This window comes from Micromonospora phytophila (assembly GCF_023656545.1).
GTDB lineage: Bacteria > Actinomycetota > Actinomycetes > Mycobacteriales > Micromonosporaceae > Micromonospora > Micromonospora phytophila.
This window is the reverse complement of record NZ_JAMOKF010000005.1, coordinates 1-57671: the sequence shown is the minus strand read 5'-3', so window position 1 is coordinate 57671 and position 57671 is coordinate 1. Positions and strand designations below refer to the sequence as shown.

At 69.4% G+C, this 57671-nt stretch carries 46 protein-coding genes (1 of these 46 running past the window's edge); 33 read left to right on the top strand and 13 right to left on the bottom strand.

The features are described from left to right. Positions 1 to 3249: the beginning of a type I polyketide synthase gene (locus tag NCC78_RS01880; protein ID WP_372495028.1), read on the bottom strand. It extends 5088 nt beyond the left edge of the window; only the first 3249 of its 8337 coding nucleotides appear in the window; the start codon lies at positions 3247 to 3249; the stop codon falls past the left edge of the window. 127 nt (positions 3250 to 3376) lie between these two features. Then, complete coding sequence (locus NCC78_RS01875; RefSeq protein ID WP_250791304.1) at positions 3377 to 3925, bottom strand: GNAT family N-acetyltransferase; 549 nt, start codon at positions 3923 to 3925, stop codon at positions 3377 to 3379. A 356-nt stretch (positions 3926 to 4281) separates the two neighbouring features. Here NCC78_RS01875 and NCC78_RS01870 point away from each other — a divergent pair, with 356 nt between their 5' ends. The 12 genes from NCC78_RS01870 to NCC78_RS01815 all read left to right on the top strand — a co-directional run bounded on the left by NCC78_RS01870 (position 4282) and on the right by NCC78_RS01815 (position 18833). Then, complete coding sequence (locus NCC78_RS01870) at positions 4282 to 5907, top strand: class I tRNA ligase family protein (RefSeq protein WP_308220851.1); 1626 nt, start codon at positions 4282 to 4284, stop codon at positions 5905 to 5907. Then, positions 5904 to 7190, top strand: a complete 1287-nt coding sequence (locus NCC78_RS01865) for a lysine N(6)-hydroxylase/L-ornithine N(5)-oxygenase family protein (RefSeq protein ID WP_250791302.1) — start codon at positions 5904 to 5906, stop codon at positions 7188 to 7190. Before NCC78_RS01870 ends, NCC78_RS01865 begins: the two co-directional genes overlap by 4 nt. 26 nt (positions 7191 to 7216) lie before the next feature. After that, positions 7217 to 7615 carry a cupin domain-containing protein gene (locus tag NCC78_RS01860; protein ID WP_250791301.1) on the top strand — a complete coding sequence of 133 codons (399 nt, stop codon included), beginning with the start codon at positions 7217 to 7219 and terminating at the stop codon, positions 7613 to 7615. Beyond that, positions 7612 to 8679 (top strand): NAD(P)/FAD-dependent oxidoreductase, encoded by a 1068-nt coding sequence (locus tag NCC78_RS01855; protein WP_250791300.1) that lies wholly within the window; start codon positions 7612 to 7614, stop codon positions 8677 to 8679. The genes NCC78_RS01860 and NCC78_RS01855 overlap by 4 nt, the downstream gene beginning before the upstream one ends. Next, entirely contained in the window at positions 8676 to 9761 is a 1086-nt protein-coding gene (locus NCC78_RS01850; RefSeq protein WP_372495027.1) for a TauD/TfdA family dioxygenase, read from the top strand. The genes NCC78_RS01855 and NCC78_RS01850 overlap by 4 nt, the downstream gene beginning before the upstream one ends. Continuing rightward, positions 9758 to 11155: an FAD-binding oxidoreductase gene (locus tag NCC78_RS01845; RefSeq protein WP_250791298.1), complete on the top strand. Its 1398-nt coding sequence runs from the start codon at positions 9758 to 9760 to the stop codon at positions 11153 to 11155. Before NCC78_RS01850 ends, NCC78_RS01845 begins: the two co-directional genes overlap by 4 nt. 14 nt (positions 11156 to 11169) lie before the next feature. Next, positions 11170 to 12309, top strand: coding sequence for a peptidogalycan biosysnthesis protein (locus tag NCC78_RS01840; protein ID WP_250791297.1), 1140 nt, complete (start codon positions 11170 to 11172; stop codon positions 12307 to 12309). 52 nt (positions 12310 to 12361) lie between these two features. Continuing rightward, positions 12362 to 13948: a tyrosine 2,3-aminomutase gene (cmdF, locus tag NCC78_RS01835; protein ID WP_250791296.1), complete on the top strand. Its 1587-nt coding sequence runs from the start codon at positions 12362 to 12364 to the stop codon at positions 13946 to 13948. 131 nt (positions 13949 to 14079) lie between these two features. Then, positions 14080 to 15441, top strand: coding sequence for an ATP-grasp domain-containing protein (locus NCC78_RS01830; protein WP_250791295.1), 1362 nt, complete (start codon positions 14080 to 14082; stop codon positions 15439 to 15441). A 103-nt stretch (positions 15442 to 15544) separates the two neighbouring features. After that, positions 15545 to 16783 (top strand): hypothetical protein, encoded by a 1239-nt coding sequence (locus NCC78_RS01825; protein WP_250791294.1) that lies wholly within the window; start codon positions 15545 to 15547, stop codon positions 16781 to 16783. 21 nt (positions 16784 to 16804) lie between these two features. Then, positions 16805 to 18088: an MFS transporter gene (locus NCC78_RS01820; RefSeq protein ID WP_250791293.1), complete on the top strand. Its 1284-nt coding sequence runs from the start codon at positions 16805 to 16807 to the stop codon at positions 18086 to 18088. Between the two features lie 7 nt (positions 18089 to 18095). Further along, entirely contained in the window at positions 18096 to 18833 is a 738-nt protein-coding gene (locus NCC78_RS01815; RefSeq protein WP_250791292.1) for a hypothetical protein, read from the top strand. Between the two features lie 114 nt (positions 18834 to 18947). Here NCC78_RS01815 and NCC78_RS01810 read toward each other — a convergent pair whose 3' ends face one another. The 3 genes from NCC78_RS01810 to NCC78_RS01800 form a co-directional block, all read right to left on the bottom strand. After that, positions 18948 to 19352, bottom strand: a complete 405-nt coding sequence (locus NCC78_RS01810; protein WP_250791291.1) for a hypothetical protein — start codon at positions 19350 to 19352, stop codon at positions 18948 to 18950. 575 nt (positions 19353 to 19927) lie between these two features. Next, positions 19928 to 20950 carry an IS110 family RNA-guided transposase gene (locus NCC78_RS01805; RefSeq protein ID WP_250791290.1) on the bottom strand — a complete coding sequence of 341 codons (1023 nt, stop codon included), beginning with the start codon at positions 20948 to 20950 and terminating at the stop codon, positions 19928 to 19930. A gap of 901 nt (positions 20951 to 21851) precedes the next feature. Further along, positions 21852 to 22187 (bottom strand): hypothetical protein, encoded by a 336-nt coding sequence (locus tag NCC78_RS01800; RefSeq protein WP_250791289.1) that lies wholly within the window; start codon positions 22185 to 22187, stop codon positions 21852 to 21854. Between the two features lie 298 nt (positions 22188 to 22485). On the opposite strand from NCC78_RS01800, the gene NCC78_RS01795 reads away from it, so the two are divergent. Then, on the top strand, positions 22486 to 23049 hold the full coding sequence (locus tag NCC78_RS01795; protein WP_250791288.1) for a dihydrofolate reductase family protein: 564 nt from the start codon (positions 22486 to 22488) through the stop codon (positions 23047 to 23049). Between the two features lie 188 nt (positions 23050 to 23237). Then, positions 23238 to 23678 (top strand): VOC family protein, encoded by a 441-nt coding sequence (locus NCC78_RS01790; RefSeq protein WP_250791287.1) that lies wholly within the window; start codon positions 23238 to 23240, stop codon positions 23676 to 23678. Between the two features lie 218 nt (positions 23679 to 23896). Here NCC78_RS01790 and NCC78_RS01785 read toward each other — a convergent pair whose 3' ends face one another. Further along, the gene (locus tag NCC78_RS01785; RefSeq protein ID WP_250791286.1) at positions 23897 to 24376 is read right to left on the bottom strand and encodes a heme-degrading domain-containing protein; all 480 of its coding nucleotides are present in this window, start codon (positions 24374 to 24376) and stop codon (positions 23897 to 23899) included. Positions 24377 to 24671: 295 nt separating this feature from the next. Here NCC78_RS01785 and NCC78_RS01780 point away from each other — a divergent pair, with 295 nt between their 5' ends. The 8 genes from NCC78_RS01780 (at position 24672) to NCC78_RS01745 (ending at position 31641) form a co-directional block, all read left to right on the top strand. Beyond that, on the top strand, positions 24672 to 25268 hold the full coding sequence (locus NCC78_RS01780; RefSeq protein WP_250791285.1) for a GNAT family N-acetyltransferase: 597 nt from the start codon (positions 24672 to 24674) through the stop codon (positions 25266 to 25268). A 41-nt stretch (positions 25269 to 25309) separates the two neighbouring features. Then, positions 25310 to 25654, top strand: coding sequence for a hypothetical protein (locus NCC78_RS01775; protein ID WP_250791284.1), 345 nt, complete (start codon positions 25310 to 25312; stop codon positions 25652 to 25654). Between the two features lie 401 nt (positions 25655 to 26055). Next, positions 26056 to 26250, top strand: a complete 195-nt coding sequence (locus NCC78_RS01770) for a hotdog family protein (protein WP_250791283.1) — start codon at positions 26056 to 26058, stop codon at positions 26248 to 26250. A gap of 179 nt (positions 26251 to 26429) precedes the next feature. Beyond that, positions 26430 to 27272 (top strand): HalD/BesD family halogenase, encoded by an 843-nt coding sequence (locus NCC78_RS01765; protein ID WP_250791282.1) that lies wholly within the window; start codon positions 26430 to 26432, stop codon positions 27270 to 27272. Positions 27273 to 27293: 21 nt separating this feature from the next. After that, positions 27294 to 28145 (top strand): hypothetical protein, encoded by an 852-nt coding sequence (locus tag NCC78_RS01760; RefSeq protein ID WP_250791281.1) that lies wholly within the window; start codon positions 27294 to 27296, stop codon positions 28143 to 28145. Positions 28146 to 28167: 22 nt separating this feature from the next. Next, positions 28168 to 29973 carry a choline/carnitine O-acyltransferase gene (locus NCC78_RS01755; RefSeq protein WP_250791280.1) on the top strand — a complete coding sequence of 602 codons (1806 nt, stop codon included), beginning with the start codon at positions 28168 to 28170 and terminating at the stop codon, positions 29971 to 29973. Between the two features lie 215 nt (positions 29974 to 30188). Continuing rightward, positions 30189 to 30476, top strand: a complete 288-nt coding sequence (locus tag NCC78_RS01750; protein ID WP_250791279.1) for a hypothetical protein — start codon at positions 30189 to 30191, stop codon at positions 30474 to 30476. Between the two features lie 70 nt (positions 30477 to 30546). Beyond that, positions 30547 to 31641 carry a beta propeller repeat protein gene (locus NCC78_RS01745; RefSeq protein WP_250791278.1) on the top strand — a complete coding sequence of 365 codons (1095 nt, stop codon included), beginning with the start codon at positions 30547 to 30549 and terminating at the stop codon, positions 31639 to 31641. A gap of 180 nt (positions 31642 to 31821) precedes the next feature. Here the strand turns inward: NCC78_RS01745 and NCC78_RS01740 are convergent, their stop codons facing one another. Next, the gene (locus NCC78_RS01740) at positions 31822 to 32967 is read right to left on the bottom strand and encodes a CapA family protein (protein WP_250791277.1); all 1146 of its coding nucleotides are present in this window, start codon (positions 32965 to 32967) and stop codon (positions 31822 to 31824) included. 439 nt (positions 32968 to 33406) lie between these two features. On the opposite strand from NCC78_RS01740, the gene NCC78_RS01735 reads away from it, so the two are divergent. Next, entirely contained in the window at positions 33407 to 34315 is a 909-nt protein-coding gene (locus NCC78_RS01735; RefSeq protein WP_250791276.1) for a hypothetical protein, read from the top strand. A 62-nt stretch (positions 34316 to 34377) separates the two neighbouring features. Here the strand turns inward: NCC78_RS01735 and NCC78_RS01730 are convergent, their stop codons facing one another. The 4 genes from NCC78_RS01730 to NCC78_RS01715 all read right to left on the bottom strand — a co-directional run bounded on the left by NCC78_RS01730 (position 34378) and on the right by NCC78_RS01715 (position 38018). Next, the gene (locus tag NCC78_RS01730) at positions 34378 to 35643 is read right to left on the bottom strand and encodes a PP2C family protein-serine/threonine phosphatase (protein ID WP_250791275.1); all 1266 of its coding nucleotides are present in this window, start codon (positions 35641 to 35643) and stop codon (positions 34378 to 34380) included. Between the two features lie 101 nt (positions 35644 to 35744). Beyond that, entirely contained in the window at positions 35745 to 36767 is a 1023-nt protein-coding gene (locus NCC78_RS01725) for a hypothetical protein (RefSeq protein WP_250791274.1), read from the bottom strand. Continuing rightward, complete coding sequence (locus NCC78_RS01720; protein WP_250791273.1) at positions 36767 to 37387, bottom strand: DUF6114 domain-containing protein; 621 nt, start codon at positions 37385 to 37387, stop codon at positions 36767 to 36769. Before NCC78_RS01720 ends, NCC78_RS01725 begins: the two co-directional genes overlap by 1 nt. 73 nt (positions 37388 to 37460) lie before the next feature. After that, positions 37461 to 38018 carry a DUF6230 family protein gene (locus NCC78_RS01715; RefSeq protein ID WP_372495030.1) on the bottom strand — a complete coding sequence of 186 codons (558 nt, stop codon included), beginning with the start codon at positions 38016 to 38018 and terminating at the stop codon, positions 37461 to 37463. Positions 38019 to 38885: 867 nt separating this feature from the next. On the opposite strand from NCC78_RS01715, the gene NCC78_RS01710 reads away from it, so the two are divergent. The 6 genes from NCC78_RS01710 (at position 38886) to NCC78_RS01685 (ending at position 47472) form a co-directional block, all read left to right on the top strand. Beyond that, positions 38886 to 40775: a gamma-glutamyltransferase family protein gene (locus NCC78_RS01710; RefSeq protein WP_250791271.1), complete on the top strand. Its 1890-nt coding sequence runs from the start codon at positions 38886 to 38888 to the stop codon at positions 40773 to 40775. Positions 40776 to 41092: 317 nt separating this feature from the next. Next, positions 41093 to 43339, top strand: a complete 2247-nt coding sequence (locus tag NCC78_RS01705; protein WP_250791270.1) for a HAMP domain-containing protein — start codon at positions 41093 to 41095, stop codon at positions 43337 to 43339. Position 43340: 1 nt separating this feature from the next. Continuing rightward, positions 43341 to 44579: a poly-gamma-glutamate synthase PgsB gene (gene pgsB / locus NCC78_RS01700; protein WP_250791269.1), complete on the top strand. Its 1239-nt coding sequence runs from the start codon at positions 43341 to 43343 to the stop codon at positions 44577 to 44579. Continuing rightward, complete coding sequence (locus tag NCC78_RS01695) at positions 44579 to 45064, top strand: poly-gamma-glutamate biosynthesis protein PgsC/CapC (protein ID WP_250791268.1); 486 nt, start codon at positions 44579 to 44581, stop codon at positions 45062 to 45064. The genes pgsB and NCC78_RS01695 overlap by 1 nt, the downstream gene beginning before the upstream one ends. Before the next feature lie 40 nt (positions 45065 to 45104). Further along, the gene (locus NCC78_RS01690) at positions 45105 to 46157 is read left to right on the top strand and encodes an NlpC/P60 family protein (RefSeq protein ID WP_250791267.1); all 1053 of its coding nucleotides are present in this window, start codon (positions 45105 to 45107) and stop codon (positions 46155 to 46157) included. 670 nt (positions 46158 to 46827) lie between these two features. Then, positions 46828 to 47472, top strand: a complete 645-nt coding sequence (locus NCC78_RS01685; RefSeq protein ID WP_250791266.1) for a C39 family peptidase — start codon at positions 46828 to 46830, stop codon at positions 47470 to 47472. Between the two features lie 67 nt (positions 47473 to 47539). On the opposite strand, the gene NCC78_RS01680 is transcribed toward NCC78_RS01685, so the two are convergent. Next, entirely contained in the window at positions 47540 to 48148 is a 609-nt protein-coding gene (locus NCC78_RS01680; protein ID WP_250791265.1) for a helix-turn-helix domain-containing protein, read from the bottom strand. 38 nt (positions 48149 to 48186) lie between these two features. Then, entirely contained in the window at positions 48187 to 49017 is an 831-nt protein-coding gene (locus tag NCC78_RS01675) for an endonuclease/exonuclease/phosphatase family protein (RefSeq protein ID WP_250791264.1), read from the bottom strand. A gap of 493 nt (positions 49018 to 49510) precedes the next feature. Between NCC78_RS01675 and NCC78_RS01670 the strand changes: the two genes are divergently transcribed. From NCC78_RS01670 to NCC78_RS01655, 4 genes are all read left to right on the top strand, one after another. Further along, positions 49511 to 51118 carry a flavin-containing monooxygenase gene (locus NCC78_RS01670; RefSeq protein ID WP_250791263.1) on the top strand — a complete coding sequence of 536 codons (1608 nt, stop codon included), beginning with the start codon at positions 49511 to 49513 and terminating at the stop codon, positions 51116 to 51118. A gap of 934 nt (positions 51119 to 52052) precedes the next feature. After that, positions 52053 to 55199, top strand: a complete 3147-nt coding sequence (locus tag NCC78_RS01665) for an OmpL47-type beta-barrel domain-containing protein (protein WP_250791262.1) — start codon at positions 52053 to 52055, stop codon at positions 55197 to 55199. A 22-nt stretch (positions 55200 to 55221) separates the two neighbouring features. Continuing rightward, complete coding sequence (locus NCC78_RS01660) at positions 55222 to 56187, top strand: sugar phosphate isomerase/epimerase family protein (protein WP_250791261.1); 966 nt, start codon at positions 55222 to 55224, stop codon at positions 56185 to 56187. Next, a complete protein-coding gene (locus tag NCC78_RS01655; protein ID WP_250791260.1) occupies positions 56184 to 57377 on the top strand; it encodes a multicopper oxidase domain-containing protein in 1194 nt (397 codons plus the stop codon). The genes NCC78_RS01660 and NCC78_RS01655 overlap by 4 nt, the downstream gene beginning before the upstream one ends. Positions 57378 to 57671: the final 294 nt, after the last annotated feature.

The window sequence follows — 57671 nt, the reverse complement described above, 5'->3', positions numbered from 1 at the left end:
GCCGCCCCGCGCATACGTCGTGCCGGTGGCCTGGGGATCCGGGTCGTGTAGCCGCTCGAGGTCCCAGCCGCGGTCGTGCGGGAAGCCGGACGTACCGTCTCGTCCGTCGACGACCAGTTCCCACAGGTCCTCGGGTCCCCGTACTCCCCCGGGGAACCGGCACGCCATGGCGACGATGGCGATCGGCTCGCCGATGACGTCAGGGTCCGCTGTCCGGCGCTGCTCGACTGGTTGTCGCTCTTTCGTGGACAGCCGCCACAGGTGCCGGGCCACGGCCGCCGGCGTCGGATGGTCGAACAGTTCACTGGCCGGCAGCGGGATGCCGGTCTGCCCGCTCAGTCGGCTGCGCAGTTGGACCGAGAGCGCGGAGTCCAGACCGAGGTCCCGGAAGGCGACCCGGGAGTCGATCTCGTCGGGATGTTGGTGGCCGAGCAGCGCGGCGAGGTGGCGGCGGACCAGGTCCAGCGCTGCCGCCTCGTCCGTCAGACCGCCGGCGGGCTCCGCGCTCGCCGGTCCGCTCGTAGTGGCTGCCGGCCCGACGAACTCCTCAGCTGTCGCTGCGGTACGCGCCACGCCACCGATCCAGTGACGCCGCCGCTGGAAGGCGTAGGTCGGCAAGGCCACCCGGCGCGCGCCGGTCCCGGCAAAGGAGGCCGTCCAGTCCACGGGGGCACCCCGGATGAACGCCTCGGCCAGGCTCCGCAGGAACCGGTCCAGGTCACCCTCGTCGCGGCGCAGTGTTCCCACCACCTGGTGCTCCGCCACGAGGGGCTGGCCCCCGGACAGGTCCTCGATCGTCTCGGTGACCGCCGTCATCAGAACCGGGTGCGGGCTGACCTCGATGAACAGGTCATGGCCGGCTTCGAGGAGGCCACGGGTGGCATCGTGGAAACGGACGGTCTCGCGGAGGTTCCGGTACCAGTACCCGGCATTCAGCGAGCCGCCGTCGACGAGCTCGCCGGCCAGGCCGGAGTGGAACGGGACGCGGGCCGGCCGAGGCTCGATCCCGGCGAGCGCGGCCAGGATCTCGTCGCGCAGCAGGTCCACCTGCGGCCCGTGCGACGCGTAGTCGACGTCGATCGTCCGGCTGCGTACGCCGTCGCGGTCCAGAATCCGCCGCAACTGGGCCAGGTGCGCCCCACTGCCTCCGACGACGGTCGAGGACGGGCTGTTCACGACCGCGATGGAGAGGCTGTCACCACCACCCGATAGGTAGGGTGCCACGTCCGCGGGCGGCAGGGCGACGGAGATCATCCCCCCGGTGCTGGCGAGTCGCGTGAGGGCACGGCTGCGCAGGGCCACCGTCCGCGCCGCGTCCGGCAGCGAGAGGGCCCCGGCGACGTGCGCCGCGGCGATCTCGCCCTGTGAGTGCCCGACCACGGCATCCGGCTGTACGCCGTGTGACTGCCACAGCGCAGCCAGTGCCACCATCACGGCGAACAAGGCTGGCTGAACGACGTCGACGCGCGTCAACGGGGCGGCACCGGGGGTCCCGCGCAGGACTTCGGTGAGGCGCCAGTCGGTGAACGGTTGCAACGCCCGATCGCACTCGTCGATCGCGGCCCGGAATACGTCGGACGCGCGCAGCAGGCCCTGCGCCATCCCCCGCCACTGCGAACCCTGGCCGGGAAAGACGAAGACCGTCCGGACGGTCGGCGGGCCGGCTCCGACGACCGCGTTCGCCGCGGGTTGGCCCGCCGCCAGGGCGGACAGGCCGGACATCAGACTCGCGTGGTCCCGGCCGACGACGACGCCGCGGTGTTCCATCGTGTCCCGCGTGGTGGCGAGGGAGAACGCGATGTCGACGGGGTTGGCGTCCGCCGGCAGTTGGGCGAGCAGTCTGCCCGCCTGGTCTCGCAACGCTGTCGCGTTCCGGGCGGAGAGCACCCACCCGTACGCGTCGGCCTGGGGCTGTCCCGCCGGTCTCTCCAAGCGGGTAGGCAGTGGTGCCGCAGCGAGCAGCAGGTGACAGTTTGTGCCACCCACGCCGAAGGAGCTGACCCCGGCGACCCGTCGGTCGTGCGGACGGGGCCACGGCCCGAGGTGCCGCTGGATCGCGTACGACCGTCGCTCACCCAGCATCGGCTGGTACGAGCGGAAGTTGAGGCTCGGGGGCAGCTCTCCGTGCCGGATGCTCAGCGCCGCCTTGAGGAGACCGGCGAGGCCGGCCGCTGCCTCCAGGTGTCCGATGTTGGTCTTCACCGAGCCGACCCGGAGGGGGTCCGTACGGCGGTCGTCGTCGCCGAAGACCGCGTCGAGCGCCGCACCCTCCACCGCGTCGCCCTGTGGCGTTCCGGTGCCGTGAAGTTCGACGTACTGGACGTCGCGGGGAGTAAGGCCCGCGGCGCGCAGGGCACGGATGATGACCGCCTGCTGTCCCGCCACGCTCGGGACGCCGACCGCCTCGGTCGCCCCGTCGTTGTTGGTTGCCGAACCGAGGATCACGCAGACGATGTCGTCTTCGTCGGCGAGCGCGGCGGAGAGTGGCTTCAGCACCACCAGGGCGGCGCCCTCGCCGGGTACAAAGCCGTTGGCGCGGGCGTCGAAGGTGTGGCACCGGCCGTCGGGGGAGAGCACGCCGAACTGGGAGGCCCGCACGTACGCTTCGGGGACCAGGTTGAGGTGCACCCCGCCGGCCAGCGCCACCTCGGCCTGGCCGGACAGCAGGCTTTCGCAGGCGAGGTGCACCGCCACCAGCGACGACGCCTGTCCCGCGTCGACGGTGAGGCTCGCGCCGGTCAGGCCCAGGGCGCGGGACACCCGGTTGGCGATCAACCCACGTTGCAGGCCGGTGAACGCCTTGGTGCTGATCTCCGTCACATCCCGCTGATGGAGCAGCGTCTCGTACCCGGCGGCGATGGCGCCGACGAAGACGGCGCCCCGGACGCCGCGCAGTCGGCCCGGCCCGATGCCTGCGGCTTCGACGGCCTCCCAGGCCAGTTCGAGCATGAGCCGCTGTTGAGGATCCGTCGCCGCCGCCTCCTGGGGAGACATCCGGAAGAACGCCGCGTCGAAGTCCTCGACACCGTCGATGAACCCGCCCCAGCGGCTGACCGTGCGGCCCGGGACGGCGGGGTCCGTGGAGTGGAAACGGTCTGCGTCCCACCGCGAGGCGGGGACGGTGGTGATGGCGCTGCCTCCGGTACGGAGGAGTCTCCAGAAGCTGTCGACGTCCGGTGCCCCCGGGAGTCTGCACGCCATGCCCACAACCGCGATGGCACCCTCGACGGGGTGGTGTTCGCCCGTCACCGTCTCGTCCTCTCGTCGTGGCTCGGCAGGGGACGGACCTGGACCGTCACTCGTCAGTCGGTCGAGGATCGGCACCGCCGCCTCCGCGTGGCCCCGAAGGTGCGCTCCGCCGGCTCTCGACCACCGGTCACAGGCCCAGCTGCGATCTCGCCTCGGTCCAGCCGTCCCGGGTCACCTCGTGCACCTCGAGCGGCATGGCCGTCCGCGGGTGCAGGGCATGCTGGCGGAACGTCATGCCCACTCCCGCGTTGATGGTGCGGGCCCCCTTGTTCGCCGGCAGGAACACGCCCACCAGGCGCTGGGCGTTCAGCACCTCGAAGCCGAGGTCGATGACCGGCGCGATGGCCTCGAACGCCACCCCACGCTTCCACCACTTGGGAATCACCCGAACGCCGACCTCCAGCGCAGGAAAGAGGTCGGGAAGCGTACGCGGCACGTGCACGCCGGTGTAGCCGCCGATGACGCCGGTCTCGCGGTCCCGGATCGCGTACGCGCCGAAGCCGTTGGTTTCCCACTCCTGGACCATCTCGCTCAGTTGGGCGAGCGCCGCGCCTGCGGTCGGTGGTGTCCCGTAGCCGAATCTGATGACATCGGGATTTTGCACGAGTGCCACGAAGTCGCTGGCCAGTTCCGCGTTCCACGGAACCAGTTCGAGGCGATGGGTCTTGATTTCCATGTGCCATTACCCCCGTTGAATGAATCCGGCCAAGCCCCCTCAAGCGTCATGTTCGGACGCACGCTGGAGAGAAGAGGGCCTCTTCCGGATCACCGGTCCGGACCGTGACACAGGATCAATGTCCGGCACAATCGTTGTCCCAATGGACGGGACTTGCGAGTCGCAGCGGGGGCTTGGTCCCGCTTCGTCCAGCACGAACCAAGCGACAGGAAGCCGAAATGTGCCGGACATATGCCCTGCTCAATGTGGTTGGACATGCTGTGCGACTCCCACCATGCGAGACTTGCGTTGACCACGCAAAGTGATCTCCTGCTATAAATTCAATCGCACGGACGACTTCTATCACGGGGGATGAGTTGAGCCGAGCGTCCATTGTAAGCTTGCCTGCGCCGATAGATCATCTGGTCAGTTCCACGTACCACACTCCGAACGGGCCGCTGCATCTCGGTCACATCTCCGGCCCGTTGTTGAACGCCGATGTGGTCGCGCGCCACCTCGAAATGCTTGGCCACCGCGTCCGCCGCGTGTCGACCACCGACGCCCGCGAGTCGTACGTCCTGCTCGCGGCCCGACAGCAGGGAACGGCGCCGGAACGGATCGCGGCGTTCTACCACGATCTTGCCGCGGAGACATTGACCGGCCTTGACATGCCGCAGGATTCCTTCTTCAACACCCACGCACCGGATCGAGCGCTCCGGTACGCGGAGAGCAGCCACCGGATCGCGCGGTTCCTGGAGCGACGGGGGCGGATTCAGTACTCGCGTGCCCGGTACGCGCGGGGCGCCGCCACCGGCCAGTTCCTTGTCGGTGGTTTCGTCCTGGGCAACTGTCCCCGCTGCGCGGCCGACGCCGCCGGAGCCTGCTGCGAGGAGTGCGGCCTCTGGTTCGACGTCACGCAACTGGTGAATCCCCGTCCCCGCCTCGCTGAGGACGGGGAACTGACCTGGGCGAAGACGGGTGCGGCGACGCTGGACGCCGGGGACGTCTTCACCATGGACAACATCGCTACCCGCTTCCCGGCCGCGTATCACCACCTGTACCTGGACTATGTCCGCTGGAACGGCACCCGCCTGCCGCTGACGCACCCCCTCGGCTGGGGAGTCCCCTGGCAGGTCGGCGACCTCGGTGACGCCGTCGTGCACAACAGCTACGCGATCGGCGCGCACGTCTCCATGAACGCCGTCGCCGAGGAATTCCGCAGGATCAGCGGGCTGCCGGATCCCTTCTCCCAGCACAGCCCAGTCGTCAAGATCACCACGGGCGGCTACGACGCGGTCCTGCCGTGGATGTTCCACATCGCCCTGATGGACAAGGAAAGCGACTGGGAGCCCTTCGACCACCACATCATCACCCGGTACATGCTGCTGGACGGCGAGAAGTTCAGCACCAGTCGACGGCACGCGATCTGGGCGCACGACTACGTCCGGTCAGGTCTCTCGGTCGACGCCCTGCGCATGTACCTTGCCACGATCAGTCCCAGTTCCTCGGACAGCGACCTGCGCCTCAGTGACCTGTTGCGCTACGTGCGGGAGACGCTGGAGTCGGTGGTGGAGAAGCGGACCCGGGAGGCGGCGGCACGGTTGGCGACGTCGTCCGGACTCCTGCCGCTGAGCGCGGCCGGAGCCGCGGCGGTACGACGGCTCGTCGTCCCCTTCAACGACTCGCTGGCCCCTGGGAGTTTCGACCTGGCCGTCGCCGCCAAGCTCGTGCACGAGTGGTGCACCACCGGTGGGGACGGGCTCGCCGATCGGGAGCCGTACTGGTGGTGCAAAGTGACGTCGCTGCTCACCTACCCCATCATGCCGAGGTGGGCACGCGTCCTTTGGGCGTGGCTCGGTCACGAGGCGGAGCCCAGCTTCGTCCAGCTCGAGGGGCTTCCCGCCAAGGTTCCGACGGGGTCACCACGTCTGCCGGCGCTCTCCCTGGACCCGGTGAAGGTCGCCGCACTCGCCCGCCCGGATGAATTCGTCGGCCCGCGGTGACCAGGCCGCTCATCGCCGGCGGCGACTGTTACGACGTGGTCGCGATCGGAGCCGGCCCCGCGAACCTGAGCCTGGCGGCACTGGCGAACACGTTGCCGGAGCTGCGCCTGTTAGTCCTGGAATCGCAGCCGACGCCGGGCTGGCACCGGGGCCTGCTGCCGGCCGGTGCGAAGCTTCAGGTCTCGCCGCTCAAGGACCTGGTGAGCGTGGTCGACCCCACCAACCGGTTCAGCTTCCTGAACTTCCTCGCCCTGCACGGCCGCCTGTACCGCTCGTTCATCGCGCACCGCTCGGCGGTCAGCCGGCACGAATTCATCCAGTACTACGCCTGGGTCGCCCGCAGTCTGCCGTCCGTCCGGTTCGGCGCGAAGGTCACCGACGTCAGCCACGACGGACAATCCTTCGTCGTAACCTCAGCGAACGGGCAGCGCCACCGGTCCAACCACGTGGTCTGCGGGGTGGGCGCCTCCCCGCACGTCCCCGCCTGCGCGTTGCCGCACCTGTCGGAAACCCTCCTGCACTCATCGCGGTACAGCGAACTCGTGCGGGATCTCGAGGGCCGCTCGGTGGTCGTCGTCGGCGGTGGCCAGAGCTCGGCGGAGATCGTCTCTGACATCCTCTGCGGCGAGGTCGGCTGGCCGAGCCAGCTGACCTGGTTGACATCGCGCAGCGGCTTCAAGCCCCTGGACGACTCGGCGTTCACCAACGAGTTGTTCAACCCGCGGCACACCGAATTCTTCTCTCGGCTGGACGAGGCCGTGCGCGAGGACCTGTTGCGCTCCGACCTGCTCGCCAGCGATGGCATCTCGGAGGAACTGCTCCAGCAGATCTACGAGCGGCTCTACTTCCAGGACTATCTGACCGACCGGCCGATCCCGTACGAGCTGCTCACCTCGACGCGGCTCGTCGACATCGCACCGCGCGGCGACGGATACCGCGCGACGGTGTCCAGCCGCCTCAACCGCACCCGCCGGGAAATCGACTCGGATGTGGTCGTCCTTGCCACCGGCTACCGGCACTGCGTACCCGGCTTTCTCCAGGGCCTGCTCGACCAGGACCAGCGCAGCGCCGCACCGCCGATCGCGGAGGACTACTCCCTGCGGCTGGACACAGTGAAACCCGGCCGGATCTTCGTGCAGAACGCTGCCAGGACGACGCACGGCCTGGCCGACTCGAACCTCGCGGTGGTGCCCTGGCGCAGCGCCGTGATCCTCAACTCCATTCTCGAGCGCGAACACTTCGCCACCGCCCGAGGCGACATCGCGCAGGACCTGACGCCATGATCATGATGAACGGGGGATACACGGAGATGACCAGCGCCGATCAACTGGCCATCGGGGAGACCGCCCTGCCGCCCGGGCTGACCGACACCGACGGCAGCGTACGCCTGTCCTTCCGGATGGAGCACCAGAGCCCGGACGCCCGGGGCGGGAGTTACGTCCTGCCTCCGACCGCCGTACTGGCCGGAGCGCCGGCCAGCCTGGAAGCGTTCTGGGACGAACTGAAGCCAGGGGCGAGCAGTCCGTTCGACCAGCACGACGCGGTCGAGCTGTGGTTCATCTCCAGCGGCCGGGGAAGGTTGGAGCTCAACGGTGAGCGCCGCGACCTCGCGCCGGGCCAGGTGGTCGTCATCCCGTCGCGAGCCACCCACCAGGTCTGGTGCACTGGCGACGAACCGTTGGTGACCTTCTCGCTCGCGTGGTCATGACCGAGCACGACGCCGACCTTGTGCTCGTTGGTGGCGGAGCGCTCGGTTGCCTGCTCGCCGCCACCTACGCGCGGCAGGTGCCCGGCGCCACGGTGCTGGTCGTCGACCGTGGCCCGCTGCTCGCCGGCGCCAGCGGCGTCTCGCTGAACGCCGGCATCCCCGCGGCGCGTACCGGTGCGCTGCGTCGGCTGGTGACGCGTAGCGATCTGCTGTTCCGAAGCGAGTCGACGCTGCGCGCCTACCTCACCGAGCACGAAACGCTCTATCTGGTCCGCCGGCGGGACCTCGACGAGTTCAGCCGGATGCTGTCGGTGCCCCCGCTCGAGCCCGCTGCGGCCGAACGACGCGAGTTCGCCGCGCAGGCGTACGGTGAGATCGTCCCCGACGCGGAATGGCTGGTGCTGGACGGCCGGCAGCACAGCTTCGTCTTCGACACGGCAGCTTTCGTGCGGGACCAGGTGCGTGCCGCCGACCGCATCGCCGTGCGCGAGCACACCCCGGTCGACCTGATCCGACGCCACGGCGACCGCTGGGTCGTCGAGTCCGGCGGGACGGTCCTGGCGCGTGGCCGGGCGGTGGCGTTGTGCGTGGGCGCGTTCCCGTCTCCGGAGGTCGTCGGCGCATCCGGGCGGATCGACCCGGCGGAGGGACGGATCAAGCGTATTTCGAGCCTCCGGGTGAGACTCCCGCGACCCGTCGCCGGCGCGCCGAGCATCGTCTGGGCCGGCGCGTCCGTCTCCATCATCCCCTCGCCGGACCCCGCGGTGTGCCACGTCAACTTCCATCGGAGCCGGTACGCGCCGGAGCACCCCGGGACGTCGCCGCTTTTCGACGACGCGGACCTGGCGGAGGGGCTCGCCCGGGCCCGACCGGTGTGGCCCGACCTGCCGGTGGCCGGCATCGACGGCGTCGCCGGCTACGACCTCTACCGCACCGGCAACGAACCCGCCGTGCGGGAACTGTCGCCCGGCCTAGTGGCGATCGTCGGCGGGTCTGGCGCCGGTGTGCGGCTATCCCCGGCCCTGGCCGAACGGGCGGCGCAGTCGTTGCTCGTCCACGCATGAGTCGTCTGATCGTCCGCAGTCAAGTTTGGAGCACCATGTCTCGTGATGTTGTCGTCACCAGCAGGACGGCGCCCGCCCGTCCGGGAGCGCCTACCGTGTGGTCCCTCGACGGCGTCCATGCCGAACCCCGGACGGTCGCGGCCTGGATGCAACGCCACCGGGCCGAGATCGCCGACGCGCTGCACCGGTCCGGCGCCCTTTTGATCCGGGGGTTTCCCCGGGTCACGGCGGCCGAGAAGTACGAGTCGGTCATCGCCGCTGCCTTCCCCCAACTGCGCGACTACGTGGGTGGCACCTCGCCCCGTACCCGGCTGCACGGGCGGATCATGACGGCGACCGAGACGCCGCCGGCCTGGTCGATTCCGTTGCACCAGGAGATGGCGTACACGAGCAACGGGCCGCACCGGGTGGCGTTCCTGTGCCTCACCCCCGCGACCCGCGGCGGGCTGTCCCTGCTCGGTGACATGGCCGCCGCGCTGGAGTCGATTCCCCGTGACTGCCGCGACGAGTTCGAACGCCGTGGCCTCCGACTTCGCCGGTCCTTGCCGTCCCGCAGCTCGATGGTCAGCAAGGCGGGGATCCAGAAGACCTGGCAGGAAGTTTTCGACACCGACGACTCCCGCCAGGTAGACGACATCTCCCGACGACGCGGCTGGCACGCGACCTGGCTGGACGATGACTGGCTCCAGCTCACCCAGGAGCGGATGCCGGCGGTTCGTCGGCATCCGGTGACCGACCGGTTGGTCTGGCACAATCAGGCGCACTTCTTCGCGCCCGCCTGCATGATCGAGTGGGCCGCGCGCGACGGGCGTACGCAGGACGAGAAGGAGCTGCGCGAGGCGCTGGCGACCCGGCCCGAGTCGCTGGACAACGTCCTCTTCGGCGACGGCGCGCCGGTACCGCCCGAGCAGGCGGTGGCCATCGCGCGGAGCCTCGCCACCCTCGAGGTGGGGGTCAGGCTCGAGAAGGGCGACCTTCTGCTCATCGACAACATTCTGACGGCGCACGGCAGATCTTCGTTCGAAGGGCCACGACGGATTCTCGTGGCGCTCGCCGACGAGCCAGGGTGGACCGTGGCATGACTTCCGCTCTGCCTTCCCCCACCGTCCGCAACGACCTCGGCGAGGCCGGGCCCGCCCTAACGGCCCACTTCGCTGACCGCTTCTGCACCGATCCGGACGTGGTCGTGGGTCACGTCGCAGCGCAGGGGTGGCTGCGCCCGCAGGCCCCACAGGCGGTGCTGTACGCCGAGAGCGCGGCGGACGTCCGCGAGGCGGTCCGGATCGCCAGCCGGCACCAGGTGCCGCTGCTCCCGTACGGCGGCGGGACGTCCCTCGAAGGGCAGACCAACGCCCCGTTCGGGGGGGTCTGCCTGGACCTGTCGCGGATGAACGCGGTCCTGAACGTCTCGCGGGATGACCTCACCGTCACGGTGCAGCCGGGCGTGCGGCGCGAGGACCTCAACGACGCGCTCCGGGCCCAAGGCCTGTTCTTCCCGGTGGACCCGGGCGCGAACGCGACCCTCGGCGGCATGGCGGGAACCCGGGCCAGCGGGACCCGGGCGGTCGGGTACGGCACCATGCGGGACAACGTGATCGCCGCGGAGGTGGTCCTGGCCTCCGGCGAACAGATCCGGGTGGGTAGCCGAGCGGCGAAGTCCGCCAGCGGCTACGACCTGCTCCGGTTGTTCGTCGGCTCCGAAGGCACGCTCGGCGTCTTCGTGGAGCTGACCCTGCGCGTGCAGCCGATTGCGGAGCGGGTGCAGACCGGTTCGGCGCGCTTCGCCTCGGTCGGCGACGCCGTCGCGGCGATGATCGCCGCGCGCCGGGCGGGCCTGTTCCTGTCCCGGGTCGAACTGCTGGACCCCACCTCGATCCGGGCGACCAATCAGTACTCCGGCCTCGACCTGCCGGATACCCCGCATCTCTTCTTCGAGCTCAGCGGCAGCGCGCCCCGGGTCGCCGCCGAGTTGCCGGTGCTCGGCGCCATCCTCGCCGACCACCGCGCCGCGGGGGTGGAGCTGGCCGAGGACGCCGACGACGGACGGCGGCTGTGGCGTAGCCGCCACGACCTCTGGTGGGCGACGCACGCCCTGTTTCCCGGTCGGACCGGGTTGCCGACGGACGTGTGCGTCCCGCTGACCGCGCTGGCTGGCTGCATCGAGTTTGCCGTCGCCGAGGCCGAACGAGCCGGTCTCGACGCACCCCTGTGCGGGCACGTCGGTGACGGCAACTTCCACATGCTGGTGATGGTCGACCCCGACGACGACCTCTCCCGCCAGCGGGCGACCGCGTTCGCCCGGACGCTCGCTACCCGTGCCATCGAGGTGGGCGGCACCTGTTCCGGGGAACATGGCATCGGCCAGGGCAAGCGCTCGCTGATGCGCCTGGAGCACGGCGCGGGCGTGGACGTGATGGCGGCGGTCAAGCTGGCCCTCGACCCCCTCGGGATCCTCAATCCCGGAAAGATCATCTGAGGGGCGGTGGCCAGTTGTTCGACGTACGCCAGGTCGGGTCGGTGCGCGAGGTTTCCGTCGAGGCTTGGGACCGCCTCGGGGGACGGCTCTACGACAGCCATGCGTGGCACCGCTTCCAGGAGGTGGAGCGACCCGGGATCAGCAGCTCCCATCTGCTCGCCTACGACCTTTCAGGCACCCTGGCCGCAGCCCTGCCCGTGTACCGGGTCAGCCGGGAGACGCACGGCAACTACCAGCTCCACCGGCAGCTTCCGGCGGCCGGCGCGGCGGACGCCGAGCAGGTCCTCCTGGGCAACCGGCACGGCTACAACAACAACCTGCTGGTGCGGGCTGACCTCACCCGGGATCAGCGGGTCAGCGCCTTCCGCGAGCTGGTCGCCGCGGCGCAGGAGATGCTGCGGGGCGTCACGGCGGTCGCCTGGTGGCCCTACCTCGACGACGAAAGCATGGTCCTGTTGCGACCGCTCGTCGGCGGCCCGACCCCGCTGGCGCTCAAAAGTGAGTGCCTGATCTCGCTCCCCGGAACGGACTTCGGCGACTACCTCGCGGCCCTGCCGAAGCGGCGTCGCTCTGCCGTCCGCGCCGACCGACGGCGCTTCGCGCAGGCCGGATACCAGGTCTTCTCCCGGCGCTACCGGGATTGCGTCACGGACGTGGTCCGGCTCGGCCTGCAGACCGCGAAGAAGTACGGGGGCGGGCTCGACCTGGCCGCGGCCACGGTGATGATGGAACGCCAGGCGGACGCGCTGGACGACGTCAGCGCGGTCCTGGCGTGCGGACGCGACGGGTGCGTAGCGGGCTTCGCGCTGGTGATGGACCACGGACGGTCGTCCTGCGTCCGCACGGCCGGGTTCGACTACGCCGAGGCGGGCAACGCCGCCGAGTATTTCGAGCTGGTCTACTACCGCCCGATCGAGCGGGCCTACGCCCTCGGGCGGACGGAACTCTGGCTCGGTCCGTCCTCATATCAGGCCAAGCTGCTGCGCGGCGCCGTGCCGCAGGCGCGCTGGGGTCTGCCGCTCCAAGTGACGGACTGGCCGGACGCCGAGGTACGCGGACACAACTCGACGAAGCTGCACGAACTGCAGGCGGAGCTGGGCTCCCCGGAGCTCCACCACCGCATTCCCTACGACAGTTACCGCGATCACTGCTGACCAGCGACTGTTCAGCTTCGACCGCGCGGAACGCTCAGCATCAGGAGGCATCATGCTCGACGTGACGGGAACCGGCCTCACCATCGAAGCCGTCAACCGGGTAGCCAACGAGTTCGAGACGATCTCGATCCCGGACAAGATCATGGAGTCGGTACGCTTGGCGCACGAGAAGGTCCAGGTGTGGGGTAGCGAGCAGCGGCCGATGTACGGGGTCAACACCGGCTTCGGCGAGATGGCGCATGTCGCCGTGCCGGCGAAGTTCAAGACCGAACTGCAGGTGAATCTGCTGCGGGGGCACGCGGCCGGTGGCGGGCGGAGCCTGGAGGAACCGGTCATCCGGGCGATCATGCTGGCCCGGGTCAACTCGTTGGCCAAGGGGCACTCTGGCGTCAGCACGGAGACCTTGTCTCTGCTGATCGAACTGCTCAATAGCGGGATCCACCCGGTCATCCCGGAGCAGGGCTCGCTGGGCGCGAGCGGCGACCTGGCGCCCCTCAGCCACATGGCGCTGTCGGTGATCGGGGAGGGCGAGGTGTTCCGGCAGGGCAGGGTGGTGCCGACCGGCGAGGCCCTGCGCGCCCTCGGGCGCCCGCCCGTCGAGCTCGGCTTCAAGGAGGGCATCGCGCTGGTGAACGGCACCTCAGCGATGTCCGGTACGGCCGCGATCACGATCGCCAGGGCCCACCGGCTGCTCAATTCCGCGGTCCTGCTCTCAAGCGTGATGACCCAGTGCCTGCGCGGTTCCACCCGTGCCTTCGACGCCCGTGGGCACGAGCTGAAGGGCCACCATGGGCAGATCCTTGTCGCCGAGAAGCTGCGTGGACTGCTCGATGGCAGCCAGCTGACCCGGGAGCACGTTGAGCTGATGTCCGCCATCGAGCAGCAGTCGGTGGACACGGTGGTGGACACCGGCGTGTACCTGCAGAGCGCCTACTCAGTCCGCTGCGTACCGCAGGTTCTCGGCCCGGTCGTCGACACGCTGGCTTTCGCGAAGGGCATCGTCGAGACGGAACTCAACTCCTGCAACGACAACCCGCTGATCTTCGAGGACGCCGAGGCCTCGTTCCACGGTGGCAACTTCCACGGCCAGTACGTCGCCGCTGCGGCCGACTATCTGGCCATCGCGCTCACCGAGATCGGCGTCCTCGCCGAACGGCAGGTCAACCGGCTCGTCGACCCCGCCCTCAACGGTGAGTTGCCCGACTTCCTGGCCTTGTCCGACTCCGGCCTGGCTTGCGGGCTGATGGGGGCGCAGTACCTGGCGACGAGCGTCGCGTCGGAGAACCTCGACCTGGCCACGCCGTCGTCGGTGAAGAGCCTGCCGTCGAACGGTCAGAACCAGGACGTGGTGAGCATGGGGCTTAACGCGGCGCGTCGTTGCCTGCGACTCACCGAGAACGTGGCGACCATCCTGGGGGTCCTGGGTGCGGCCTGCCTCCAGGCGTCGGCCATCCTCGGCCCGGATCGGCTCAGCCCGGCGGCCCGCGAATGGTACGACGCCCTGTCGGCGGTGGTGTCGCCGCACAGCGAGCAGGCGCCGGTGTACGAGCTGCTGCGAGCGAGCCGCGACTTCCACTACACCGGTGCGGGCGCGGACCTGGCCGCCAGGCTGGTGGGCATCGGCGCGCTGGACGGCTGACCGCGTCCGGCTCCGGCCGTCCACCGGCCCGTCGGCCCGGGCGGGTGGGCGGCCGGGCCGGCGCGCGAGCCGTTGGAGAGCCGGTACCACTCGATCCACCTCCTACGATGTCTCGAAGCGGGGTCCGTGCCGTGACCCTCGCGGAGACGTACGCGGCGATCCGGTCCGCTCCTCCGCGCGACCCGTTCACCACACTCCCGACCGACCTGGATGGCGCCATGACCCAGCCGACCGTGCTGTACTACAACCTTCGAGCCCACCCGAGCGAGTACCTTCCGGCGCTGCGTGCCGCCCGCGACCTCGGCCTGCGGGTCGTTCTCGTCACCTCACGAGCGGGTTTCCCCGCACCGGCGGGTCTCGTGGCGGAGGTACACGTCATGAAGGAACCGGGTGGACCGGCCGCCGTGGCGCAGGGCCTTGAGATTGCCCGCGCCACGGGTGCCACGGGCGTGATGACCTGGTCGGACACCGACGTCGTCACGGTGAGCACGATCTGCGCCGAACTCGGCCTGCCGGCGCCCTCGGTCCAAGCCGCCACGTTGACTCGCAACAAGTGGTTGGGCCGACAGGCCCTGGCGGCGGTCGACCCGGCATGTGTGCCCCGGTTCCGCCTCGTCGAAGGTCCCGACGACCTGGCCGCGGCGATCGCCGAGCTCGGGCCGGGCGGGGTGCTGAAGCCGGCCTCCGGGGCCGGCAGCGCCGGGGTGGAAAGGATCGCGCGGGTCGAGCAGGCGCTGAGCGTCATGGGCCGCCTGCTCGGGTTCGCCTCGCCGGCGACCCACCCGCTCTTCCTCGACGGGCCGGGGCAACTCGTCTATGAGGAGTTCCTGCCTGGCACCGAGCACAGCGTCGAGGGGTTCGTCCACCTCGGCGCCACCCGCGTCGTCGCCATCACGGACAAGCGCACCGATCCGGCGAACTTCCTGGAGATCGAGCATCGGCAACCGACCGCCCTGTCGCGGGCCGAGCAGCGTGCGGTGACAAACCTGGCAGCCGAGGTGGTCCGAGCGTTCGGCCTGGACAACTGCAGCTTCCACCTTGAGTGCAAGGTGGACGAGGGCATGGCCCGGCTCGTTGAGATCGCCGCCCGGATCGGCGGGGGCCACATCACCTCGCACCTCGTGCCGCTGGTCACGGGGGAGAACTTCTACCGCAACGCGCTGCTCCTGGCGGCCGGCGCGGCGCCGGAACCGGCCAGCGACCCGACCGGCCGCTACGCGGCGGTCGTCAAGGTGGTCGCGCCCGCAGCCGGCGTGTTCGGCGGGTTCCCCCGGCTCGAGGCGCTGCACGAACTTGCCGGGATCGAAGCGGTGGCGGTGCACCGCCGGGTGGGCGACACCGTGCTCGTGCCACCGGACGACTACGCGGGTGCCCTCCTCGCATCGGTCGTGGTGAGCGTCGACGCGCCCGACGACCTTGCCCCGCTCGTAGACGAGGTCCGGACGCTCCTGCGGCCACGGATGACTGGCACCGAGATACCGGCGGCTGGCTAGCCGGCCGCCGCCGTCGGTCGGCGGCCGTCCGTCAGCCGCAATCCGGTCACCGCGCCAGGCGTACCGGACCAGCCCCCTCCTTCCAACAGATCTGGTGATTCACATGACGCTCCGCGTTCTGCACTTGGGGTGGAAACCCATCGCCGACCTGCGGGCCCTGCACGCACTCGGCGCGGCAGTGACCTGCGCGGCCGTACCGGCGGACCTGGCCGCGGCGCGGGAGTCGCCGTGGCTGCACGACGTGGTTCCGGTGGCCGACGCACGTTCGGCGGAGGCCGTGCTGGCCGGGCTCGTCCGCCACGGCCTCGACCTCTCCGACTTCGACGTGGTGTCGCCGGCGAACGAGCTGGAGATCATCCCGGCGAGTCTGTTGCGGACGATCAACGACACGCCCGGGATTGGCTATCGCACCGCGTTGGGTCTGCGCGACAAGTTTGTCCAGAAACAGCTCATCCGACAGGCCGGCCTGCCGGTGACCGACTGCACCGTCGTGGGTTCGTTGGACGACGTTGAACTGCCCGTCGGCGGCAAGGTGGTCATCAAGCCCCTCGCGGGTCTGGCCACGATCGACACTCACGTCGTGCCGGATCCGGTGGGCCTTGCGGCGCTGCGCGAGGATGCCGCGCTGCGGAACCGGCTGTGGCTGGTGGAGCAGTTCGTCGAGGGCAGGGAACTACACCTCGACGGCGTGGTCCGCGGCGGCCGGCTGCGGGCGCTCACCGTCTCCCGCTACCTGAACAATTCCATCACCATCAAGGCCGGCATCGAATATGCCTCCGTACTGCTGCACCGCGTCCGCCACCCGGAGCTGTACGAGCGGGCCACGGAGCTGATGGTGGCCGCACTCACCGCACTGCACTACACGGACGGCGTCTTCCACACCGAGGTGTTTCTTCAGCCGGCCGGCTCGCTCGTGTTCAGCGAACTCGGCGGGCGGGTGGGTGGCGGGGGCATCCCCGGCGTGTTCAAGAACCTGCTGGGCGTAGACCTGCACCAGGAGTGGGCCCGCTCGGTCATGGGGCTGGACTCAGTCATCGGTGAGGACGGACCGGCCTGGCCCGCCACCGGCACCGCCGGGTGGATCCACCTGAAGGCTGCGCCCGGCCGGGTGCTCGTCACTCCCGCCGTCGAGGAAGTCCTGCAACAGGCGGGGGTCGTCGAGGCAGAGGTACGCCTGGTGGTGGGTGAGCCGACTCCGGATGTCACGGTCCATTCCGCAGCCCGCGCGGGCTGCGCGGTGGTCATCGGGGAGGACGAGACGGAGGTGGAGCGGCGCCTCCTGGCGGTGAGCCGATGGTTCCCCGCGCAGGTGACGGTGACCTCGGGCGCCGAGGAAGACTGACGGGCGGGACGCGACGGGGACATGCGGACGGGATTCGACTTCGGCCCACTGAGAGATCGCCGGTACCGGCTCTTCTGGCTCGGCCGGAGTGCCTCCGGTTTCGGGGATGCGCTCATGCCAATGACACAGGTGTTCGCGATTCTGTCCGTCGGCGGTTCGGCGACCGACGTGGGCGTGGTGCTCGCCGTCTCCATGGCGGTACGCGTGCTCCTTCTCCTCGTCGGCGGGGCCCTGGCCGACCGGTTACCCCGTCGGCTGCTGCTGATCGGCGCGGACGCCTCCCTCGCCGCGCTCCAAGTCCTCGTGGGATGCCTGCTCCTGACCGGCCACGGCACCGTGCCGCTGATCTTGGCCGCGTCCGTTTGCTACGGCGCGGGCTCCGCGATATCCCGCCCGGCGATCACTGGGATCGTGCCGCAAATGATCGGACGGACGCAGCTCCAGCAGGCCAACGCCCTGCTCGGGCTCTCCCGGGGGGTGGCCAGCATCCTGGGCCCGGCCGCCGCGGGCGTCATCGCGGCGGTCACCGGCCCCGGACCGGCGTACCTTATCGACGCGGTAACCTACCTGGTCAGCGCGCTGTGCCTCGCGGTGCTGACGATCCCCCCGCACGACAGCGGTGCCCGGGCCAGCCTGGTCCAGGACCTGTCGGTCGGGTGGCAGGAGATGACCGCCCGCCCATGGTATTGGCGGACGCTGTGCTGCCACGCCCTCTGGAACCTGGGGTCCTCGGTCCTGCCGGTGCTCGGTCCCGTGGTCCTGCTTGACGCCGGCCACACTTCGTCGAGCTGGGGTATCGTCGCCGCCGGAATGGCGGCCGGCTCCGTGGTGGGTGGACTGGTGGTGCTCCGGTGGCGTCCACAGCGGCCGATGGTCGTCGGTCATATTGGGCTCGCGTTGACCGCTCTCCCGCTGCTCGCCCTCACCGGCCCGAGCATGCTCGGCGTCCTCGTCGGCGGCGCCGTGCTCGGGGCGGCCGGCGTGTCGCTGCTCAACGAGCTGTGGATGACCGGGTTGCAGCAGCTGGTACCCCAGCAGGTCATCTCAAGGCTCAGCTCGTACGACGGGCTGATCTCCCTCGTCGTGCTTCCGATCGGCTACGTGTCGGCCGGCCCTCTGGCCAACCTGGCCGGCACCTCAATGACCTTGGGCATCGGGGCCTTGCTGGTGGTGGCGTCTACGGTGCTGGCGCTGCGGATTCCGCAGATCCGACTGCTTCGGCAGGAGCCTGACGGCACCTTAGTGGGCCCCGGCCTAGGGCCGGCGTCGCTCGACGGCGCGGGCGGCTATAGACCTCCATCATGAGGTCGCGGTGAAGGGCACCGGCACTATCAATGGGGTACCCGGCTACGGTTTCGTCGCGTACGGCGCCGACACACCGGATGCCGCCCGGCTCGTCGTCTGGCCGCTGTCCGCCGGACAGTACCCACAGGAGACGCTGCTCTATGACAACCGCGACAAGGCGGGCTACGACCTTGACGTGAGCGATCCTCAACCGCTGGCTGGGGGATCACCGCAGGTGCACCAGCAGTGTCGGGTGGGTGGCCGAGAGGACCCGTCCCGGCCAGCCAATCAGCGCGTCGGAGGAGATCTAACGCCCCGACGCCTGACCCGCCTGGAGACCGAGGTACTCGTCTTTCGCCGCATGATCGTGCTGCTTGACGACGAGGGCGACTACGAGGTGTCCGGCGAGGAATGGTCGGTCTCCCCGAACTGCATCGTGGCGATCAGCGCCGGTGCCACTGACCATTACGCGAGCGTGACCGTCGAGATCTGGGACGAGCCACCGTCCCTGCTAGACGGGTGGAAGGGCAGCAAGGCCGGACGCGTCCGGCTGGACAGCGGCTATCTGCAGATCCAGCCAACCGACACGCATGTTCTCCGGATCGGCCCACCGGGTCACTACGAGGTGTGGGCGTACAGCGCCGGGCGGTCCCGGATCGCCGCCTTGACGCCGCGATCCGGCATCGAGAACCTGCGCGGAGTGGAGTCGTTCCTGTTCCAATTTTGGCCGGCTGGGCTGTCTCGTCAAACGGCGCGTTGCGTATAGCGGTGAAGCACACTGACCGACGGGATCTGACGGGCGGGTGGCGCCGGCTCGGCCCCGGCCTGCCGGCGACCTGCGGCCGGCATCGGCCGGGCCGGCGGGCCACACCGGTCGGCCTCAGTGTCGGCTGTCGCGGCCGTGCAGCCAAGGTGCGATGACCACAGTGGGCAGAGCGAGGAACATAGCGATTAGATGGGCGGCCCATGCCCATGGAGCGAGGCTGGCCCCGTCCATTCCTGCGTGGTCGATGAGCAGCGCGCTACCACACGGGATGAATAGCAGTCCCATCGCGATGGCACCCACCCATAGCAGAGCCATCGAACGACGGATAGCGGCTGTCATCAAAACGACCGTCACCGCGGCCGGTACGCCCAACAACATGCTCGCCTGGCTCCAGTCGATACCCTGAGGGGCGGAGGTTCCAACACGAAGGTCGGCGTCGGCCAAGGCCCAGCTCCAACCGGCCGCGACGTTGGCGAGGCTGAGAAACGCACCTGCCCACATGAACCGGACAGCTCTCACGGCGGCAGCATAGTCCTCGCGTCACAGGCCCTTCCGGTGACGAACTGAGTGACGACCGGGCGGACGCCAGCGGACAGGGGCGGACGATAGCGGACCGTTTCAGTAGGTCACGGGCCCACGAAGCCGCAGCTCCCGTGGCAGTGTTGGCTGCCTGGGGGTCATCCCTGAAGAGGCGGGGCCGTGTCAAGCGCGGACGCTGGACCGGTTGTGACCGGTTTATGGCTGATTTCCGGATCGGTGCGGGCAGGCGTCGGTGAGGGTCGGGGTCCAGGCTCGACCTTTAGGTCGACCCGCGTAGCGGGTGTGGCCTTGACGCCGATCCCGAGGCGATCGCACGATGGCGGCGCCGGGAGCAGGCTATGGGGTTGTGTGGGCCGTCTTTTCCAAGGTCCTGAATGGACGTGCGGCATGCCGGTTGTGATCCGGTTGCCGGTCATCCCTTCGCCGCTGTGCGCGGCATGCAGTGGTGCGGCCACAGCCAGGGCCGGGTCAATCAAGTAACGCTCGACCGCGTCCCGTGTTCGGGAGGGTCAGACCCCCAGCGACCTCGGGTCCTGGCTGTGTCCGGATCAGGCTCACGCCGGTCGGGTGCTCAGGGCGCGGATATGCCCGTCGCGCAGCCCGTAGAACACCAGCGTGAGTAGTTTCCGGCCGGCGGCGACCTTGCCAATGTTCGATCCGCGGCGGGCGCCGACTCGGATCCGGGTCGCGCCGACCGGGCCGCGGCTGAGCCGTTGCACCGCCTCGATCGCAGCCCAGCGCAGCAGCGGACTGCCGTGTTTGGTGATCTGGCCCCGGCGCACGGTGGTGTCGGATTCCCGGTGGCGTGGGGTCAGCCCGGCCCAGGAGCACAGCTGCTGCGGGCGGTGGAAACGGCTGACGTCACCGATGTCGGCAACGAAGATCGCCGCCAACACCGGGCCGACACCGTCGATGGCCTGCACGGCACGGTATCCCGGATGCGCGGCGAGTTTCGCTGCGGTGCGCCGAGCGACCACGTCGATCTCGAAGTCAAGGGCCTCGATCAACCTGCGCAGCGACACGATCCGTGCGTGGTAAGCCGGGTCCAGACGCAGATCATCGAGGAGCTTCCCGCCCGCCGTGCCGAACAGATCCGACATCGGCACCATGACGCCCTGCTTGCCGAGCACCGCATGGACCTGCGCTTTGAGTCCGGACCGCAACGCCACAAGTTTGCTGCGATGACGTACCGCTTCCCGCAGCTCCCGCACCGCTGGCGGCGCGATCCACGCCTCCGGCAACCGCCCCATACGCAACAGATCAGCCAGGTCCGATGCATCGCGCACATCGTTCTTGACCCGCCGATAGGCGAACCCTTTCACACCCAACGGGTGGGCCAGGTGCACCACCGCGCCGGCGTCCTGGAGCACGTCGACCGCCCAGTACCAGCCGTAGGTCGCCTCCAACACCACCTCGGGTGCTTCACCGGCCTTCGCGATCTCCAACCCCAACGTCAGCGGACCGTTGTCAATCCGCACCGTCTCGAGGTGCTCCCCGGCCTGCGTCATCCGCACGATCACCGTGCGTCGCCGATGCAGATCGATACCGACGATCTGCTTTCCGTCATACTCATCCACAGGGGCCTCCATCGTCGTGGTGGACGTAGACAGCCCAAGCGAACATCGCAACTGGGTGACTGTCACGGGGAGGCGAGGCCCCGCCTCTTCATCGCATCAAGGAGTCTTCCGGGCTCACACGGGGCACAAGACACCGTGAAACGTCGGGCAACTAGCCATCAACGACGTGAGCCCGGGAGCGAGCGTGACCAGCGTGCCGACCAGGTCGCCGCAGGTCACGGGAGTGCCCATCTAAGTTCCGCCTCAACGTCTGACACTCGGGCTGGGTGACCAACTGGGTGAGGACGGGCGCGGGCAACGCCGGACGTTCGTGGACTCCGGTGGACCGTTCGAACAAGACAGTCCCGTTGCTGGCCCAGCTCATCGACGGCTGGTGGTTCCTTCGGGACGAAGCAGTCACGGAAGCATTCGTGAGGGCAGCAGGGCTGACGGCCCAGATCGCACCCCGGGTCCCGCCCATTACCGTGCGGACGACCCTGCTGCCTGCCTGCCAGCCAGTCTGCCAGGGGACGTCTCTGTTGCGGGCAGGGAGGCAGCCGAAATAGCCGATGGCGGTTGACACCGTGCGACAGCAGTCAGCACCGAAGCAGCGCTCAGGAATGCAAGGGCGCAGCAAGTGACACCCGACGATGCACCGCACCCGCGTTCACGCGGAGTGCTCCGCGACTTTGCGCAGCAGCCGACCGCGTTCTATCTCACCTGGCAGGGGAGTATGCGCAGGTCAAGGCGGTAAGGAGCTGCTGGATGCCTCGGCCTTGCAAGTGGGAGCAGGTTGGGTGCAGGTCGGCGAAGTGGTCACCGCGCCCGAAGAGCTCACCGAGCCCGGATGGAGCGGAGGGCTTTGACCTGCGGTGATGCGGGCGAGCGGTCCGGCGTGACCTCCCAGAGAAGACCGAAGTGTTCAGGCTTCGCTGCTCCCGGCCCGCGAGCCCTCCTGCACACGATCCGGCCCCTGCCTCGACCCGCTCGACATCGTTTCGCGCGGCACTACCTCGAGATGGCCCTGGCGATGCTCGTCGGGATGAGCTTGCTCGGACCCCTGGAACCGTGGCTGCTCGGCGCCGGCTGGGTCGACCTGCGGGCCGCGCCCGAGTTCGACGCCCCTGGTGATAGCCCACAACATGACCGTCGCGATGGTCGCGTGGAGGCTCTGGCGCCGGCACATCGGATTCCTGTTAACCGGCGCGTTCCTGACCTCGGGCCAGGTGCTGATGTTCCTCGCGATGGCCGCCGTCATGCTGCGCCACGTCGAGGAGTACGGCAGCCCCACGCATCCGCGCGGAGCGCGACTCGATCCCTCTGTGCCAGTCCACGGCCGAATACCGATGCGACGACGAGGTGAGTACCCCAGATGCCGACTTCAGTCACGTCTAGCAGCACGACGGTCGCCCGGGGCGGCCACGCACGGTGGGGCCCGCATGACCGGCGTAACGTGCGCAGGATGGCGCGGCGCGATGAGTCGCGCGGCGTTGACAGGTCAACGCTGTTGAGAAGCCTGCAGGCACGACACGGAAGGCATTGATATGCCGGCACTGATGGTCGACTACATCACCTCCCTGGATGGGTACGGTGCGGCCGAGGGCTGGCCCGGCTTGTGGGGCCTGGGGGGTCCGGAGTACTTCGCGTGGCTCGGCGAGGACGCCAAGAGTGAGTACACCCTGCTGATGGGGGCGAACACGTATCGCTTGTTCGCCGGCTTCGCCAAGTCCGGCCAGGAGGGGATCGAGGAGCTCGCGGCCACCCCGAAGGTCGTGTTCTCCCGCACCTTGGCTGCCCCGCTGAGCTGGGCCAACACGACGCTGGTCGATCAGGACGCCGTGGAGGTAGTCCGGTCAATGAAGCAGGACGGTCAGTTTCCGCTGCGCACCATCGGCAGCCCCGGCCTGTGCCGGTCACTGCTGAAAGCGGGGCTGGTTGACCGGTACCGGGTGGTGGTGTTCCCCGTCGTCAACGGGGTGACCGGCAGGGACCGGATCTACGACGGATGGCCTGACGTGGCGCTGCAGATGGTCGACTCGCGCACCTTCGACGGCAGGCTCCAACTCTTGGAGTTCGTTCCCACCGTCCTGACCGGTCCCCCGGGGTCGGCGACGGGCTGACAACTGCGCTGTCACGAATCCGCCATGACCCACTACGCCAGCGCCTGGCCGCCGGCGACACCCGTACCGAAGCCCTCCGCCGCCTCAAAAGATGCCTCGCTCGCATCGTCTGTCAACACCGTCAAAACCAACCCTTCGATCACGGCAGGCACCTCATTCCGGCCGCGGCTTGACATAGGAGAGAACCGGTGTCCATCAGACTCGAGAACGTCGGCATCGCCGTCCGCGACCTGGAAGCCACGATCGCCTTCTTCACCGACCTCGGCCTGACGGTGCTCGGACGCGCCCGGATCAGCGGCGAGTGGGCTGACACCGCCGTGGGTCTGGACGGCAACACCGCCGACATCGCCGTGCTCCAGACACCCGACGGCAACGGTCGCATCGAGATGTTCCAGTACGTGCACCCGGACGCGATCGAAGCCGAGCCCGTCCAACCGAACACCATCGGCATGCACCGTGTCTGCTTCGCCGTGGACAACATCGACGCCGCCCTCGAGGTCGCCGCCAGGCACGGCTGTCACCCGCTCCGCGGCGTCGCCACGTACGAGGATGTCTACAAGCTCACCTATCTCCGCGGCCCCAGCGGCATTCTCGTGATGTTCGCCGAGAAGCTGCAGAAAGCGGATTGACCGCGAACCCCTGGGCCCGCCCCCACCTGCCGCCGGTGACGGCGTCCATCGTTCAGACGGTCCGGCCCTGGGGCAGGGCGTCCGTGTCGTACCCGCGACGGAGCTGGACCCGGCGAGCTCATCGGGCGGCCCACTCCTACGACACCGCATCCTGCTCGGCTGACGTTGCCCTCCGTCACCGCCGTGAGTGAGACAGCCGAAAGTTGAGAAAGAGCCGTTCACGAGACGGCCCCCTTCTCGGAGGCCTTGGAATCTAGGAAGAGTTCGAGGGCCTCGACGACGAGGCGGTGGTCGTCGAGTTGGGGCAGTCCTGAGACGGTGACGGTGCCGACCGGGCCGGTGCCCCTGAGGATGATCGGGAAGCAGCCGCCGTGCGCGGCGTACAGGGCCGCTTCGAGGTGGGATTGTTCCTCGAAGGTGGTGCCGCGGTCGCGGTAGGTCTGGCCCACGAGGTAGGAGCTGTGTCCGAACCGGCGGACGACGCGGATCTTGCGTTCGATCCAGTCGTCGTTGTCGGCAGAGGTGCCGTGCAGTGCGTAGTGGAAGAGTTGGTGGTCGCCGAGGCGGATGTCGACGGTGACAGCGTGGCCGCGCTCTCTGGCCAGCCCGACCAGGCGAGTTCCCAGGGCCCAGGCGTCGTCATGGTCAAAGCGGTCGAACTGGAGGCGTTCTTCCTGCTCCTGAAGCTCCGGCGTCACGGCGTACCGTTCCCTTCCTCGATCGTCAGAACGATCTAAGCAGAGGAAGAACCGGCGAGCGGAACGTTCATCGTGCCGTACGTCCATAAACAGATCGGGGTCATGCCGGCATCCGCTTCTGGCGCGATCCGCGTGTCACGCAGCGTGACTCGACGCCGGTGGGCCGCCGCTCAAAACTGCCGAGATGAGTACACCGATCATGACGGATGGCGTTGAGGTTGACATGCAGCGAGATGCCGATGCGCAGTTGGCGGGGAACTTGACACAGGTCATCACCGCCGGGAGAGGATAAGGCGTGAGGGCAACCCTTTCGACGCCGCCTGCCATCCCCGCCGGAACCCTCGCCGCCGGCCCGCAACCGATGCTTTCCGCCCCGGGTGGCCTGCTCTTGCGACCCTGGGAGCCTTTCGACGCAGCAGTTTTCCTCGCTGCTTACCAGGACCCCGAGATCCAGCACTGGCACACTCGCCAACCCGCATCTGAAGACCAGGTCCGTGAGTGGTTCGATCAGTATCGCCAGGCCTGGGCGCAGGAGACGGGCGCGAGTTGGGCGGTGACCCGCGGCGGCAGTGAGGTGCTGGGGCGCATCGCCATGGGCGGAATGAATCTCGATGACGGTGTCGCGGGGTGCGCATACTGGGTGCTCCCGGCCGCCCGTGGAGCAGGTGTGGCCTCCCGCGCGCTGACGGCCTTGAGCGTCTGGGCACTGGGCGAGGCCGGTTTCCACCGTCTGCATTTGGATCACTCGACCCGCAACAATGCCTCCTGCCGGGTCGCCGTCAAAGCCGGTTTCCTCCTGGAGGGCACCAAGCGCAGCGACGCCGTCCACTCCGACGGCCGGCACGACATGCACCTGCACGCCCGCATCCGAGGCGACGAGCAACTCGCCTGATGTCGGCTTGCCTCAGCAGTCCACCGGAAAAGGGGGCTTCGATGAGTGAACTACTCGGCCTGGCTCGGCGCCTGGCGGCTCCTACGGCTGAAGAGCGTGGCGATTTGCTCGAAAATCTCCTGCAGGAATTCGTCGAGGAACTGACATTCTCTTCCGCCGAAGACATCGTCAATATGTTGCGGACGATGCTCCAGCAAGATTGGATGGGGCTGCCGCCATGGGCGCGGAACCTGGCATTCCGGTTGGCCTGTCTTCAGCGTCCGGATGATGCGGAGTTGCTGCGGGTGGCGGCCGCCGACCTGATTGCATTCGGTCCGGACTGGAACGACGTGGCGCGCGGTCTCCAAGCAGAGGCCGATCGCATAGAGGCGGCGTCCGGAGATTGATGCGAAGCTGCGGCCCAAGCAGGTATTGCCCTTATGACAGTTCGTCGGCGGACCGACGCACTGTCATGCCGCCGTCCGTGCGCGCTGTCTCAGGACATCGGTCACGCTGAGTGAACATCAGCCTCGGTGCTGTTCCTTGGCAGACGCGGCGAAATGAAGCGCCAAGGCGCCGGGGACGCCGCGGTCGCCGCCGGGATCGGGGAGCACGTGGGGAGCAGCCGGGTGCGCTGAACGGCGTTGAACTGCATCCAACAGCACGCAACGGCCCTTAACTGCACCCGCCGCCACCTGCTGCTTCTCGTTTCCGCAGGTCAGAGTGGGTGCAGCGTCCTGCTTCACGCCGAAGAGGTCACTGGTTCAGCTGTGTAACTCATCGACGATGATTGCGATGACTGGCACCGGTGCGGGTCGACGACGAGCTGGCCGGGGTGCTGAGCGTGCTGGACACCGCCGTGTCGACGACCCGTCGCGGTTGCGGCACCCTGATCCTGCGCGGTGAGCTGACCCGGGCCGGGGAGACGGTGCTCAGCACGACGTTCCGGGCCTGTTCGGACGCCGCCCGTAGCGCCTCGGCCGCACGACGGGACGCGCCATGACCGTCGGCGGCCCCAGGGCGGCAACCCGGGCGGACTACCAGTAGTTGGGCTGGTCCAGCAGGCCGCGCTCCGGCCGCGGCGCTGTGAACAATGTAACCAACATGGTCTAGACGCCGGTAAATCTTGTTAGGGTTTCCCATTTCTTCATGCCGCCACCATTGAAGAAGGGGTCTGTTCAAATGCATATCGTGGACACCGCACGCTATCCACTGGCCGACCCGGGAAGCGACGCATGGGAACGCGTCGTTTCCCGAACGCGCACCGAACTGCGCGACATCGGGTGCAGCGTGCTGCCGGAGTTCATTCTGCCGAGCAGGTGGGAGGCGCTGCGGCGGGAAGGCGCCGGGGTCGCCCCGCTGGCGTACTACGACGTTGAGGAAACCAACGTCTACAACATCGCGTTCGACGACGACCTGCCGGCCGAGCACCCGGGCCGCATCGTCATGCAGCGCGGCAACGCGTTCGTCCCGCGCGACCGGATCCCCACCGACAGCGTCATCCACCGGCTCTACATCGACCCGTCGTTCGTGCGCTTCGTCGCCGCCTGCTTCGAACTCCCGGAGCTGCACCAGCTCGCCGACCCGCTGTCCGGCCTGGTGCTCAACGTCGTGCAGCCCGGCATGGAGCACCCGTGGCACTTCGACACCAACGAGTTCACCGTCAGCATGCTGACCCAGGAGCCGGAGGAGGGCGGCGTCTTCGAGTACTGCCCGAACATCCGTTCGGCGGGCGCGGAGAACTTCGGCGCCGTCCGTTCGGTGCTCACCGGCGCCGACCGCTCGCCGGTGCGGGCCCTGACCCTGCGCCCCGGTGACCTCCAGCTGTTCAAGGGCCGGTACGCGCTGCACCGGGTGAGCGCGGTGCGCGGCGCCACCGCCCGGCACTCAGCGATCTTCGCCTACTCCGAACGCCCCGGCGTGATGGGCAGCGTCGCCCGTACGCGGCAGCTGTTCGGCCGGGTCCTGCCCGCGCACCGCGACGCCGAGCGCAATGCCGTGCGAGTCGACCAGTTGCTGGATTAGTAATCGCGAGGAGCCGCCCCCGTGCGTTTCGACCGGACCGGAAAAGTTTCCCTCGACGGCATCTACACGCAACCCGATCCCCGCGCCTATTTCACCATCCTGCGTGAGCTCGACTATTACATTCCCCAACTCGCCAAGCCCTATTTCCAGCAAATCATCGGGCAGTACCGCCAATCGCGGCAGGTGCCCGTCCCGACCGTCGTCGACGTCGGCTGCTCCTACGGCGTCAACGCGGCGCTGCTGCGCTGCGACGCCACCATGGACGACCTGTACGACCGCTACGCCGGCGCCGAGTGCACCCGGCAAGCGCTGCTGGAGCGCGATCGTGAGCTGGTCCGGGCGCACCGGTCCCCGGCCCGGTTCGTGGGGCTGGACGTGTCCCGGCCGGCGCTGGGGTACGCATCGGCGGCCGGGTTCCTCGACGACGCCGTGCAGGCCGACCTGGAGGCGCGCGAACCCACGGCGCGGCAGCGCGCCCTGTTCGCCGGTGCCGACATCGTGATCTCCACCGGATGCCTCGGCTACGTCACCGGCCGGACGCTCGTGCGCGTGGTCGGCTCACGCCGGGACCGGCTGCCGTGGATGGCGCATTTCGCGCTGCGGATGTTCCCGTTCGAACCGATCGCCGACAGCCTCGCGGCCCTCGGTTACGACACGGTGCGGGTGGACCGGACGTTCCGGCAGCGCCGTTTCGCGTCCGACCGGGAACAGCGGCAGGTGCTGGAGACGATGTCCGCCGTCGGCGTTGATTCGGAGGGTCTGGAGGCCGACGGCTGGTTGTACGCTCAGCTCTACGTTTCCCGGCCCATCGGCACTCCCGACCCGTTGACCTTTGACGTTGACCAGTCACTGACCCAGAAGGCCGCCCGATGAGCAGCGATTTCGAGGAGACCGAGTGAGCACGTTCGAAAATGAGGACACGCTGCCGCGGGTGCCGTTGCCCGCGCTGGAGGACACCTGCGCCCGGTTCCTCGAGTGGTCTGCGCCGCTGCTGACGGAGGAAGAGTTCGCCGACACCGAGGCCGCGGTGCAGGAGTTCGGGCGGGCCGACGGTCCGGGGCCGAAGCTGCACGCCGATCTGGTGCGGTACAACGCGGATCCGGCCACGCACAGCTGGTTGGACACGTTCTGGCCGGCGCGCTATCTCGGTCGCCGGGACCGGATCGCGTTGAACGCCAACTTCATCTTCCTGTTCCGCGACACGCCGTTGCGCGGGTTCGCCGAGCCGCAGGTGGAGCGCGCGGCGAGGCTCATCGCCGCCGCCGTGAACTACAAGACCCAGCTCGACGACGAGCGCATCCCGCCGATCGTGACGCGCGGGCAGGCGTTGTCCATGGAGCAGAACAAGTTCCTGTTCTCGACCACCCGCATCCCGGGGCCGGTGCAGGACACCGTCCGAGCGCCGTACACCGACGAGATGCCGGGCCCGTCGACGGCGCGGCACATCGTGGTGTTCCAGCGCGGCAACGCGTTCCGGATGGACGTGGTCGGGCCGGACGGGCGCCCGTACTCCCTCGACGACCTGGCGGCCGGCCTGCGTGAGGCGCAGAAGGCCGGTGCCGCGTGGGCCGCGACGGCCACCGCGGCCGGCCATCTCACCACGATGGCCCGGGCCGAGTGGGCGGCGGCCAGGGACCGGCTGGCGGCACTGGATTCCGATAACGCCGCCGCGCTGGACACCATCGAGACGGCGCTGTTCTGCGTGTGCCTGGAGGACCTGACGCCGGCCGACGACCTGGCGGCCTGCGACCAGCTGCTGCACGGCGACAGCGGCAACCGGTGGTTCGACAAGGCGGTGTCGCTCATCGTGTTCGCCGACGGCACGGCCGGCATCAACGTCGAGCACTGCGGGCTGGACGGCACCACCATCCTCAGCTTCGTCGACACGATGCTCGCCGCGTCGCCCGAGGAGCACGGCGCCCAGTCGGGTGCGGCGGCGCAGGGGGTGCCGACGATCGAGCCGGTCACGTTCGTGCTCGACGACGCGCTGCGGGCCGACATCGCCGCCGCGGCACGGTCGTTCGCCCAATACGGCGCGGACACCGCCACCGTGACCCTGTCCTTCGACGAGTTCGGGGTGGACGAGGTCAAGCGGCTGCGGATGTCGCCGGACGCGTTCGTGCAGGTGGCGTACCAGCTCGCGCACAAGCGGGCCAAGGGCTTCATCGGCACCACGTACGAGTCCATCGCCACCCGCCAATACCTGCGGGGGCGGACCGAGGCGATGCGCGTCGTCACGCCCGAGGTGCTGCGGTTCGTGTCCGCGATGGACGATCCCGCCGCGTCACCCGACGAGCGGCGGGCGGCGTTCCGGGCCGCGGCCGACAAGCATGTCGAACGGGCGAAGCAGTGCCAGGCCGGTGCGGCACCGGAGCAGCACCTGTGGGAGCTGCAGCTGATCCAGAAGCGGCGTGGGGCGGCGCTCGGCGTGCCCGAGTCGTCCCGGCTGTACGAGACGCCGGGGTGGCTCAAGATGCGCGACGACTACCTGAGCACCAGCTCGGCGCCGTCGACCAGCATCCGCTACTTCGGGTTCGGGGCCACCAGCAGTCGCTGCATCGGGATCGCGTACGTGCTGCTGCCGGACCGGTTCAATCTGTACCTCAGCACCCCGCGCCCGGTCGCAGGCATGATGTACACGTTTGCCGACCGGCTCCGCGAAGCGTTGCGTGAGCTGCGCGACCTGCTCGACGAGCGGTAGCCCGGCTCACGTGCCGTCCGCGGTGCCATCGTCTTTCCACGTCGCCTTCGATACGATCCGGGCTTTTCAGCTCGCCATCGCCATCGGCGGCCATGCGCGAGAAAGACTCGAAACCGCCCGCCGGCGGACGATCTGTTGCAGCTTCGTGACGCGGGCGCAGCGCTGACCGTCGGAATGGAGACTATGGGCGACGCCAGCAGCGAGGACCGGGAGGAATGGCGGTGAACGCCCGCATGCGATGGAGACTGGCCGTCCCGCTGATCGGCCTGAGCCTGCTGATGACGGTCCCGGTCATCTACGGCACCTGGGTGTTCTGGTCCGATTTCGGAAACACCTATCGGTCGCTCAGCATCATCATCTGCCTTGCTCTGGTGGCACAGCTGGCGTTGGCAGTGTCGATCGGCGTACGGCCGACCCGGGACGTGCCCTGGCTACGGATCGGACTGATGGCGGTCACCTTCTTGGTGGCCTGCGGTGTCGCTGCGGTGCGAAGGTCGGTCTGACATGATCCGCACCGCAGCGCGTCGTTACTGCTGCCGATCAGACTCTGTGGGCCCTTGTAGGAGATGTCGGATGAGCCGTCGAGTGTCCCGCTCACTGGCCGCGCTGCTGCTCGTGCCTGCCCTGGCCGCCTGCACGATCGTGCACACTCGGCAGTCCTCGCCGGGCTCTGTCTTGAAGCTGACGCCGCGAGAGGTGGCGGACGGCGTCACGGTACGCCAGGCCCGGGTCACCGTCCCCGACCGGTACGACAAGCCGTACGTCGAGTTCGGTGACCGCGACCACGGCTACGCCCTCTTCGCCTCCTGCGCTGGGAGACCTCCCGGGCCGGGCTGCCCCGCGCTGCTCTTCGCCACCGCGGACGGCGGGCGGTCCTGGCGCCGGATCCCGCATCCGCAGCCGTTGGGGAAGAAGCAGCAGCTCCAGGTCACGGTGGATGTGCCGGTCCTCTTCGTGGCGGGGGACGGCTGGTACTACTCGCTGAACGGACGCAGCTTCCAGCATGCGCCCGGAGCGACTCCACCCCCGGTCGTACGGGCGCTGCGAAGCTGGGTCCAGCTGGACGACCGGACCGGCGGGGTGGTCGGGTGGTACGCCGGCGTCTGGCGACCGCTGCCGGTGCAGCCGCCCCTGTCCCGTCCGCAGGCGGTGTACGGCAGTGACGGCCTGGTGTTGGCGGCCTCGGTCGCCGACGGCCGGCCGCTGCTTGCCGTCTCGTTCGACTCGGGCGTGCACTGGCACCGGCCCCGGGTGCCGAACCCCGACGGCGAGATCAATGCGATCCGGGTGGCGCCGTCGGTACGCGGCGACGTGTGGCTGATCGGAGAGCGGCGGGATCCGGCCCAGCTCCCGGCCCTGTGGCACTACGACGGCGCCTGGCGACCGGTGATGATGGACCGGTATCCCGAGCCCTTCGTGTCGCTGGTTCCCTTCGGCGAGAGTCGACTGGCGGTAAGCGGTCCGGACGGTGGGGGTGTGGTCATCGACGACAGCGGTCACTACGTCGACAAATCGTGGCCGCTGCGAGGGGACCATCGGCTGACGCTCCTCTCTGACGGCACGCTGTTGGCGCGCGGACCAGATGACGTGCTGCTCGGCAACACTCCGGACGCCGCTCAATGGGTGCGGGTGGTGCTGGAAAGGCGCAGGCTCCCGCTTGAGGAGTGAGCCCTCGAATCATCAGGGATGCCATCGATTGGAGCCCGGCATCCACCGGGAGGCGGCGCCGGTTAGCACTGCGGCGTCCCCGGCACCGGTAGGCCCGCAACGGTTGGCCGCGGCAGCCCGAGGCGCGGTCAAAATGCTCCCAGATGGACGCGGTTTACGAGAACCTTCACGCATGTGGCGTCAGCGGACGATGTGCAGGCCGTCATTGATGCCCCCGCGGGCGTCGAGGTAGCCGCTGATCCGGTCCAGGGCCGCCCGGTACGTCTCTCGCCGCCGGTCGACGGTCGGGAGCCGGGCGAGGTCGAGGACCCGGATGGTGGGCTTGAGGGACAGCCAGATGGGAATTGCCTCCGCTCGGGTGACGGTCCATTGGCGGTTGGACTGTTCGGTGAAGGTGAACTTGGCCAGGACGCCTTCGCGGTTGGCGTCCTTGGGGAAGTCGTGACGGGCGAGGGTGTTGCCGACGCCGTAGGCGATCCATTTGCCGCCGACCTTCTCGAAGGGCTGCACAACGTGGGCGTGGTGGCCGATGATCAGGTCGATGTTCGGGTCGGCGATCAATTCCTTGGCCCAGTGCACCTGCTTCCCGTCGGGGGTGTGGACCATTTCGGTGCCCCAATGAGCGGACAGGACGATGATCTGCGCACCGGCCTTGCGGGTCGCTGCGGCGGCCTTCTTGATGGCGGGCACGTCGATGCGATTGGCCAGCCACGGTTTGTCCGGCGGCGGCGTCTGGCCGTTGAAGTGCATGGTCCAGGACAGGTGCCCGATCTTGACGCCCTTCACCCGGTAGATGGTGGGGGTGGCCTGTGCGGCGCTGCTGCGGAAGGTGCCGGTGTGACTCAGCCCAGCTGCGTCGAGCGCGTCAAGGTTGGCGTAGACGCCCTGCTCGCCCTGGTCGAGGGAATGGTTGCTGGCCGTCGAACAGGTGTCGTAGCCGGCGGTCTTGATGGCCGGTGCCAGGTCGGTGGGGGCACGGAAACGGGGGAAGTCCGCCGGCGCACCGGGACCGATGGGCGCCTCCAGGTGGCAGATGGCCAGGTCAGCGGACTCGACCGCGGGTCGGATGGGGGCGAATATCGGGTCGAAGTCGTAGCCGGGCCGCCCGGTCTTGACCGCGTCGGCGTGGGCCTGCTGCCAGGTGGGTGGGTGCACCAGGATGTCGCCGGAGCCGAGGACGGTGACCTGCCGGCCGCCCCCCGGGGCCGCCGACGCGGAGGTGCCGACCAACCGGTCGCGGAGGATTTCTTCGCGGGCTGCCCAGACAGCGGGGGGTGCGGCGGCCAGCGCGGCGACGAGCAGGAGGCGGATGACGGAAAGGCGCACGGTCGGCTCTTCCCGATCAGAGGCGGATGATGCCGCACGCCGCCGTCGATGACTCGCCGGTGTGCCGCTGAGGTTGCCTCGGGCAGGCAGGGAACTTCCGGCCCGACGATGCCTGGTCCCAGCACATGCTTGACAGATCCGTCCCAGCACACGCATGACAGGTGATCCTGGAAAGGGTTGGCTGGTTGCCACCACCGCAACGACCACCGCAACGACAGGCACCCACTCCGGCCAGGCGAAGAGGCTGGCGAGCGCCGCGACCGCGCCAGGCACGGCGAGGCAGGCGATCAACGAGAGTCGGACGCCACGTGCGCCGCGAGGACGACGGAACGACGGCGGCACGGCCCGATTTGTGGACCACGCCGGCAACGACCATCACGAGCTGGGAAGCGGGCGGAGGCTGGCGCTGCCCCCAGTCAGCCCGTGACATGATTGCGCCATGGGGAAGCAGCAGGACGTCGGTGGGCCCGACAGTCACAGCGGGTCAGGTAACACCGCGCACCGTGCGGCCGATGGCAGCGAGGACGCGCGGCTCGCCTCGGCGTTGGACCCCGCAACGCCACAGATGACCCTCATCGATCTGGCGTCCGACCCGTCGGCCGTGGTCCGCAAGGTGGTCGCCGACCGCACCGACGCACCCGCGCAGGCACTGCGACCGCTGACCCGGGACCATGATCGTCAGGTCCGGGAGGCCGTGGCGAGAAACCCTTCGGCCTCGGTCGGCAATCTCCTGCGTCTGGTCAAGGACGACGACCGGTGGGTCCGCTGGGCGGTCGCCGGCAACCCGGCCTGCGACGAGTCGGTTCGCCGGGTGATGTCGGAGGCATCCGACAAGGAGCTTCGTGGTCTCCTCGCGGAGATGCGGGAGTTGGAGCCCGAGCTGGCCGCCAGGCTGATCGACGACGTCTCACCCGAGGTGCGGGAACGACTCGCCACCCACACCCACGACCCCGATGTGATCACCGCCTTGATGGCCGACCGCACCGCACGCGTACGTAAGGGGCTCGCCCGCAACCCGCGGACCACCGCCGAGCAGCGCAGCGCGCTTGCCCAGGACCCGGTGGTCGACGTCCGTTGCGCGCTGGTTCGCGCGGTCGAGCTGGACGAGGCGGATCTGGAACGCCTGGTTGACGACCGTTCGGTGCAGGTCCGACTGGCGATGGCCACATCCGAGCTGATCCCGCCGCACATCCGGGAGGCCCTCGGTCGCGATCCCGACGAAACGGTGGCCGCTGCGGCGCGGGATTTCCGCCCGGGGTCGGGCAAATCCCCGGTGGTACGGGCTCCACGCGTCGGGCACCGGCGCTCCGGGACCGGCCCAGGTCGACCGGGCGGCGCCGCGCGCTGAGGCCGGCGGGCGGCGCTGTCGGTGCTTCGCGCCGGTCCGACTGGCCGAATCGCGTGTTGGCCTCAAGCCGTTCCCAGGGCACTCGCTCGTTGGGGGTCGGCGCCGCCCGTGGTGGAGCGATTGTCGCCGTGGTCGCCGTGCCAGTCGAGGACGAGCATGCAGGCGTCGTCGGGCAGGGTGGGGCCGGCGACGTCGAGGATGGCGTCGCCGAGTCGGCGGACGACCTCCCTTGGATGCAGGTCGGTGAGGCCCGGCATTCGTGTGGGCAGGTCGAGGCGGGCGGCGCCGCGTTCCAGCATGCCGTCGGTGAGCAGGATGAGCCGATCGCCGGGGCGCAGCGGGACGTCCGTTGTGCGGTAGGTCCCCTGGCGCAGTACGCCGAACGGCGGGTCGACCGGTAGCGCGACGGGCCGGACGGTCCCGTCGCGCACCAGCAGTGGGGTGGGGTGGCCGGCGTTGACCATGGCCAGCACGCCGGTGCGCAGATCGAGCCGGCCGAGAAGTCCGGTGGCGAAGGTGAACCCTCCGGGCGGGTTCTCGACCAGCGCCGAGTTCGCGGCCCGGGCCTGGTCAAGCAGGGTGGCACCGCGGCGGCGGGTGTGGCGCAGGCTGCCGACGCAGAGCGTCGCGGTCAGGGCGCTGTGCACGCCGTGGCCCACCGCGTCGGTGATGCTCAGGTGCAGCAGGTTGCGCGCCAGGCTGTAGTCGAAGGTGTCTCCGCCGATGCTGGCCGCCGGCTCCAGCCACGCCGAGAGCGTGAACGAGCCGGCTTCGCAGGTGAACGAGGAGGGTAGGAGTCGGCGCTGGATCTCCGCTGGGAGGCTGAACGGGGTGGTTCGCTGACCCCATTCGAAGAGGTCGGTGTGCCGCCGGGCGGCGATCACCACGAACGCCAGCGCGTGCGCGGCCCGGGAGATCTCGGCCAGCGCATCGTCGTCCGGCTCGACCGGTAAGGAGACCTCCAACAGTCCGATGGCCTCGCCCCGTTGCGTGACGGGCGCCATCACCACGTGATCGTCCCCACTCGAATCGACCTGCACGCGCTGGGAGCGCAGCGCCTGTTCCTGTGGCCCGCCGTCGAAGGGCAGCACGGTGGCCACGTCGTCGTCCTGCCGGCGCCTTCCGGGCCGGTCCCCGAAGGGAACGTCGTGGGCCAGCCGAACGAGAGCCCGGCCGCTCATGTCCGCGACGAGGAACGACACCCACCGCGCCCCGAGGTTGACGCCGATGCCTCGGGTCACCGCATCCAGCGCGTCGACCGGGGCGGCGTCCTCGACAGCGCGCAGCACGTTGCCCAGGTCCACGCCACTCCACCGTTTCTCGTTCACGCGCCGAAGCATAGGCCGCGATAGCCGACAAGCCGTCCACGCGGGTTCCGTCGGCCCAGAGCGACGGCGGTGATCGGCTGGGGCTGTGGTGGCGGACGAGTTCAGTCGACGGTCAGCACCGGTCCGGAGGTCAGCGTGTCGCTCTTCACGAAGGCCAGGTCGATGGCCGGGTCGGTGAAGGTGACGGAGCTCGGCAACATGATCGGGATGCCGTCAGGCAGCGGCAGGTCGGGAGCTACGGTGATCTTGACGCCGGGCAGCCGGCCGACGAAACGGGTGGCGTAGAAGGCGACGCGGCCGCTCACCGTCAGTCGGTCGGTGGCGAACCGAGTGGTCCGACCGGACGGGCCGGGCGTGCCCAGCGTGAAATCCTCGGTCACGGCCTGGTCCATGCTGAACTTCAACGCCGTGACGGTGCCGTCGGCGGTGGGCAGTTCGACGATGCCTTCCAACCGGAACCTCGTCATGGTCACCTTGGAGCCGATCAGCTTCGACGGGGTCGCCGCGACCGCCGGCTGCCCCGGATCGGCGCTGATCCGCGGCAACGCCTTCCCGGCACCGACGCCCGGGGTGGCGTTCGGCGACGGCTTGGGTTGGCCGCAGTCGACCCGGAACGCCATCGGTGCAAGGCTGGTCAGCACGTTCGGGGAGAGCCGGGGGAGGGGCGTGAACGAAGACCTCCACGGCACCGCGGCCTTGTCCTCGTGATGGTGGTCCCCGCCGTACGAGTCGCCGGTCCCGTCACGGGTGACCTGGTGGCCGTCGCGCGCCCCGGCGTATCCGATCGGGCCGGCCGAGGCCGTTCCGTTCGGGCCGGCCGACGTGGGTGGGCTCTCCTGCGGCGTGCTGCCCGGTGCCGGCGGGGTCGGGCAGGTAGGTCCGTCCCGTGCCGTGGTGGGCAGGACGGATGCCCGCGCCGGGCTGAGCGCGACGGGCGCCACGGGGGCGGAGAGGCCGAGCAGCGCGAGCAGCGCCAGGAATTTCTGGGAGTGTGACTTCCGGGGCGTCGCCGGCTCCGCCTCCGGCCCCCCGGTTCGCCGAAACGTCCCTGACCCGCTCGGGTCCTCGTCGATGCTCGGTGCCCGAAGGACGAGGCGCGGACGGCTGCCGTCCCGGCCCGACATCAGCTCGTCGACGAGGGCCGGCTGGTCCCGCTCCGACCCCGGCCCGGGCCGGCGGTCGGTAGGTCAGGCTCCGCCCCGGCCCTCGGCTCGTTCCGCATCGTCGCCTCGTCCGGCGACTCACTCAGCACCGCCCGGTGGCCGGGTGACTCTTCCGGCTCCGCCCCGTCCCCGGTCGACTCGTGCGTCGTCCTGTCGCCTGCCGGTTCTTCATTCGGCGCGGTGGTGGGGTCGGGGGCCGGCACCCAACCGGCGCCCAGGGCGCTGCCCACCAGGCCGAGTATCAGACCGACGAAAAAGCCGCCGAGGTTGACCCCGATCAGTGAGAAGAGCGTGGTCACCGCGGCGACCACGGCGTAGAGCATCCGGTGCTGCGGCTTGAACCACATCAGCAGCCCGCAGGTCACCAGGATGGCGGGGACCAACCAGGAGAGGAAACCGGTCGGCCCGCTCTGGAAGGAGAGACCAGCGAGCGACATCTGGGTGGTGCCGAAGATCTCGAGGCCGGCCAGTGCGGTGAGCAGCCCTCCCCAGAATGGTCGGGTCCACCGCCAGCGGCGGAAGCCGCTCCGTGCCTGACGGAGCCGCCCAGAGCGGGCGTTTTGCGGTTCGGCGGCTGTCACGCATCCTCCTGGCGGATGACGAGTGGAGGGCAGGGGCCCCGAGGCGCCCTCGGGGCCCGGGTGGTTGGTCAGCTCAGAAGCATTCCTTCGCGGCCGAGCCGACGTTGACCTTCAGCTTCAGTCCCGTCAGGGTGAACGTCCCTGCCTGGGTGGAGCGGGCCACCTGGCGCAGGTTCCTGATGTTCACCCTGTCGGCCTGCTGACCGAAGGCCCCCCTCTCGCCCCTCGCGTTGTCGGGACCGCCCTCAAGGGTCGAGGCGTCCTGCCCGATGTTGATGTTGGTGAACGTGGCGTCGCCCTCGAGCGACTCCACGTCGATCAGCAGGTCGCTCGCCGTGGCGGGCCGGCCGCCACCGCCCGCCCGGATGGTGAGCACGACGGGAGCCCCTGGCGTCTTCACGGACTGGCAGAGGTCGAAGAGCTTTGCGCTGCGGATGCCCGTGACGGCCACCGGATGCTGTGTGCCGTCGACCTCTTGGGCGATTCCGCCGTACTGGACGAAGCCCTCGCCCTGCAGCTCGGAGGCGGAGACCTTGAAGGTCTGCCCCGACACCGCGAACGAGGCCGCGATCGCCCCGTTGGCCATGCCCAGGACGATCGCGCCGGCGACGGCGCTCGCGGGCAGCAGCATCGCGGCGAACCGCCGCCACCGGGTGTGCCCCTTGCCCAACCATTCCTGCACGATTGCTCCTCAGGGTGGATGTCGCGCGGGTTGCCGGACGGATGTGACGCCCGGCCATCTGTCGTCGGCATTACGCCTGATGTGTTCGCGCAGAGGTGCCCACATCCCAAGATCCTGCCCCTGCCGACGCTAACACGGAGTGAACTTTCCTCGGGTTGGATTGCGCCCGGAACGCAGGCTGGTGCGTTCTCGGCCCTGCGGAGGCCAGACACGGACGACACCTCTTGCCAGTCGGCCAAGATGTCGTCTGCCCGGGGAGCCAAGCGCTAAACCCGTGCACGGGCAGGCCTGATCCACCGCCGCCTTCAGTCGGCAGGCAGGAGGCCGGCGATGGAGAGCGTGGCGCAGCAATTCTCAGTCGAACGGATACGAACGTCGAGGATTGACCGTCCTCCTCGTTGTGCGAACTGCCTCGACGTCCGTCGGCACCTTCGCTGGATGCCTCTCGGCTGGGCTGACCGGTCCACTGGAATGGGACAGCGTTCGTTGCGAAGGCTTTGGTCGCCGCGTTCCCCCATACCGGACTTCCCCTGCCGCCACCTGGGTCCCGGAAACCACGACTTCCCGCGATGCCCTGCGCCGTCACCCAGCCGAAACCGATGATGCCCCTACAGCTCCTGCTGGTCGCCGGTGAGCCGACCATCGCGTACGGGCGCGAGCAGGCTGCTTCGGTCGAAGTCCTCTCGAACGACGTCTTCGGAGCGATGTCGACAGGGCGGACGACAGATCCGGGAACAGGGACACGAATTCGGGTTACGGACCTTCGTGACGGTCACCGTGGTACCCGTCCCAGGGCAGATCTTGAAAGGTTGCCATATGTCCGCACGCACGGTGCGCTACGTGATTCCCGCGCTGGCGACGGCGCTGAGTATCTCCGCCGTGGCGACAGCACCCGTCGCACATTCGGTTGCTGCGCCCGCCGACGCCTGCATGAAGGACCCGAGAAGCAAGAGCGGTCGGGAGAAGGATGCCATCGCGGAAAGGTTCATGGTGGCGTCCGCCCACACCCTCGCGACCGAGGCCGGTTGTAAGATCATCGCCAAGGGAGGCCGGGCCGCGGATGCCGCCGTAGCCGTTCAGGCGGTCCTGGCCGTCGTGGAGCCACACGCCTCCGGACTGGCCGGCGGCACACTGATCAACCATTGGGATCATGATGACCGCAGGATGCGGTTCTTCGACGGCATGGCCAGAGCGCCGGAGAACGTGACCGAGAACCTGAGGACTCCGACGGAGCAGGAGCGTAGGGACCTCAGGACCGATCGCTTCCCGACCGCCGCGTCGACGACCGGACGCGCAGTCGGTGTTCCGGGCACGCTGCGCGTGCTCGCCGACGTGCACGAGTTGTACGGCACCCTCCCGTGGGATCAGCTGTTCGACGACGCCATCAGGTTGGCCGCGGATGGCTTTCCGATGTCACCGAACCTGCACGATGGCTTCGAGGAGCGCTTCAACGGACGCAAGCGTTGCAACTATCCCGATCTGCGCCCCCGTTACTGCAACGGCGACGAGCCGAAGCCGGTGGGAACCAGGATCTACAACCCGGACATCGCCGAGGTGCTGCGGCAGGTGCGGGACAAGGGCGCGGACGAGTTCTACAACCCCACGGGCAAGATTGCCCCGGCAATCGTGCAGCATGCGGCAAAGGGGCCGATCAAGCTCAAAGGCAACACCGCGGGCCCGGTGGTGATTCCCAGCCTGATGACCCCGCAGGACTTCGCCGACTACAACACGGTGGAGCGCACCGAAATCTGCCGGAAGGCGTTCGACGTGGTGATATGCAGCTCGCCGCCGGCGGCGTTCGGCGGAGTGAGCGTCCTGGAGATGCTCGGCCTGCTCGAACGCGGGCAGGTGGGAAGGACGGACCCGGGCTCGGCCGACCGGGTCCATCTCTCGGTCGAGGCCAGCCGCCTGGCGAACCTCGACCGTCGCGCCTACATCGGTGACCCGGCTTATCATGGCGTGCCGGTGGACGGGCTGCTCGACGGCCAGTATCTCGACCGGCGCTTCTCCCTGTTCTCCCGCGACCGGGCGATCCGACCGGTCGCCCCAGGGGACCCGCCGGGAGTTCTCCCACCCGCTCCAGCGGTCGAGGAAGAACCCGCCACGGTGGACGTCGGTGACCCGACGAGCAACGTGAGCATCGTGGACGCCGACGGCAACGCCGTCTCCATGACCACCACCATCAACACCCACTTCGGTTCGCACCTCGAAGCGCAGGGCATGATCCTCAACAACGCGCTGAACAACTTCACGGACACGGCGTCGGTCTCGCCGGGCAAGCCGGTGAACGTCATGCAGCCGGGGAAGCGACCCACCGCCTCCATGGCGCCGACCCTCGTGCTCGACAGCGAAGGCGAGAAACTGAGGCTCGTGGTGGGTGCTGCCGGAGGCTCACACATCCCTGACTACGTGGTCCAGACCATCGTGGGGGTGGTCGTCGACGGCATGACCCCTGCGGAAGCCATCAACCAGGGCCATTACAGCGGGCAGGACATCACCCGGGACTGTGACGGAAAACGGGATGCGCCGTCGGAAATCGAGGCGGACAGGCGGATCGCACTCCGCATGCCCAACCTGATCGAGCGCAGACACCCGTGCCCCAGACTCATCGCACTGGACAGCGGTCTCACCGCGATCGAGATTCGAGGAAAGCAACTCTTCGGCGCGGCGGACCCCCGTAGGGACGGAACCGCCACCGGCGGCTGAGACCCGAAGACGGTAGGCGGACGGACTCCCAGGCGGGGGTTCATCTCGGTGGGGTGAGGCTTCCTCACCCCACCGAGTTCGATTATCGGTACATGCAAGCCCCGTGCGCCCGCCTGGCGTTTCTGGCCGCTCGATGATTGAACACGCTTGTCTTGGCAAAGCGACGACCTACCTTGCCGAGATCGATGATTGAAATCGACCGTGCAACTTCCGATGTTCGTGGAAGGGAAGGGGTCGCCATGGACAGGAAGAGCGGAGGCGAACTGCCTGCGTCTGAGCGGCCGACGGACCAGAAGGGGTTTGTCGGGCGCGCTCCGGTGGCAGGAAAACCTGCCGAGACGCTGCCGCAGGAAGAGGTGGTCGCCTGGCGGCGGCGGGCGCTCGAGCAGCAGCTACCGGCTGCCGGGTTTCCGGCGGGCTCCGACAAGCCGTCGTTGGTGTATCTCTGGGTCACGATGTTCCTGGCGGCGGCCATCGTGCTGGGGTTCGCGCTCAACCACCAGCGGGGTGTGCCCCCGGCCGTAGTCGATTCACAACGGGACAACGTGTCGAAGGTCGCCTCCAGCACGCGGCTGAGCCTCCAGCACTCGGTGGAGGAGCTCGACCAGCTCGTCTCCACCCGGGCACCCGGGACGCCCGACCCCGAGCTTCTCAAGCAGGTCGTGGGGGACGGGGCGACCTGGACCAGCGCCACGATCATGGAGAGCGCAACCCGTCGCCCGCTGGCGACCCTCGGCCCCGGGTTGCCCTTCGAGCAGCTGCCGCCGACCCTGCCCGCCAACCTGTTCCCGGTCACCACGACCGACGGCCCGGCGTTGGTCCGCAGCACCGCGCTGGACGAATCGCGAACTCTGCTGGCGATGCAACCGCTCAACATCGACGAGCTGCGGCTCAACCCCAAGGCCCGGCAGGGCGTCTTCGTTCTCACCCCGGACGGCAAGAGCACCCTGATGCAGGGGGTCAGTGCCGTCGACGAGGTGCACCTGCCCGTGGTTTTCCGCGGGCTGGCGCAGTCGAAGTCCAGCGAGGGCCATCCGATCAGGGTGACCGAGTGGACCGACCGGCAGCTGGTCGTCTCCTCCGCTCCGGTGGGAAACACGGGGGTGTCGCTGGCGACCCTGATCGTCGCTGACGAGACGGGCGGCACCTCGACCAACCGCGGTCTCCTGCTCGGCCTGACCCTGCTGGCAATGGCGGTGCCGAGCTTCCTGCTGATGCGGATGGCGTTGGTCCGTCCGGTCCGCTCGCTGCTCAAGCAAGCCAAGGCGAGTGCCTCCGGCGACGTCCTCACCAAGCGGCATCCGCTGCGCGTCGCCGAGGCGCACCGCATCGCGCGAGCGCTGGCTCTCACGTCCGGTGACCCCGACCCCTCGTCTCCCAGCGCCTCGCGTAGGCGGCGGTGGCGGTGGCGGTGGCGGCCGACCGTGACGCAGGGGCTGGCCCTGGCCACGGTGGTGGCTCTGCTCTGGCCGGCGGCGGCCCTGGCTACCACGCTCCGTGGGCCTGAGGCGTCGATACCCGACCAGCTCGTCAAGGACGAGGAGAGCCGGGCCGAGGCGGCGAGCACCCTGATGGGAAAGGCGCTGAACAACGGCCTGCAGACGGTGATCCGCCTCTCCCAGGCCGCCGAGACCACCGATCCCGCCCAGATGACGCCGCTGCTGGAGCAGGAGATGGCCGACAAGCAGCGTTTCCGCAGCCTCTACCTGATGGATTCCAACGGATCGGTGATCAGTTCGGCCGGACGTGAGCCGCTGCGCAAGGAGCCGCTGCGGGGTGAGGCGGGAATCGACCTCGACGACAAGACCGCACGCGTCCCGGTGGTCTACGCCTTCCGGGTCGGCGCCAACGGGGTGGCGGCCGTGGGTGAGACCAACATCGACTACCTGCTGGGAATGCTGCGTGAGGTGGATGGTCAGGCCCGGATCGTGGACGAGGACCTGCGTACGGTCTTCGACTCGGAGGGCTTCCGCGCCTTCGAGGAGTTGGAGGGCAGTGCCCGGGGGGCCGCGGCAGAGGCACTGCGAGGCGGCACCGTCGGGCGGGCCGAGACGCCCGAGGGAGGCGCGGCCCTGATCGCCGCGTCCGGCCTGAACAAGCCCAACACGGTCGCTCCGTTGAAGTGGTCGCTCGTGGTGGAGCAGGACCTCGCGGGACTGCGGCTGCCGCAGAGCGACGGGCGCCGGTGGACGCTGCTGGTGGCCGGGGCGGCCACAGGCGTCGTCCTACTGACCCAGGTGTGGCAGTACTACGTCTTCACCCGGCCACTGCGGCGGCTCGCCACCGAGGCCGACAGAATCAGCAACGGCTCGGTCGAGGTGCCCATCCCGCCGCAACGACACGATGACATCGGCGCACTGGCGATGTGTCTGGAGATCTGCCGTCAGGTCCGGCACACCGGCTCCGCCCGGTTCGGCGGGGTGACGCGGATGCGCGGCACGGCGGACAGCCCCACGGCAGTGCTCCCCGAGGTTCTGCCACGAGCTGACGCTGAGCGGGGGGCCGCCCCGTCGCCGGTTTATCGCGCCGATACGCACCCCGGCGGTCAAGAGGAAAGGGATTGACGTGGGATACCTTTACGTCGTTTTCGTCCTTTGCTGCTTGGCTCTGCTCGTCGCCGGAGTTGTCGAACAACGCAACCACAACCGCAACCTGGACAAGATTCCGGACCGCGTGTTGATCAACGGTATTCGCGGCAAGAGTTCCATCACCCGGCTCTGTGCCGGGGCGCTGCGCGGGGGCGGCCGGGTGGTGGTGGCGAAGACCACCGGCACCGCCGCCCGGTTCATCTTCCCGGACGCCAGCGAAGAGCCGGTGCACCGCAAGTTCGGGATCGCGAACGTGGCGGAGCAGATCGGCATCGTGCGACGGGCCGCCGTATACCACCCCGACGCCCTGGTCATGGAGTGCATGGCGGTGATGCCGGCACTGCAGGAGGTGAATCAGAGCAAGCTGATCCGCTCGAACATCGGGGTCCTGTGCAACGTGCGCGAGGACCATCTCGCCGAGATGGGCCCCACCTTGGACGATGTCGCCCGGTCGCTGAGCCGGTCCATGCCGGTGGGAGGCGTCTGCTTCACCGCGGAGCGGGATCGGCTGGCCATCCTGCAGCAGGAAGCCGATCGGCGTGACTGTGAGCTCGTCGCGGTCGATCCCGATTCCGTGACCGATCGTGAGATGGACGGATTCGGGTGGATCACGTTCAAGGAGAACGTCGCCGTCGCGCTGGCCGTCGCCGAGCGCCTGGGCGTCGAGCGGCAGAGCGCGCTGAAGGGCATGTGGGAGGCACCGCCCGACCCGGGTGTGCTCTCCGTGGCACGGGTGATGCACGGGAGCAAGCGGATGCGGTTCGCGAACATCTTCGCCGCCAACGACCCCGAATCCACCTTGATGAACATCCAGCAGCTGGAGGATCAGAAACTCATCACCCGTCCGCTGACCATGGTGATCAATTGCCGGCCGGACCGGATCGAGCGCAACGCTCAGATGGGTGACCTCAGTGGCCGGGTGCGGCCGGAGAAGATCGTCCTGATCGGTGAGGTGACGAAGAGCGCGCGGACGAGCGTTCCGACGGAACTTCAGGACCGGATCGTCGACATCGGGGGAAAGCTTCCCCCGGACCGCCTGCTCGAGGGCGTGCTGGCGGAAACTCCCGCCGACGCGTCGATCGTCGCCATCGGCAACATCCACGGGCAGGGCGAGGTCCTGATCCACGAGCTGGCGGAACTGCCCGGGTGGACCTGCGAGGACGGCTCTCCATCCGCCTCCACGCTGCACACGCCGACCGGAGAAAGGACTCAGTGATGACGTTCGGCGGAGAACTGAGCGCCCAACTTGCTACCGCGAGCCTCGGCATCGGCCTGGTGTTCGCGCTGCTGTGTTACCTGACCACCAACCTCTCGCCCGGCGGCATGATCACTCCGGGGTGGATCGCGCTGACCCTCATCGAGGACCAGCTGCAGGCGGTGATCATCGCCGGGATGACCGTACTCACCTATCTGCTCACCCGGCTGATGCAACGGGTGGTCATCCTCTACGGAAAGCGGCTGTTCGCGGCGATCGTCCTGCTCAGCGTCCTGTTGCAGCTGACCCTGTTCGTCATCGTCCAGCGGGACCTTCCGCTGCTCTTCGCCCACCAGACGCTGGGCTTCGTCATCCCCGGGCTCATCGCGTACCAGCTCGTGCGGCAGCCGCCGAAGGCCACCATCCTGGCGACCGTCATCGTGACCGCGATCACGTTCGGCGTCGCGTTCAGCGGCGTCGTCGCCGGCTTCGTGCCGGTGACCTGACCGAACAGCGCAGAGCCGAGTCGCGAAAGGAGATGCGGGCATGAAGTACTGGACGTACCTTCGCAGACGCAACGTACTTCTGACCCTCAGCGTGTTCGCCCTGCTGGTCGCCGCGAGCGCAGGCACCTACCTGGTGGTGCTACCGTCGCCGGCGGACCAACCGGCGCTCACTCTGGGCACGACCCAATCGTCCCAAGGCCCCGCACTCGGTGCGTCCGGCTACACCTACCAGCGCTCGGCGGATCCGGCTCGCACGGAGATCATCGACTCGTCCGGGGAACCGGTCGCGACCATGACCGACGGCGCGCGGACCGTGCAGATCTACGGTCCGCTTCGGACGTTCGAGGAGCCCCGCTTCACCGCTGCGAAGGTCGAGACCAATATCTGGGCCCGGCTCGCGCCGCAGCCGTGGCGTGCCGGCGCCGAACAGGAGAAGTGGTTCACGGACTGGCTCGCCGCGGCGCGCAACGACCGCTCACCGGACGTGTTGGCGATCGCCACGGAATACATCGACGCGGCGCCGGCGAAGAAGGACAACCAGGGGCGGCAGTATTCCGGGGACGCCTCGTTCGGGCCGCCGGACCCCCTGGATCCCGATGGCCGGGCCGAGCGCTCCGACTTCTACGACTACCTCCAGGTGCCGTGGTCGTTCCCGGACGGCAAGAACGTGGTGCCCGATCCGACGCGGGCCCGGGCACTGGACTGCTCGGGTTACCTGCGGATGGTCTACGGTCACCGGCTCGGATATCCGCTGCGCGGAACCAACAATCCCGGTGAGGGGCTTCCGCGCCGGGCGTACGCGATGTCCGAGGTGGGACCGGGCGTCCAGCTGGCGGCCAACACCGGCCAGCGGGCCCGCGGCATCGACCGGCTGCTCCCCGGCGACCTGCTGTTCTTCAACGCCCAGCCGATCCCGAACCGTCAGATCGACCACTCGGGCATCTACCTCGGCCTTGATGACAGCGGCCACCACAGGTTCATCTCCAGCCGCTCGCAGACAGACGGCCCCACCATGGGCGACCTCTCGGGTGAACCCATCCTGGACGGTACCGGCTACTGGCCGGACCGGTGGCTCTCCGCCCGCCGGATCTGAGCCGCCACCAGCCATGAAGGGGTGCCTGGCGACGCCTCTCCGGCCGTAGAGCCGGCATGTCGCCCGGTGGTCCACCTGAGGCCGGTTGAGCATCGTACGACGATGCCAACCGGCCGCATGTGCGTGAGCAACAGGGCCCAGTGGCTGGCCGGCAGCGGCGATCTCAGAGCCCTTCCCCGACAGCCGAGGTTGTAGGTCGCAACCGGCAAACGTCGGCTGCTTTCGGGTCTCCGCCGTGCACCTCGCCCCCGGGACACCCGTGTCAACGCCGACCACCACCTCCGGCCGGCCCGACCCGGCGAGGAACTCCCGCTCCCTACCGGGGTCGGCGGCTGGGCGGCGGGCGACCCGCACCCGGTTGGGGCATTCCAGGTGGCGATGGCGGCAGGTGAGGTCCGGTGCCCCGACGGCTGGCGAAGGTTCTGCGAGGCCACCGACGTGTCCGCCGGGGCCTCCGGGGGAGCAGTAGCTTAGTCCACTCCGGGCCGGCGGGCGGGCGTTTTCACGAACCCGGGTCGGGTAACCGTAGGGTGATGGCCCGCGAAGCCAATCGAGAGCCCGGGAACCGGGAGCGTCCGGAGGCAGTAACCGTCCGGTGTGCCGCTGGCGTTCTTCCTGCCGTGCGTGCGCTTCCGATTCCCAGCGGCGTCAACCCGATGGGAGCTTCACGATGAACGCGATTCTCCGCAAGAGGGTGCTGTCGGTTGCCAGTTGTCTGATGATCGGTGGCGCTGCCGCAGTTCCGGCGACTCCGGACGAGGCCGCGTCGGCGAGGCCGCCCGCCGTGGTGCAGGCGCAGGAGCCCCCTGGCGAGGGCAAGAAGGTGCTCGACCACGACTACCAGAAGCAGCGAAAACCTTACTACTGCGCGCCCGCCGCGACCCGGATCGCGCTGTCCACCCAGGGCAAGACCCCGAGTCAACGCGAGGTCGCTGAGAAGCTGGGTACCACCCCGGACGGCACCAAGTCGGCCAACGACACCACCCGGGTACTCAACGAGATGACCGGCGGCGGCTACGAGACCACCGCCATCAGCGGCCCCGAGGCGAAGCCGGAGCAGGTCGACAAGCTGCAGGCCGACGTGGTCGAGGCGGTCGACGCCAAGCGCGCCGTGGTTGCCAACACCATGGGCACCGCCTACGACACCGAGGGACGCCCCCATGCGTTCCCGGGCGGACACTACGTGAGCATCATCGGGTACCGGGACGGCGGTGACACGATGCAGATCGCGGACCCGTACGACCCGAAAAAGCACTACTGGATGACCGACAAGAAGGTGGCCACCTGGATCGCGGAGCGCGGCTACTCCAGCTGACGCAGCTGACGCTCACTTGCGAAACGGCCGCGGCCGGGCTCCTCGGACGGAGTCCGGTCCGCGGCCTTCACCCGCTCCCAGGGCCGGTGTCGCCGGACTTCGTACCGGCTGGTCGGGCCCGGACGTGCATGCGCTCGCCCTGCGGCCCGAACAGGCTGAGGATCTCCACCGGCGCCTCACCGGTACTGCCGAACCAGTGCGGTACCCGGGTGTCGAACTCGGCGGCCTCTCCGCTCTTCAGCACGATGTCGTGTTCGGCGAGCACCAGCCGCAGCTTGCCGTTGAGTACGTACAGCCACTCGTAGCCTTCGTGCGTACGCGGGTCGGGTTCGTCGCGGGTGGCGCTGATGACCATCTTGAACGCCTGCAGGCCGCCCGGGTGCTGCGTCAGCGGCACGACCGTCGAGCCCGCCTGCTTGATCGGTTTCAACCGGACCCGTGGGTCGCCGACCGGCGGCGCACCGACGAGCTCGTCGAGCGGCACCTGGTAGGCGCGCGCGAGTGGCAGCAGCAGCTCCAGGGTCGGCCTACGCTCGCCCGATTCGAGGCGGGACAGGGTGCTGACCGAGATGCCCGTGGTCTCCGCGAGCTGGGCCAGGGTGGAGCCGCGCTGCCGGCGCAGGGCGCGCAGCCGCGGGCCGACGGAGGCCAGGACCGCGGGATCGTCATTTGCCATGTTGGCAATGCTACTTGCCAATCCCTTCCGGGTGCCGGTCAGAATCTGCGGTCGCCCTCAGGTGAGCGGTGCTGGTTCAAAGGCAGGGTGAGGGTGACCAGGAAGCTGGGGTGATCGGTTGCCGTGCCCATCCCGATCGACCTGCGCGAGCGGACGGTGAAGTCGGTCGTGGCCACGACATGCTGCACGGCCCCGTCGTCGGCGCGCAGGTAGCCCGGCGCCAGGCAGGACCGCACGTCAGGTGAGCCGCCCTGCCTGAGGTTGAGGTCGCCGCTCAGCACGACCGGCTGATGACCGGCCGTCACGCGCATGGCCGGAATTGCCGCGCCGAGCAGGTGCCCGCACTGGGCGAGCGCCACGCTCGGGCTGGTGGCCGCCAGGTGTGTGGTGCAGGCATGGAGCACGCTGGTGACCGAGACGCAGAGCCAGGCCCGCTCCTCGGGGTCCGTGAGGTCCTGCGCCGGGTAGATCCCGCCGTGCACCGCGTGCCCACGGTACGGGTCCGGGACGTACGCCAGCAGTGCGATGCCGTACGGGTGGCCGTTGCGGCACCGGAAGGCACCGCCGGTCCGGCGGTCGCCGGCCGCCTTGAAGGCCGACACGACGGTGCCGCCGCCGCGGACCTCCGCCAACGTCCGCTCCAGCGGGGACACGTCGTCCTGACAGACCTCGTTGAGGGTTACCAGGTCCGGTGTCTCGGCGCGGATCACCTCGGCGGCCCTGGTGACCGATCGACCCGTGTAGCAGCCGGCGAGGCCGCTGTTGCACAGGTTCATCTGGAGCACCCGCCACGGCGTGGACGCGGCGGTGCCGGCCACCGACGACCCACTTGTCAACGCCAGGGCAGAAACCAGGAGAACGACGGCCATTGCTCGCCGGAGACCGCGGTAAGGAGGACCAGCCATGGACCCGCCTAGAGATCGGGTTGCCGGGAGCGTATCGCATCCGGTGCATGTCGTCGGTCCTGTGGCGCCCGCTCGTTGTCCTCGTCGGGCCTCGGCCGCCGCCAGGCCGCCGCCATCCCGGGACGACAAGATCATGACGTCGGGGTACGGCGACCCGGGCGCGCGTCGTCGACCGCTCGGCGCTGGTCCGCCCGGTAGGGCCGGCCGGCACCACCGGCACGGGCTTGTGGACGGTCGGAGTGAGGGTTGCGGCGACCTGCACCCTCACCCGCCGGACGGGGAAGCGAGGCTCACCCGCTCGCCGAGCCGCTGATCCGACAGTTGGCGCTCGTCCGCGTACGCCGGACATAGCCTTCCTTCAGCGGACAGCGACGCCGCCCCGGCGCTCGCCAGCGTGCGGACACCACGGCGATCCGCCGCCGGGTCGCGTCAGTCGTCACCCTTCCTGGAGGTCGTCATGAGGATCGCCGTCGTCGGCGCCGGATTTGGCGGATTGAGTGCAGCCAAGGTGCTGCGGCAGAGCGGCTTCGACGTCACCGTGTTCGAGAAGGCCCCCGACGTCGGGGGCGTGTGGAGCAGCACCCGGCGGTACCCGGGCCTGCGCACCCAGAACGACAAGGGCACCTACCGCCTCTCCGACCTGCCCATGCCCGCAGACTGCCCGCAGTGGCCGACGGGTGAGCAGGTCCAGCGGTACCTGGAGAGCTACGCGGACAAATTCAAGCTCGGCCCCGTCCTGCGCCTGTCCACCGAGGTCGTCGCCGCCGAACTCGTCGACGGCGAGACGGGGTGGCGGATCGCGTCCCGGCCGACGGGCAGCGACGACCCGGTGACCTGGGAACGGTACGACCACCTCACCGTCGCGAACGGCATCTTCTCCGACCCGTACATCCCGCCCTTCCCCGGCCGGGAGGACTTCGTCGCCGCCGGGGGACGCGTCCTGGCCGCCGGTGAGTTCCACGACCTGGAGACGGCCCGGGGCAGGCACGTCATCGTCGTCGGGCACGGCAAGTCGTCCTGCGACGTGGCCGTCCCCCTCAGCGACGTCACCGCGCAGACCCACCTCGTCGCCCGCGAGTTGCTCTGGAAGATGCCGAGGAAGCTCGGCGCGGTGAACTACAAGTACCTGTTGCTCACCCGGATGGGCGAGGCGCTGTTCCGGTACATCACCCCGAAGGGCTTCGAACGGTTCCTGCACGGCCCCGGCGACGGCCTGCGCCAGGCGATGCTGCGCCGCACCGGGGCCACCGCCACCCGGCAGCTCAAGCTGCGCGAGCTGGGTCTCGTGCCGCACGGCACCTTCGCGGACATCGCCCGCAGCACCGTCAGCCTCGCGACGGAGGGCTTCTCCGAGCGCGTCGCGGACGGCCGGATCATCGTCCACCGCGACCGGGTGATCAGCGAACTCCTGGTCGACGGCGGGCGACCGGCCGCCCGCCTCGCCGACGGCACGGTGCTCCCCGCCGACCTGGTGATCTGCGGCACCGGCTTCCGACAGCACGTGCCCTTCCTCGACGCCGCGCTGCACGCCCGGATCGAGGACGGCTCGGGCAACTTCATGCTCCACCGCCAGATCCTGCCGATCGACGTTCCGAACCTGACCTTCGCCGGGTACAACTCCTCGTTCTTCAGCCCCCTGAGCGCGGAGATGGCGGCGGTGTGGATCGCCGCGTACCTGCGGGGTGGGGTCACGCTGCCGCCCACCGAGGAGATGCGGGAGCAGGTGCGGACGCGCCTGGCCTGGATGGAGGAGCGGACCGGCGGACACCACGCCCGCGGCACCAACATCATCCCGTTCTCGATGCACAACATCGACGAGGTGCTCGACGAGCTCGGGCTCAACATCGGCCCGCTGACCCGTGCCCGGCAGTGGCTGCTGCCGGTCGACCCGGGCGCCTACCGCCGGGTGACGCCGCGCATGATCCGGCGCACCGCGGCGATGGCGGCCCGCTTGCGCGCGGGGCGGGCGGTGGCCCGGGACGCCGTACCCGCGGGCGACGGATCGGCGGGCGCGATCGCCAGTGAGGACGACGCGCGGCCACTCCCCACCGCAGGCAACTCCTGACGTCCCCGGTCATGGACCAGCGGGAGGGCGCCTGTCGGCGACTGCCATGCCGGGTCAGGGGTCAGGGGTCAGGGGTCAGAACAGCGTCGACGGCCCGACGGGCGTCGGCTCGGGCAGCGGGCGTCCCATGCCGCCTTGCCACTGGCGAAGTAGTCCCGGACCCTCTCCTGCGCGAGCAGGATGAACCCGCAGCTGGTGCTGCCGCTCTGGGCCTGGCCGCGCTGCTCCTCGCCAGTGCCCCCTGGCTCTGGACGACCCTGGCCGCGTACGGCCACGTGCACGGCGTCCTCCGGCGTGCCCTCGCGAGCCTGAGGATTGCGAGCCCTCCCCACTGGCCCTCTGTGGACATGAGGCCTGATGTAACGCGCTCGTGGTCTGCGACGCTACCGACTTTCGTTGGATCGGATAAAAGTAGGCCCGGGGGCAACGAAAGCTCTGGACACGTTGAAACGAACTAAGTAGTGTTTCGAAACATCGATAGGTTCCATCGAGATCAACCGGCGGCGCGGTCAATCTCGATCGATGGCTCCAGGCGGCGCAACACGTCCGGCGGCCACCAACCGACCAGGGATGGCACCCCCGGGTCAGCGGTCAAGTCCCGCGACCCGTGGCCCCGCACAGGCTGTGGGTTCGACCGACGTCCGTCCCTACTCTCGATGACGCCTCCTCAGCTCCGAGGCGCAACCCCCACCCCGTCAGCTTCACGCTGAACCGCGTCCGATGACGCGTGCGATTCGGCTCGCGCGCTGACGAGGACGGAGTCCATCCACACCGGACGGCCGTGGCATCCGCCCCGGCCGGGGATGCCGTGCGGCCAGGAGGGGGCCACGCGGTTCGCCGCTCGGGCGACATATCTCGACAAGAGCTGATCTGACATCGACGGGGGGACGCCCGCCCTGCCGGTGCGCGCCTTGAACCTGGGAGAGAGGCATTGATGAACGGATACGCACCTCCCGGCCGGCTCCCGGCCGGCCGGTTCCGGAGATCGATCGCGGCCGTCGCCACGGCTGCTCTGATGTGGGTGACCGCCGGGCTGGTGGCAATGCCGGCGAGCGCGCGCCCGATCGACTCGCAACAGCCGAACGCCGCCGCTGCCCCCTCACCCCCGCGCGAGTTGCAGGCCCAGGTGCTCACCTGGACCGCCGGTGACAACTTCCTCGCGTACCGCTCCGCCCCGACCACCGCGGTCGCCGGGCCGACGACGCTCGTCTTCGAGAACAGCGCCGCGACCGGCAACACCACCGGCATGCAGCACACCCTGACCTTCGACACCGGCAACCCGGCGTACAACAGCGACGTCGACGTGAACATCCTGGCCGACCCGACGGACGCCAACGGCGGCCGGTGGACCGTCGACGTGGTGCTGTCCCCGGGCACCTACCGATACTTCTGCGCAATTCCCGGCCACGGTGGCATGGCCGGGCTCCTGGTCGTCACCGGTGGCAACTCGGACACCACCCCGCCGACCGTGACGGCCGCGGTCACCGGTGAGCGCGACGACAACGGCGCCTACCTGGGCGCGGCGACGGTGACGCTGTCCGCGACCGACACCGGATCGGGGGTGAGCCGGGTCGAGTACTCCCTCGACGGCGGGACCTACGGCACCTACTCGGCGCCGGTCACCGTGAACCAGCCGGGCTCGCACACCTTGACCTACCGGGCCACCGACCAGGCGGGCAACACCTCGGCACCGCAGTCAGTGTCGTTCACGGTGGTGCAGCCGCCGGCCCCGGACACCACCGCGCCGACCGTGACGGCCGCGGTCACCGGCCAGCGCGACGGCACCGGCGCGTACGTCGGCACCGCCACCGTCACCCTCACCGCCGCCGACACCGAGTCCGGCGTCGACCGGGTCGAGTACTCCCTCGACGGCGGCGCGTACACCGGCTACTCGGCTCCGCTCACGGTGAGCCAGCCGGGTCAGCACACGGTCAACTACCGGGCCACCGACAAGGCGGGGAACACCTCGGCGGCGCAGTCGGTGTCGTTCACCGTGGTCGAACCCCCGAAACCGGACACCACCCCGCCCACCGCCTCGGCCGCACTGACCGGTCAGCGCGACGACGACGGGGCGTACGTGAACTCGGCGACGGTCACCCTGTCGGCCACCGACACCGAGTCGGGTGTCGACCGAATCGAGTACTCCCTCGACGGGCAGCCGTACGCCGGCTACTCGGCGCCGGTCGCGGTGAGCCAGCCGGGCCAGCACACGGTGAGTTACCGGGCCACCGACAAGGCGGGAAACACCTCGGCGGCGCAGTCGGTGTCGTTCACCGTGGTCGAACCCCCGAAACCGGACACCACCCCGCCCACCGCCTCGGCCGGCGTGACCGGCCAACGCAACGACGCCGGCGCGTACGTGGGGTCGGCGACGGTGACCGTCTCAGCCACCGATACCGGGTCGGGCGTCGACCGGATCGAGTACGCCCTCGACGGCGGTGCGTACGTCGCCTACTCGGCGCCGGTGACCGTGAACCAGCCGGGCCAGCACACGGTGAGTTACCGGGCCACCGACAAGGCCGGCAACACCTCGGCCGCGCAGTCGGTGTCGTTCACCGTGGTGGAGCCGCCGGCGCAGGACACCACGCCGCCCGCCGCGACCGCCGCGGTGACCGGCGAGCGGAACAGCGCCGGGGCGTACGTCGGATCCGCCACGGTCACCATCTCGGCCACCGACGCGGGCAGCGGCGTGGACCGGATCGAGTACTCCCTCGACGGGCAGCCGTACACCGGCTACCCGGCGCCGGTCACCGTCAACCAGGTCGGTCAGCACACGGTCAGCTACCGGGCCACCGACAAGGCCGGCAACACCTCGGCCCCGCAGTCGGTGTCGTTCACCGTGGTCGACCCGCCGGCCCCGGACACCACCCCGCCCACCGCCACCGCCACGCTCTCCGGCCAGCAGGACGACACCGGCGCCTACCTCGGCAGCACCACCGTCACCCTCGCCGCCGCGGACGCGGGCTCGGGCGTCGACCGGATCGAGTACTCCCTGGACGGTGGCGCGTACGCCCGGTACTCGGCGCCGGTCACCGTCAACCAGCCGGGCGTGCACACGCTCAGCTACCGGGCCACCGACAAGGCCGGCAACACCTCGGGCGCCGCATCGGTCACCTTCACCGTGGTCACCAGCGGTCCCGCCGCCTGCCCGGTGCCGGACACCCGGCCGACGGTCTGGCTCGGCACGGTCGACAGCGGCGTACCCAACCGGGTGGTCGCGGACGCCTGCACGATCAACAACGCCATCCAGGACGAGCGGGCCTGGCCGAACCACGGCCAGTTCGTCAACCACGTCACCGAGGTGACCGAGCACCTGCACCACCTGGGCGTGATCGACCACAAGGAGCACGGCCGACTGGTCAGCGCCGCTGCCCGCTCGGGGGTCGGCAAGTCGGACGACAAGAGCGGCTACCAGCCGCTGCTGGACACCTCGGCGGCCTCGTTCAATCGGTGGGAACACGTCGGGGCCGGCGGCTTCACCCGCAACGCCGACGGTTCGATCACCAGCCGCCCGGTCGCCGGCCTCGGCATGCTCTGGCTGCCCACGGCGACGTACGGCGACTTCTCCCTGAAGCTGCAGTGGCGCGACGACGCGCCCGGCGAGGGCCGCGCCAACAGCGGCGTCTTCGTCCGCTTCCCGAAGGTGCACGGGCACCCGACCGAGTCCCGGCCCGAGTGGGTGGCCATCAAGTACGGCCACGAGCTGCAGATCTACGACCGGCCCGACGGCGACCAGTACAAGAGCGGGTCGGTGTACGGATTCGACCGGGTGGACCTGGCCGGTGCGCGGGTCACCCCCAAGGGCACCTGGAACGACTACGAGATCCGGGTGGTGGGGCAGCACTACTCGGTCTACCGCAACGGCGAGCTGATCAACGAGTACGTCAACACCCCGGAAGCCGTGTTCAGCCCGCCCCGTGCGGACGACCCGGGCGGGGCCGGGCGGCAGAGCGCCCGCGGACACATCGGCCTGCAGAACCACGGCACCGCCGATGTCGTCAGCTTCCGCAACGTCCGGATCGCGCCACTGACCCCGTGCTGCCCGGACGGGACGTCGTCCGCCTCCACCAGCTGCTGCTGATCGAGCGAAAGGACCCACCACCATGGCGAAGAACACGATCGACCGTCGGGCCCTGCTACGCGGTCTCGCCGGATCCACCGTCGCGGTCAGCGCGGCGGGCCTCGCCGGCGCGCTGCCGGCCGCCGCGGCGGGTGAATCGAACGGCCGTCTGATCCCGCAGGGGCACCTGGGCATCCAGCTCTACAGCGTTCGCGACAAGATCGCCCAGCTCGGCTTCGCGGTGGTCTTCGAGGAGCTGTCCCGGATCGGCTACCGGGAGGTGGAGTTCGCCGGCTACACCCAGGGGGGCGTCGGCCCGATCACTCCGGAGCAGATCCGGCAGCTGCTCGACGACAACGGGCTGAAGGCGGCGGGCAGCCACCGTGGGCTCGGCGACTTCCGCACCAACCTGGAGTGGGAGCTGGAAGCCGCCGAGACGCTGGGCATGCCGGCGGTCGGCACCGCCTCCGCGCCGACCGGCAACCGCACCATCGCCGGCTACCAGGCGGCCGCGGCGGAGTTCAACGCCTGGGGCGCCGCCGCCGCGGCCCGGGGGATCAAGCTCTACCAGCACAACCACACCATCGAGTTCAGCTTCGCGACCGACCGGCCCGACGTACGGCTCTACGACCTGTTCCTGGAACTCACCGACCCGCGGTACGTGTTCCTCGAGATGGACATCCTGTGGGCGTACGGCGGGGCGCGGAAGTATCCGGGCTTCCGCCCGGTCGACTACGTCAACGCCCACCCGCACCGCTACCCGCTGTTCCACGTCAAGGACGGGGTCCCGCTGCCCAACCCGCAGCAGGGCAACTCGTACCTGGACGTGGAGTTCGGCGCCGGGGTGATCCCGTTCGCGGAGTTCTTCACCGAACTCAACGGGGGCGGGCGGTTCACCTACCTGTGGGAGCAGGACAGCGGGCCGAACGCGCAGCCCAACCCGCCCGGCTCGCTGGGCGCCGCCGAGCGCAGCTACCAGCGGATGGTCGACCTGCGGGGTGAGCGATGAGCGGGTCCGCCTGGCGGCTCACCGAGGATGCCCCGCCGCCCGAGGGCGGCGCGTCAGCCGGGGAGGGACCCTCGGTCGAACCCCGACCTCCGAGGGGGAGCACCCGCCGGCTGCTGGTGGTGGCGGCGACCGTGCTGCTGACCCTGGTCGGCGCCGGCGGCCTGGCGATCGCCGGCACCAGCGTGTTCTCGGCGGAGCGGCCGGAGGGTTGCGTCAAGCCGGACCGCAGCATGCAGCTCTACGCCGTGGAGTTGCCCAGGGACGGCACCCAGATCCGGCTCGGTTACGGCACCAGCCCGCAGGCCGCCTCCTACCCGGGGCCCTCCATCGAGATGATGGAGGGGGAGTGCCTCGCCATCACCCTGCACAACCAGGTGCCCGCCGCGACGCTGGCGCAGCTGCGCACCGACCCGGGGCACCCGCTGGGCGTGTCGCTGCACGTGCACGGCGTCAAGTACACCCAGCTCTCCGACGGCACCGTGCAGAGCGGCTCGTTCGTGCCGCCCGGCGAGTCGCGCACATACACCTGGTTCGCCCAGCAGCGGAACAGGAAGACCGGGTCGCCGGGCACGGCCGGCTACTGGTGGTACCACGATCACGTGGTGGGCGGCCCGCACGGCACCCAGGGCCTCGGCGCGGGACTCTTCGGCGGGTTGGTGGTGCGCCGCCCCGGCGACCCGAAGCCCGACCGCACCTACACCGTGGTCTTCGGTGACCGGCAGAGCATCAACCTGCGCCGGGGTGCGGCTGCCGACACCTGCGACGCGCAGAACCCGCAGCCCGGCCCGACCTGCCTGGTCGCCCGCAAGGGGGAGAAGGTGGAGTTCATCGTCGTCGGAATCGGCAATGACATGCACACCTTCCACCTGCACGGACACTCCTGGGCAGACAACCGGACCGGCCTGGTGAGCAACGGCGAACCGTTCGCCGACAGCGTCCCGATCATCGACAACAAGCCGCTCGGGCCGGGCGACTCGTTCGGGTTCCAGGTGGCGGCGGGCGACTCCGTCGGGCCGGGGCACTGGATGCTGCACTGCCACATGCAGTTCCACTCCGACGGCGGCATGTCGACGATGCTGCACGTCCTGGACGAGTCCGGGGCGATGCCCCCGGGCCACGACCACTCCCACCCGGCGGCGGCCGCCGGCGCCGGTGCCACCACCGACACCGGCGAACACCAGCACAACTGAGCACCGGCGCCCACCGCGCCGGTCACCTGGCCGGTGGCTGCTGGTCTGTCGGCGGACCAGCAGCCACCGGCGGGGCCCCGCGCCCACGACGGGTTCCCCAGCCACCCACCAGTCCGCCGCAACGTCCCCGCCCCCACCCCAGCCCGTCCGGGCGGCGCCGGTGGTCCCACGCCCCGGTGTCCGGTCGATCCCGGCACGACCGCTCGGCAGCGCACGCCCGCCACACCTCAACCTGAAGAGGAGTCGAGATGGCTCAACAACGCCATTTCCGGTTATCCCGATGGGTCGGACGAC

Coding starts and splice junctions, on each gene's coding strand:
- NCC78_RS01875 (WP_250791304.1), bottom strand. CDS start 3,925: ATGGAAATCAAGACCCATCGCCTCGAACTGGTTCCGTGGAACGCGGAA.
- NCC78_RS01860 (WP_250791301.1), top strand. CDS start 7,217: ATGACCAGCGCCGATCAACTGGCCATCGGGGAGACCGCCCTGCCGCCC.
- NCC78_RS01855 (WP_250791300.1), top strand. CDS start 7,612: ATGACCGAGCACGACGCCGACCTTGTGCTCGTTGGTGGCGGAGCGCTC.
- NCC78_RS01850 (WP_372495027.1), top strand. CDS start 8,676: ATGAGTCGTCTGATCGTCCGCAGTCAAGTTTGGAGCACCATGTCTCGT.
- NCC78_RS01845 (WP_250791298.1), top strand. CDS start 9,758: ATGACTTCCGCTCTGCCTTCCCCCACCGTCCGCAACGACCTCGGCGAG.
- cmdF (WP_250791296.1), top strand. CDS start 12,362: ATGCTCGACGTGACGGGAACCGGCCTCACCATCGAAGCCGTCAACCGG.
- NCC78_RS01825 (WP_250791294.1), top strand. CDS start 15,545: ATGACGCTCCGCGTTCTGCACTTGGGGTGGAAACCCATCGCCGACCTG.
- NCC78_RS01820 (WP_250791293.1), top strand. CDS start 16,805: ATGCGGACGGGATTCGACTTCGGCCCACTGAGAGATCGCCGGTACCGG.
- NCC78_RS01800 (WP_250791289.1), bottom strand. CDS start 22,187: ATGACGGCGGCCATCGCGAGGAACATCAGCACCTGGCCCGAGGTCAGG.
- NCC78_RS01795 (WP_250791288.1), top strand. CDS start 22,486: ATGGTCGACTACATCACCTCCCTGGATGGGTACGGTGCGGCCGAGGGC.
- NCC78_RS01775 (WP_250791284.1), top strand. CDS start 25,310: ATGAGTGAACTACTCGGCCTGGCTCGGCGCCTGGCGGCTCCTACGGCT.
- NCC78_RS01765 (WP_250791282.1), top strand. CDS start 26,430: ATGCATATCGTGGACACCGCACGCTATCCACTGGCCGACCCGGGAAGC.
- NCC78_RS01750 (WP_250791279.1), top strand. CDS start 30,189: ATGGCGGTGAACGCCCGCATGCGATGGAGACTGGCCGTCCCGCTGATC.
- NCC78_RS01745 (WP_250791278.1), top strand. CDS start 30,547: ATGAGCCGTCGAGTGTCCCGCTCACTGGCCGCGCTGCTGCTCGTGCCT.
- NCC78_RS01735 (WP_250791276.1), top strand. CDS start 33,407: ATGGGGAAGCAGCAGGACGTCGGTGGGCCCGACAGTCACAGCGGGTCA.
- NCC78_RS01725 (WP_250791274.1), bottom strand. CDS start 36,767: ATGTCGGGCCGGGACGGCAGCCGTCCGCGCCTCGTCCTTCGGGCACCG.
- NCC78_RS01715 (WP_372495030.1), bottom strand. CDS start 38,018: ATGCTGCTGCCCGCGAGCGCCGTCGCCGGCGCGATCGTCCTGGGCATG.
- NCC78_RS01710 (WP_250791271.1), top strand. CDS start 38,886: ATGTCCGCACGCACGGTGCGCTACGTGATTCCCGCGCTGGCGACGGCG.
- NCC78_RS01695 (WP_250791268.1), top strand. CDS start 44,579: ATGACGTTCGGCGGAGAACTGAGCGCCCAACTTGCTACCGCGAGCCTC.
- NCC78_RS01690 (WP_250791267.1), top strand. CDS start 45,105: ATGAAGTACTGGACGTACCTTCGCAGACGCAACGTACTTCTGACCCTC.
- NCC78_RS01685 (WP_250791266.1), top strand. CDS start 46,828: ATGAACGCGATTCTCCGCAAGAGGGTGCTGTCGGTTGCCAGTTGTCTG.
- NCC78_RS01680 (WP_250791265.1), bottom strand. CDS start 48,148: ATGGCAAATGACGATCCCGCGGTCCTGGCCTCCGTCGGCCCGCGGCTG.
- NCC78_RS01675 (WP_250791264.1), bottom strand. CDS start 49,017: ATGGCCGTCGTTCTCCTGGTTTCTGCCCTGGCGTTGACAAGTGGGTCG.
- NCC78_RS01670 (WP_250791263.1), top strand. CDS start 49,511: ATGAGGATCGCCGTCGTCGGCGCCGGATTTGGCGGATTGAGTGCAGCC.
- NCC78_RS01665 (WP_250791262.1), top strand. CDS start 52,053: ATGAACGGATACGCACCTCCCGGCCGGCTCCCGGCCGGCCGGTTCCGG.
- NCC78_RS01660 (WP_250791261.1), top strand. CDS start 55,222: ATGGCGAAGAACACGATCGACCGTCGGGCCCTGCTACGCGGTCTCGCC.
- NCC78_RS01655 (WP_250791260.1), top strand. CDS start 56,184: ATGAGCGGGTCCGCCTGGCGGCTCACCGAGGATGCCCCGCCGCCCGAG.